Consider the following 47,179-nt stretch of genomic DNA (forward strand, 5'->3'; position numbering starts at 1 on the left):
ACCTTCAATGGTTATGGTAGAGTGTGTCAGCCTATAACCCGAAAATTCCCCAACCTTCCATAGTGTAGGGTGCGTCAGAAGCACAGGACTACATCAACACCCAGCCACCCACTAACTGACGCACCTTCAATGGTTATGGTAGAGTGTGTCAGCCTATAACCCCGAAAATTCCCCAACCTTCCCCAACCTTCCTTCCTTATGGTAGGGTGCGTCAGAAGCACAGGACTATATCAACACCCAACCACCCACTGACTGACGCACCTTCAATCAATCTCATTGTGTTAAGTTTTGTTAAGAAATGTAAAAAAAATCCCTTTTTTTTGGGTGAGGGGTTGCTTTTCGGTCGCGCCTGTGATAGTCTATATCATAATGGGAATATTGACTATTATTTAAAAAACACACAAGTTTCAATTTTAAACTTTATACATACATAGTAGCATGAGTTGCCGAGAGTGTCAATTGGCGATCGCCTCTGTGGATAAATTAATTCTATGATGAAAGTAGAACATGGAATAATCACGGGTGGTTCTAGTGGGATAGGCTTAGAGACAGCGAAACTGCTAATGGAGGCAGGGGCTAATATTACCCTAATTGCCCGTGATGGTGAAAAATTAGAAAAGGCGGCGAGGGAACTAGAGAAGTTGTGTCCTGAGCGAGAGGTGTTGACCTTGGTGGCGGACGTGAGCGATCGCCTGGAGATAGAAGCTGCTATGATGAACTCATGCGATCGGCTAGGTACACCGGATATATTGGTGATATCAGCGGGTGTAGCCTATCCTGGTTATTTCCTCGAAATGCCCGTAAAAGTCTTTGAACAAACAATGTCAGTGAACTATTTTGGGGCGCTATACTCAGTAAAAGCAGTAGTGCCGCTGATGGTAAAACGGGGAAAAGGGACAGTAGTTTTGATATCTTCTGGGGCGGGTTTAATGGGGCTTTATGGCTATGCCGCCTACTCTCCTAGCAAATTTGCCTTACGGGGGTTAGCGGAGGCTTTACGGGGCGAATTAAAGCCATTGGGAATAAAGATAGCAGTAGTATACCCACCCGACACAGATACGCCACAACTGAGGACAGAAAACTTGACTAAACCCCCAGAAACCCAAGAGATAACCGCGACGGCTGGAATTTGGAAACCAGAAGATGTCGCCGAGGCTATTGTCCGAGGTCTGGAAAAGGGGGAGTTTGCGATCACTCCGGGAATAGAAATGACGCTACTGAACCGCCTTCACAGCTTGGTATCACCGGGACTTAACTGGTACTTTGACCGCCTAGTGGCTAAAATCTCCAAACAGCACCAATGATAACCACCATAGAACCCATATTACCAGATGATGTCAAAACCGGCTCGAGAAGTAGCGATCGCCATTTTGTACCAGTCCGACAAAATTCTCCTACAGCTAAGGGACGATATCCCCACCATAGTTTATCCTGGGGTTTGGGGGATGTTTGGGGGTCATATAGAACCCATGGAAACCCCCCTAGAAACCATGAAAAGGGAATTACTCGAAGAAATTGGCTATGTCCCGACCTCCCTATATGAGTTTGGCACTTATGGGACAGAAGAGGTAGTGCGCCATGTATTTCACGGACCCCTAGAAGTAGGTCTTGAGCAACTGATTTTAGGGGAGGGGTGGGATATGGAACTGGTAAGCCGTGGTGATATTATAGCCGGACAAGCCTATTCTAAACAAGCGGGAATGTTGAAAGCGATCGGCGAACCTCACCGCCTAATTTTACTAGATTTTCTTCAGGCATAGGCACGGGGTAAATTTCCAATTCCCAGGAAATATGGCGATTTGCGATCGCCCGCCGCCACTTGTCGATTATCCGACAATAGGGACACTACCATCATTAGGAAGAAATAGGCGGGGGTCTACGGGAGTCCCGTCAGGTCGGCGAATTTCAAAATGGAGATGGATAGAATAGCCGCCGCCATCAATTTCTCGCCCTTCGTAGCCAAAACCAGAACCGCCTCTAATTCCGATTAATTGTCCTTGGGAAACGTGATCATTTACCCTGACTCTAATTGACCGCAAATGCAAATATCGATGTTCCCAACCGTCAGGGCGGCGAATATGAATAGACCGACCATCTGCGCCGCTGGTATTATTTTTAACATACTCCACAACCCCATTACTAGCAGCATAACATTCATCAGGAGTATATCCGCCAATATCAACGCCAGCATGAAGTCTCCCCCTTGCATAACCAAACTCAGTTCTAGGTCCCATGCTAGTGCCGCGCATCGGCCATTTCCAACTACTGGAAACGGTAGCTGCGGGTTTGGGACTGCTGACCGGGCTATTGGTATCTACGGGAGTGTTAATGTTTACGGGCTGATTAATGCTGCCTATTTTATCATCTATAAGTTGAATGTGAGGGGCGAATATATACCAGGTTTCCCGTTGTCCGGGATAGGGTGGTCTAAATTTAATTTCTAAGTGTCCATATCCGGCTGATTTATAGTCGGTAATTTCGTATTGGTTGCCAGCATAGATAGAGATTTTATCAGCGGAATTTAGTTCATTGGATGCGACAGGTTTCTGTTTTAAGACGGTGTTCTGTTGTATGATAATTTTCATGATTAGTTACCGGGTATTTGGCTAAGTTTAAGTTAAGGAATTAATGATATAGCTGTATCTAGGCAGGGAAGGATAGGGAGTAGGAAAGGTAAACCATAATTAAGCTGTTAGTTGTTGTATATAGGTACATTGCTATTAGGAGTGAACTGGGGGAAATGTGTTAACAACTGCTTTAAGTTGAGATACTTAGTTAAGGTAAAAGCATCGACTCCCAATTCAGTACGATCGCCTGCTGCCACTATACCAGCGAGTGAGTGCCACCAAACGGCGACTTGAGCGCTTAATTCTGGGGGCTGTGACTGTCGAGACTGGGTAGCGAGTAAGCCCCCTAACAAACCAGTGAGAACGTCGCCACTGCCCCCACGGGCTAGGGCGGGGCTACTTTCTGGGTTAATGATTACTGACTGGGGAGTAGCAATGCAGGTTCTCGCACCCTTTAAAATGACCACAGCGCCAGTTAAACGGGCTGCTGCCCTACTCCCTTCCATAGAGCTATGTGATTTATCATTTAGTTGGGGAAACAGGCGTTTAAACTCTCCACGGTGGGGGGTGAGAATGGTGGCAGCCTGACGGTTAGATAGGGTAGTCACGGGGTCTAGTTGGGCTAACAGGTTCAGGCCATCAGCGTCTAGGACTAGGGGTCTATGGCTATTTAATACTGTCTGAATGAGGGAGACATTCTCAGGGGTTAAACCTGGACCACAGGCGATCGCATCATAACTATCCAAGTTTATATGATCAGCAATAGAGGCGATCGCACCCAGCTCGGTTTCTGGACAACCGATAATCAAGGCTTCGGGTAGTTGAAAACTCAACAGAGGCTTGATAGACTCCGGGACAGCTATTGATAGCATTCCCACGCCACTAGCTCGCGCCCCCAAGCCTGACAATAGCGCCGCCCCGGTATAACGACGGGAACCGGCAATAATTAATAAATGACCCTGTTTATATTTATGGGTATTTTGGGGGAGGGGGATAGGTAAATGAGATATCGCCCATTGGGGAGTTAGTCGCTGTAGTGGGGGAGACACCCCCAGGACGGCATGAATATCAGTTAAAGGGATATCAAAATCAATTAACTCGGAAGTTCCCAACCATGGTAGGGCTTGTTCCTGCAAAAAGGCTAATTTCCATAACCCCAAACAGAAAGTTTTTGTTGCCTTAATAGCTTTTCCGAGGACTAATCCTGTGTCAGTATGGATACCTGATGGGATATCAATGCTAAAAACGGGCTGATGCCAACTATTGACAGTTTCGACTATTTGTGCTATATCCCCCTGGATAGGACGTTCTAAGCCAAAGCCAAACATCCCATCGATAATTAGATCACAATGTGCTAATTGGGCGATCGCCTCTACAGTTTGAATACCGAGACTAGCAGCATATCGAAGATGATCGGCGGTGAGTGGCTTGTGTTGGCTGAAGGGAGAATATAACAGAACCCCATAACCGCGATAGTATAATTCCCGCGCCACCACCAAAGCATCACCCCCATTATGCCCCGGTCCCACCAAAACCCCAATTAACTTGATTGGTGTGCTGGTATGCTCAGAGTGTAAAATCGACAATAGGCGGCGGGTAATATTGAGGGCGACCTTTTCCATTAAAGCTGCCACAGGCATTCCCGCGTCAAAAATGCGAGTTTCTATGGCTTGCATTTGGGCTGCGGTCACAGCGAACTGTTGGATAAGTTGAAAATGATTAGGAGTGCCTGCCATTGTTAATCATGGTAACAGTAATGGGACTATCTGCCAAAATATATTTGAGCGGAGCCAATTCCCGAATCTGTGAGATAATTTTCCCATTCTTGGGCGAGTCCCAAATCAGCAAAAGGTCCAACGGCTACCAAGGGGTCAGCGAAGTGGTCACGAATGATAATGCTGTTTTGAGGTACACCTAAAGCGATGGCATTTTCAGCGGTCCTAGATAGTTCTGCGGCTGGTGTGGGAATTAATACAAAATAGCCATCAGTATCACTTAGTCCCAGGTTAATACCTGACGCTGCGGGAATAGGAGTAGGGGTCTGAGTGGGTAAACCGAGTAAAATTTCCAATTGTCCGCGAGAGGCGACGACTTCTCCTCGAATGCGTCTGAGAATTAGTTGACTGAGGAGTTGTTCAGCGTTGGACAAGTTGACAAAACTACCGGCTTGAATTACGGGGACACCCTGATATTGAACAATTTGTGCATTGGGGGATACCTGTCGCACTTGGTCTAGGGATGCTGCACCAGGTCTGATATAGACTTGATAAAGTCCTAGGTCAGTGGTGGGGCGAATAGTATTTAGTCTAATATTGGTTTGAATGGGTGGGGTTGACCCTCGTTGTGGGGGAACTACCAGGGGGCTGACATTTATGGAGTTCTGAAATTCGGGAGTATTGCGGAAATCGGTAATTTGGGCTTGAACTCCCCTTTGTCTGAGACTTGATACGAGTTGTTGGGCTTGGGTCTGATTGAAATAAATGCCGGCATCAATTACAATGCGATCGCCATATCTTTTGATTATGGCTCCTGGTTGTACCTGTTGGACTATTTCCAGCAGGAGGGGATTATCCCCTGAGACATAGACCCCGTAGCGTTGCTGTTGTGCTTGGGCGAGTGGGGATGTTAAGGTTAAGTATCCTCCCAGGAGCAATAGTGATAGCCATCGCCCATTCCCCGCCCATCGAAAGGTAAACTGGATCGGGGACTTGTTTTGGTTTTCAAGAGAAGTTACAGTCAATGTCAGTTCCTCCATGGGGGGGGTTAGCCTACCAAGCCTGAAACAATTATAGCCATATATGGCGGAGTTTCGGATCATTTAGATTTGCTAAAATTGATAACATCTCATCATCAATGTTGGAAAAGAACATAAAATTTGCTATTATGCCGAGACGATTGGTTTCTTGTGTCCTCGCCGCCTTGCTACCGATTATCCTAGTTTGGGGAGTAGTTGTGCAACCGGCTTGGGCGCTGACGGATGAACAGAAACTTCTGAGCGAGAGTTGGGGTATTGTGAACCGCGCCTATGTTGATGAGAGTTTTAATCATCAAAATTGGTGGTTATTGCGGGAAAAACAAATTAAGAAACCTCTCAGAAATCGGGAGGAAACTTATCTGGCTATTGAGGAAATGTTGGCGAGTCTTGATGATCCGTTTACCAGGTTGTTGAGACCGGAACAATATCGGAGTCTGCGAGTTAGTACCTCTGGAGAATTGACGGGAGTGGGGTTACAAATTGCTAAGGAGGCTGAGACGGGGGCGCTGGTGGTGGTGACTCCCCTTGATGGTTCTCCGGCTGATGATGCGGGAATTAAGCCGCGCGATCGCATTCTGAAAATTGATGGTTTTTCGACTGATAAGATGACCTTGGATGAGGCGGCGGCGAAGATGCGAGGCAACCCCGGAACTCAGGTAGTTTTAACTGTAAAATCTGCGGAAAATCAGTCAACTAAGGATTTCAAATTATTACGAGACCACATTACACTAAATCCGGTGGTTTACGAACTGAGAAAAACGGAGGATAATTTAGCTTTTGGTTATCTGCGCTTGCGACAGTTTAGCGCCAATGCGACCAGTGAGGTGACTAATGGGATTAATAACCTAATCAATGCTGGGGCTCAGGGTTTTATTTTGGATTTGCGAAATAACCCGGGTGGACTGCTACAGTCGGGGGTAGAAATTGCTCGGTTGTGGTTAAATCAAGGGGCGATAGTTTATACTGTAGATAGGCGAGGGTCTTTAGGAGGTTTTGATTCAACGCGATCGGCTTTAACTGATGCGCCGTTAGTGGTATTAGTTAATGGTGGTACAGCCAGCGCCAGCGAAATTCTGGCGGGTGCGCTTCAGGATAACCACCGGGCTTTATTGGTGGGTGAAAAAACCTTTGGGAAAGGCTTAATTCAATCCCTGTTTGATTTGTCTGATGGTGCGGGGTTGGCGGTGACAGTGGCTCATTATGAAACCCCTAACCATACTGATATTAACCAACAAGGAATTATGCCCGATCGCATTGTGAAAAGTCCTAATTTAATGCGATCGCAATTAGCCACCGAAGCCGACCCCCAATATCAAGAAGCCGTTGATTTATTGAGAGGGCAAATAATGTAAACCCTCTGGCTCTGGGAGAGGTAAATTCTCACAAAAGGGCTGATAGTTTGGATGCGATCGCCGTTGAGTCCCCAACTGTGATTTATAGTGTATAATCAGTGAGAATCCCCCCGAAAACCCGCCATTGACCAGTAGAGAGCAGTGGATATTCTCACTAAGCCTCAGCATCGATTATTGATCGCGACTGCCGTATTGGTGGGTGGGACGGTGTGCGGTGGCTCCCTAGGAGCGATCGCCACCTCCGTGGCTGGGGGCATTGTCGCCAATGATATGGTTCCCCAACACCTCAAGCATATTGCTGTTCGCCTGAAAGGGAGTCAAGACAAATTAGGCAACCATGATTTAACCCAGGCGACCGGGTTGGCTATCTCCCTGATTATCAAAAGCATCGCCGAAGCCGGAACCTATCCCCACTCCACTAAAAAACTAGCAGCCCTGGCTAAATATACCCTCAAAGCCTGGCAAGAAGTCGCGGAAGCCTTAAAAAAGGGGAAAAAGGTTAATTTTAACCCAATCCAAGAAACGGAGCTTACAGAGCTATTTCGAGGGGGTACGCGGGAGTATGTCGCTCAAACGGTCTTGACCGCAGAGGATTGGCAGATATTACTGAAACATTGGCTCTGTCCGGGGGCTAAGGTGGAATTGCCCGAAAATGTCGTGCAGGAAGTGGCGACCCAGTTGCGAGAGAAGTTTGCTTTCGCCTTGCGGGAAGTGTTGAAAGGGGATTTTGAAGAAGGGGGACGGGCTTTCGCTGGCTTGACGCTCTCCCTGCTGGGGGAAATGCAGGGGATTTTGGAGGAGTTGCTCAACACCAGTTCCCAAACCCAGATACAGGACTTACAGGCAGAATTAGCGGCGGTGACGCGACTGCGACAGGAGTTAGAGACCGATTCGCAACGGTTCCAGGAGTTGGGAAACCAGATTCAGTCTGGCTTTGGGGAGGTGTTGCAGGAGTTGGGCATCACTCAGGGGAAAATTGACGAGATGCGGGCTGAGTTGCAACAGGAATTACAGAGTGTGCAGGAAACGCTCAGGGAAGGATTGGGCAATCTCAGCCAACAGAATCAACAGTTACAAGAAACGCTCGAAACGGGCTTCGAGATGGTTGTGGCGTTCTTGGAGCGGGATACATCGGGGATTCAAGCTATTTCCTTCAGCTTGGATACCAACCCGCCCAAGGTGACGAATTGGCAGGGACGGGAAGAGGAATTGAGCCAAGTTAACCGTTGGCTGGATGATGAGAATACGAAACTGGGGGTGATTGTGGGATTGCCGGGGATGGGCAAATCCACCCTGGCGGCGAAGTTGTTTCAGGAGCGGACGGATTTTGAGGATAAATTGTGGCTGGATTTGGGACAGCGTCCGAGTTATTCCCTTGTGGCTCGCGGGATATTGCAGGAGTTGGGCAAACTCTCCCCCCAGGAGTTGGAACAAATCCCAGAGACTCGCTTAACCAATGTCTTGGTTCATTGTCTGCAACGGCGGCGCTTTTTGCTGGTGTTGGATAATTTGGAGTCGGTATTGCAAGATGAAGCCTATCAAGACTTTTTGCAGCGGTGGCTGGGGGCCTGTCACCAGACGGAAATTCTGGTGACGACTCAAGTTGCGCCTAAGTTGGTGCAGGAGAACCCCACAGAATTAGCCCTAGGGGGACTCTCAGCGAGGGAGGGGGCGCAACTGTTGCGGGAGTTGGCGGTGGGGGGAACCGAGGCGGAATTGCAGGAGTTTGTTAACCAGGTGAATGGACATCCCCTGATGCTGAAACTGGTGGCGGGGTTGCTGCATGATGAGTTGGGGGATGAGGCGACGATTGGTCAGTTGGCGGGGTTGGGAATTGCGGATGTGGGGCTGTTGATGTCGCGGTTAAAGGGATACCACCGTCAGGAGGTAGTGCAGTTGGTGGCGGTGTTGGATGCGAGTTTTAACGGCTTGTCGGAGAAATGGCGGCGGCTGTTGCTGTCGTTGGTGGTGTTGCGTCAAGCCTTTGATGGGACGGTGGCCAGTGCCATGATTGGGGAGACGGTGGCTCAGAATGAGTTGCGGGGGTTGGCGAAACGGGGGTTTTTACTGGCGGAGGCTCAGGGGTATCGATTCCTCCCTTTTATTGCTGAGTATCTCAAGTTTCGCTTGGGGGATTTGTGGGAGGCGCATTTACAGGCGATCGAGTTTTATATGAGTGGTATGAAGCCTCGGGCGGAGTGGCAGACAGTGGAGGATGTGCGGGAATATTTGGAGGTGTTTTATCATCGCTGTGAGTTGGGAGAGTATGAGGCGGCGTTTGATGTCATTCGGAATGGGGGTGATGTCGCTGACTTCCTGAGTTTACAGGGTAATAATGAACTCCTTGCAGAACTCTACCAGCAATTAGTCGAAAATCTGCCCCGTCGAGACGATTGGCGATATGGGGCCTGTTTAACTTCGTTAGGCAACACTTACCATTCCCTAGGACGCTACCAAGAGGCGATCGCCTTTCACCAACAATCTCTGGAAATTAAACGGGACATCGGCGACCGACAGGGTGAAGCCGCTTCTTTAAACAATTTAGGCAATGCTTACTATTCCCTAGGACGCTACCCAGAGGCGATCGCCTTTTACCAACAATCTCTGGAAATCGCACGGGACATCGGCGACCGACAGGGTGAAGCCGCTTCTTTAAACAATTTAGGCATTGCTTACAGGGCCCTAGGACGCTACCAAGAGGCGATCGCCTTTCACCAACAATCTCTGGAAATCGCACGGGAAATCGGCGACCGAAAGAATGAAGCCGCTTCTTTAAACAATTTAGGCAACACTTACGATTCCCTAGGACGCTACCAAGAGGCGATCGCCTTTTACCAACAATCTCTGGAAATTAAACGGGACATCGGCGACCGACAGGGTGAAGCCGCTTCTTTAAACAATTTAGGCGTTGCTTACAAGGCCCTAGGACGCTACCAAGAGGCGATCGCCTTTCACCAACAATCTCTGGAAATCGCACGGGACATCGGCGACCGACAGGGTGAAGCCGCTTCTTTAAACAATTTAGGCAATGCTTACTATTCCCTAGGACGCTACCCAGAGGCGATCGCCTTTTACCAACAATCTCTGGAAATCGCACGGGACATCGGCGACCGACAGGGTGAAGCCAATTCTTTAAACAATTTAGGCAATGCTTACGATTCCCTAGGACGCTACCAAGAGGCGATCGCCTTTCACCAACAATCTCTGGAAATTAAACGGGACATCGGCGACCGACAGGGTGAAGCCGCTTCTTTAAACAATTTAGGCAATGCTTACTATTCCCTAGGACGCTACCCAGAGGCGATCGCCTTTTACCAACAATCTCTGGAAATCGCACAGGACATCGGCGACCGACGGGGTGAAGCCAATTCTTTAATCGGTTTAGGCATTGCTTACTATTCCCTAGGACGCTACCAAGAGGCGATCGCCTTTCACGAAGAATCTCTGGACATCAAACGGGACATCGGCGACCGAGAGGGTGAAGCCAATTCTTTAATCGGTTTAGGCAATGCTTACTATTCCCTAGGACGCTACCAAGAGGCGATCGCCGTTTACGAAGAATCTCTGGAAATCGCACGGGAAATCGGCGACCGACAGGGTGAAGCCAATTCTTTAATCGGTTTAGGCAACGCTTACAAGGCCCTAGGACGCTACCAAGAGGGGTTTGCCGCCTCACAGCAAGCCATAGAAATTTATCAAGAACTGAATTTACCCCTTGATGCTTACCCCATTCCTAATTGGCTGAAAAAACTGGTAAAATTCTCCGAACGGGGTAAACTTCATCTGATGCTGTGTTTTGTCGGGGGTCTGGTGGCTTTCCCCTTGGTGTTGATTGGGGGGGTTTTACTCATCCTCTATCGTCTCGTAGTTCGTCAAATTAAGGGTTAAGAGAAATCCCCAAAGCCGGACTTAAAATAGGTAGACTGCATGGAAAAATTGCCAACCTTTGTTAGCCCAAACCATGCCGTTATCGGATCGAGATGATTTAAACACAGCAGATAATTCGATAAGTTAATTGTCCCGACCGGAATTGTGCCTATGGGTTGGGGAGTGAAAAACCTTTGGGAAAGGCTTAATTCAATCCCTGTTTGATTTGTCTGATGGTGCGGGGTTGGCGGTGACAGTGGCTCATTATGAAACCCCTAACCATACTGATATTAACCAACAAGGAATTATGCCCGATCGCATTGTGAAAAGTCCTAATTTAATGCGATCGCAATTAGCAACAGAAGCCGACCCCCAATATCAAGAAGCCGTTGATTTATTGAGGTATCAAATGTAGACCTTCTGTCTCTCCCCAGTGTAGGGTGCGTCACCTTCTCATAACTAACGGAAAAAGAGATAAGTAGACTGGGGACGCACCTTCTTTGATAGCCGTCTCTCCCTGGTGTAGGGTGGGTCGCCTTCCCACCCCAAGTTTTCGATGAGTTATAAAACGCCTTTGGAACTGGGAATAGTACCCGCACGACGTGGATCGATTTCTAGGGCCATTCTGAGCGATCGCGCAAAGGCTTTAAATGCCGCTTCAATAATATGGTGAGAATTGATCCCGTCCAACTGGCGAATATGAAGGGTCATTAAACTGTTATTAGCCACAGCCACAAAAAATTCTCGCACTAACTGGGTATCATAGTTTCCTACCCGGAGTGTGGGAATTTCCAAGCCATAGCTAAGGTGAGGACGACCGGAAAAATCTAGGGATACTTGTACTAAGGCTTCATCAAGGGGGGCGACAAAATGCCCAAACCGGACAATTCCTTTGCGATCGCCTGTAGCTGCTGCCAAAGCCTGACCCAAGGTAATGCCCACATCCTCATTAGTATGATGATCATCAATATGAGTATCCCCGACGGCTTTAATCTCCAAATCCAATAAACCGTGGGAGGCAATTTGGTGTAGCATATGGTCTAAAAAAGGCACTCCGGTAGCCACATCACAGCTACCTGTACCGTCCAAATTTACCGTCACAGAAACATCAGTTTCCCCAGTAGTACGCTTAACAGTGGCAATGCGGTTATGCTTGATATTAGGGTTAGTTCCTGGTGTAGAAGTTGATGGGCGATCGCGAGTTTGCATAGTCAATAATTTAGGGAGCTTTAACTGAGTGGGAACAGGGAACAGTTAATTTCACCGCTCCCCGAGTCCCATGATAACCATTAGGATTTGTGGCTACATTCCCATGATACAGTAACCAGAATCGACATAAATTATCTGGCCAGTAATCCCACTGGAGAGATCACTGCATAGGAAGGCGGCGGTATTTCCTACTTCAGTCTGGGTGACAGTCCGCTTTAGGGGGGCAATTTCCTCGACATGATGAATCATATCTAAAATGCCGCCAACGGCTGAGGAAGCCAAAGTCCGAATCGGTCCAGAGGAGATGCCATTAACCCTAATCCCCAAGGGTCCAAATTCAGCCGCCAAATAGCGGACATTCATTTCTAGGGCAGCTTTAGCAATTCCCATGACATTATAGTTGGGAACTACCCTAACTCCCCCTAAATAGGTGAGGGTGACAATACTACCACCAGAGGTCATCAAGGGTTTAGCAGCGCCACTCAACTGTACCAGGGAGTAGGAACTAATATCTAAGGCGCGAGTAAAACCCTCACGGGAAACGGTGCTAAAGTCTCCCGATAGTTCCTCCTTACCAGCAAAAGCCAGACAGTGGATGAGGATATCGAGTTTCCCCCATTGGTCTCGAATGGTATCAAATAGGGATGTTACCAGTGCATCATCCTGGACATTACAGGGCATGATGATACTGGGATTGAGTGGTTCGACTAGACTGCGAACCTTTTTTTCAAACCGTCCCTTGTCATCGGGTAGATAGGTGACTCCTAGGTTAGCACCGCAGGAGTGGAGTTGTTGGGCAATACCCCAAGCGATGGAACGCTCGTTAGCAATGCCAGTGACCAGTGCGTTTTTTCCGTTTAAATCCAACATAGTAGATTATTGTATTTGAAAAGGGGACGAGAAAACTCCCACAATTGGGGGTTGAAAACAAGAGGTTTGGTGGTAGAATCCCTTTGGCGTGCCTAGATGAATCAGGAGCCGGCGGGCATAGTATGCACCCAGTTCACGATCGCAGGTGGCTAATTTCAGGTCAAAATCTTTGGCATCGCCAAAATATGGCAATTGAGTCGTTTTTTCGACACCAACTCCGTTGGCTTAGATATACTCTGGGTAGACATGAAACCAATGACCTGTATAAATGGACGTACTGAGATACTCACAATTTTGATTCCAGGTCAGGGTAAAAACCTTTGTGCCAGGGAATGACTCTAGGTGAGTGTTAGGGGATCTCCCATTATAATCTTTCGCTTAACGAGGGAGGATGTCAATAGAGTTTAATCTGCACGAGGGTTTTGGTCGCCAGATTTGAAAGCATCGAGTCGGTGAACATTTAAAGTCAGTTCAAGTCAGAGTCAAACTAGCGCAGTGGTTAAGTGGAAGGAATCGGGTCAGTGACGTATGATAGACCGTTAGCATCAGTGTTCCGTCAAATTGGTGGCGGAGCGTTTCCCCCTGTGGTGGAGAGTTTTGACCGTGGTAAAACTATATTTTTCCCCGGTGATCCAGCCGAGCGGGTTTATGTCTTAATTAAGGGAGCCGTGAAGCTGTCTCGGGTTTATGAGGCGGGAGAGGAAATCACTGTGGCTCTACTTAGGGAAAATAGTGTCTTTGGTGTCCTCTCGCTGATTACGGGTCATAAGTCTGATCGGTTTTACCATGCGGTGGCTTTTACCCAGGTGGAATTGCTTTCTGTTCCCATTGAACAGGTGGAAAAGGCTCTGAAAAGTGATCCCGAATTGTCTATGGTGATGTTGCGGGGTCTGTCGTCTCGCATTCTGCAAACGGAGATGATGATCGAAACTTTGGCGCATCGGGATATGGGATCGCGATTGGTGAGTTTTTTATTGATTTTGTGTCGAGATTTTGGGGTTCCCGGTCGAGATGGGATTCGTATTGATCTCAAATTGTCCCATCAGGCGATCGCTGAGGCTATTGGCTCAACACGAGTGACTGTAACTCGACTTTTGGGAGACTTACGACAGAAAAATATGATCTCGATTTATAAAAAGAAAATTACTGTTCATAATCCTGTTACCCTGAGCCAACAATTTACCTGAAAAATTATCCGCTGGCTGTCACAGCCTCACCAGAAGTTGCTCTCAGCTTGAGCTTAACAATAATCATATACCGTTCTGGTTTTGGGGATGATCTCGATTCGTTACTCCCCAGGCTTCCCGATTTTTTGAGCCGGGATAGTCCATAACTATTGCAACTTGGAAAAATTAGCTTCACAATGGAAGATGATAGCAATGGAGGATTAATCGAATATTCTAACCCCTAGCCTTGAAACTGATATGACCGCTGCTTTTATTTTTGTTATTGCTATTCTCACTCTGGGAGGGGTGATCGCGGTGGTGAGCGATCGCCTCGGGACTAAGGTTGGTAAGGCTCGCCTCAGTTTATTTAAAATGCGCCCCAAAAAAACGGCGGCTGTGGTGACTATGGCCACGGGAACTATGCTTTCAGCCTTAACCTTAGTGATTTTATTCGCGACCAGTAAACCTCTGCGCCGGGGTGTGTTTACTATTGACCAAATTCAGGATAGACTCAATCAGGCTCGTAAGGATTTGACCCAGGCTCAGGTAGAAAAGCATCGGGTAGAATCGGAGTTAATACAGGCTCAAAATGAACTACAAGCAGCGGTTGATTACTTAAACGAAATTAATTCTTCTCTCAATAATGCTAAGGTAGAAGTATCCGAACGTGAGCAAGAATTGGAAAGGGCTCAAAGTCGCCTGGAAAATACGGAGAGTGAATTGCATCAACTTCAGAATCAACTCAGTCAAATGGAAGCGGCGAAAACTGAGATTGAGGCGGAAGTAGATAGCATAGAATCTCAATTAAGTCAAGTATACCAGCAAAAAAAAGAGCTGGAAACAGAAATAGATCAACTACAAGTAGAACGTCAAGATTTAATCGAGCAGCGGGAGAGGGTGTCGGCTCAGATAGAAGATCGCGATCGCCAAATTGCTGACCAAGACATGGTGATTGCTGAACGGGAAAAACGCTTATCTGAATTGGAAATAGCTCAACAGCAATTGGAAGAACAAAAAGCTAATGCTCAACGGGGTTTTCAAATGCTGCGAGAGGGTAGTGTAGCTCTCAAACGGGGTGAAGTTCTGGCGAGTGGATTGGTGAGAATTGGGGATAAAGACAGTTCTAAAGATGCGGTAAATAGACTGCTACAAGAAGCTAACCGCAATGCCCTAAGATTTGTGCAAATGGGTAATCAAAGTGCTAATCAAGATATGGTAGTTATGATTACTAAAGCTGAGGTTGAAGAACTGATTGAGGAAATTAATGATGGTGAGGAGTATGTGGTACAAATCGTCGCGGCTGCTAATTATTTAGTGGGTGAAAAACGGGTGGCAGTTTATACTAGGGCGGAGCTGAATCAACTGTTATTTAGCAGTGGTCAAATTGTGGCGGGAACTTCTTTAAATCCGGCTACTATGACTTCGGAAAGGCTGCAACAGCAATTACAACAGCTTTTGGATGCTTCGAGTTTTAGGGCTCGTTTTGTAGGGGTGGTAAATGGTTCGATAGAAATGAGTGACGATCGCATAGATACTCTGATTTCTTTTATTCAGCGGTTGGAGGAGTATGATCAAACCTTGGAACTACAAGCGGTGGCGGCGCAGGATACTTATACTATCGGTCCCCTGCGCTTGGATTTGTTGGCGCGTCATAACGGGGAGGTGTTGATTAGCACTCGTCAACAGACCCGAAAACTTGATGATATTGATTGGGCGGAGGTTTGGCGGTGGTGATTTTGGGTTTTGACCCGGGTCGGGATAAATGCGGGGTGGCGGTGGTAGGGGACAATCAACAGGTTTATTACCATCAAGTAGTGGCGGCGAATGATGCGATCGCCACGGTAGAATCACTCTGTAGTCAGTTTTCGGTGCAACTGGTGGTGATGGGAAATCAAACCACTTCCCGGACCTGGAAACAACAAATGCGCGCGGTTCTTCCCGAGTCTATTCAGATAGTGGAAGTTGATGAGCGTTATAGTTCTTTGCAAGCACGCGATCGCTATTGGGAAATGTATCCCCCCCAGGGTCTATCTCGTCTGTTACCCCAGGGGATGCGGGTTCCCCCCAGACCCATTGATGATATCGTGGCAATTATCCTAGTCGAACGTTATCAGGGGGGAAATTAGTTACGGTAGCCGTCTACTGAGGTTCGGTTTTAATCACTGTCGATGGTGCTACTGATATCGCTATAGTGTAGTTAAAGATAGATTATTACAGGATCTGGCAAATGAATAACAAATCAAATGGAGTTCCTGAGTTTTGTGGCGATCGCCTTTCCGGCAGTAATGGATTGTGGCAATATGTGAAATCAATGCCCCCGGAAACAATAGCCCAACTCTCCCAAGCTGATCCGGATGTAGCTCAATTGATGGAACATAATCTACTACAAATCCTTGGTGGATTGCCTTCTGACCATTTTGATGTGACAATTACTACTAGCCGTGAAAATCTTGGTCGTCTTCTAGCTTCTGCGATGATGAATGGATATTTTCTCAACAAAGCTAAACAGCGCATGGAGTTTGAAAAATCCGTTGCCAATATTTACAGTTAACCGGAAAGATTTAGCAGGTCTGGGGAGTCAGTATAATTGGCTCCCATCAAGTTTTTTGCCTCTTCAGAAAAACTGCCAATTGCTTGATATTTAGTCTCCCGGACCCCCGTGCTAACTAAGTATAAGTTTATCGAAATTTGAAATTGAGATTATCAGTGGTTATCCCCCTGATGGGTTACTGCCCACTACCCAAAACCTATAGGTGTATAAGACAATATAAACTTAGGCTCGAAGCGGTAATTGGTTAACAAATCTCTGGTGAGAGGACTGCCTCTGTCCGGGGTTATGAGTTGATTAATTTTGCTGTCGGGTGGGAGATAGCTATAACCCACTGGGGGCTACCCAGCCAGGTCAAAACTGGGTAGGTAGAAAATCAGGGTGCATCGAAAAATGAAGAAAATAATTGTGTTACTCGGGCTAGTGGCTTCGACGGGTGGGGGTCTAGCTTTGGTTTCTGATGTGGCGGCGATCTCCTCGCCTAATTCGCCTGCCTGGAAAAGCTTCAACAACCACGGTCTAGTTGTTCAAAGTGGTTATGAAGGCACGAATGAGGATGGCGATCGCGAAAGTGTAGGTACATCAATGTAGTTTGGTCATAGGGGCGGCTCAAAGCTGCCCCTACTGATTTTTAGGGGAGTGTTTGTAGAAATTGTTGAATTTCTAGGTCGCCAGGATTTATTTATAATGCCCTTTGGTCGCGATCTTTAGCTTCTTGGTCGCGGCCCTGTGGCAGATAGGCGATCGCCTCTCCATAGTCTCCCAGGAGAAATAGTGCTTGGGCTTTAGCGGTGAAAGCGGGGGTAAAATCAGGTTTGATATTGATCACGCGAGTATAAGTGATCGCCGCCTCAAATTTGGGAGATCCACATAGGCGATCTGTTCCGGTTAAAATTGGTGACGGGAGAAGGGTAGCCATCTCCGAGATACCGCTGTAGGATGCACGCACAGAAAAAATTTAATTATATGAAAGTAGAATCGATTAAAATCGAAAACTTCAAACGATTTCAGGACCTAGAAATTTCATTCAAGAATAATATTCTGGACGAGGTGAGCGATCGCTATCTGATCCTCGGCGATAACGGAACAGGTAAAACGACCCTCTTACAGGCGATCGCCCTTCCTTTAGCCTTAGCAACTGGTCGGATTCGAGATGTAGCAGATTTTAACTGGATCGGTTTCCTTCCCGGTCGCCATTTTAGGTGGGGATCACCAAAGATTGAGATGCAGATTTTATTTGAGGAGGAAGAATTAAAAACCACTTCTGAACTGGCAAAAAAATGGTACGATGCTCAACCTGACGAATTCAAAGAAATGCGGGAATTTGTCGAACCGGGAGATAGCCGGAGAGTGAGCCTTCTGTTAAACGGTGATTTTTGGAAAGCGGGAGATACTCCCGCAGAACGCGCCCAATTTAGAGGAAGATATTATGCTCAATGGTTGATCAATAGGAGAGAGCAATCTGTCCGACATTATTTTGCCAAACTTCCCGGAGTTTTTTGGTTTGACCAGTTCAGGAACTTAGGTTCCCATTCCAAGCCAGACAGTAGCAGAGACAATCTCAACGAAAGTAGTAGTGAAGCATCCTTTGATGTGGGAGTCGGGATTTTACGACAATACCTGATTGATTGGCACAGAAACCAAGAATCAGGAATTGGCGATTATTCAAATAGTTATTTATTGCAGATAGAAAGACTTTATAAAAAAGTTTTTCCCGATCGCTCATTTGCTGGGATAGAAAAAATGCCCAGTCAAAATGATCCGACAGGTTCAGAAACTTATTTTCTGCTGAATGATGGATATCGAACCTATGACGTTCAAGAAATGTCAGCCGGAGAACAGTCTGTTTTTCCTTTGTTATATGAATTTGTGAGGCAACAAATTGCTTATTCGGTGGTCTTAATCGATGAAATAGATTTGAACTTACATCCTCCGGCTGCTCAATATTTTGTATCCCAACTGATGAAAATTGAACCAACCTGTCAATTTATTATTACCACTCACTCTGACTCGGTGAGCAATGTTGTTGGAGAAAGTGAAACCTACCGTTTACCGGGAGGAACGCTGTGTCTGTAACGAATCTTTACTGCGAAGGAAGTCCGAAAAGCATTGATATTCGAGTTATTCGTCAGTTATTACCCAAATGTGAAATTCGCCCTCTCGGGGGCAAAACGTCCAGCTTTCTGAGTAGTATTATCGCCGACCGTGACCGACAACCCAATTTAGCTTGTTTGGTCGATCATGATTTCGATTGTCGAGATTGGGAAATAACCAATGAACCCATTCGATGTGTATATGATCAAATATGGGTCGGTTGGGCGTGGGAAAGAAAAGAGATTGAAAACTATTTAATCGATCCGGTAGTCGTCCGAAACGCATTAGGAAAGAAAGCACCATCAAACTCTGAGTATCAGAATGCTTTAGACCAAGCAGCGGAGAAAATTGCTGCATATTAGGCGGCAAGAACTGCTTTAGATTGCGAAAAGTTTAAGAATTTTTGGGGCGACAAAGTTCGACAAGGACATTCATTCCCGCCCAAACTAGGCGAAGATTACTGTGAAGTAAGGATAGCTGAAATTGTTAGAGAATATAAGGGCGAGAGAATTGTGTCACCCGAAAATGTGCAAGGGAAATTCAGGGATTTACTTCCTAAATTCAAATCAGCAGGATCTCGTTTTCAAAATTATCTCCATTATTTTGCGGGGAAGGATTTACTCTACGCCATGAGAGACAAACTCGGTGATTGGGGATTTGAAGATAGTTCAAATAAAAACCACCCAGAGGAAGTATTCATTGAAAGAGTTGTGACTAGAATTGAACACACAGATGGGGTTTGGGAGTGGTTACCAAAATGGAAGAAACTCCGTCAGTTGATTGAGGAGACTAATTTTTCGGAAAGTTGAAATCAATTGGGGGAAATGGCGATCGCGAAAGTGTAGGTACATCAATGTAGTTTGGTCATAGGGGCGGCTCAAAGCTGCCCCTACTGATTTTTAGGGGAGTGTTTGTAGAAATTGTTGAATTTCTAGGTCGCCAGGATTGATTTCTAATGCCCTTTGGTCGCGATCTTTAGCTTCTTGGTCGCGGCCCTGTCGCAGATAGGCGATCGCTTTACCTAACCAACTTTGGGAGTGGTTACTATCAAGATAAATAGCGCGATTATAGGCATTAAGGGCTTGTGCGTAACGTTTAATTTCCATAAAGATTTGACCCCTTAAAACCCAGGCTTCTCTTTGGTGAGGATTGTGATGGAGAGATTCGTCTACCGATGCGATCGCCTCTCCATAGTCTCCGAGGCGAAATAGGGCTTGGGCTTGAGCTGTCAAAGCGGGGGTAAAATCAGGTTTGATATTGATCGCGCGAGTATAAGATTTCGCCGCCTCTGGGTAGTCATCTAGGTGATTCATTAAAATATTGCCTCGTAAATACCAAATCCCATAATCATCAGGTTGAATTTGTAGGAGGCGGTCAAAGGCTTGTAAGGCTTCTTCATGGCGACCGATAGACATTAATAGCGCCCCACGATCACGCCATGCGGGATGAAAATTAGGTTGGAGTTGGGTAGCGCGATCATAGGATGCGATCGCCTCATCGTATTGACTCAGGGAAGATAAGGCATTTCCGCGACCATACCAAGCCGGATAAAAATTAGACTGTATGTTAATCGCCCTTTCAAAGGCTTCTAAGGAGTCTCGCCATCTTTCGTGGCGATAAAGCTGATTTCCGCGATTAGTCCAGTCGATGGCGCTAAAGCGATCGCTAACTTGGGGAACCTGCATATAAGCGGAAATAGATTGTAATTCCCGGGGAGTAGGGGGGTCTGGCTGGCGATCGCTGATATTGAGGTTAAGGGGAATCCCTGATTGCAAAAATCGGTTTACGGGAATACCTGCACTGTAGCCTACTGTAACTCGATTGCTGGTTCCGGTGATCTGGTCTATGAGGATTTGACCTTCTGACATTCCATGAATACCAATTACCTGACCTTGGGTGTCTAAAATCGGCCCCCCACTCATACCTACCTGGGTGAAATTGGTATAAAATAGGTCATAGCCACGGGTGGTGGGTTCTTTGACAAAGGCGAGTTTGTAGGCTTCGCTAATTAGTAACCCGGCGGTAAATAGGCGGGGCTGAAATTCTGGCCAGCCGGAAATGAAAATGTGTCGGGACTCGGCATCATAATCATAATCGGCAATTTGTGCCAGGGGGTAGGTGCGATCGCTACTGAAGGCTAAAACTGCTAAGTCGATTCCCGGTAGTCTAATGACGCGATCGTAGTCTAGGGCGTATTTTTGGCCGTCATGGGTGATAATTATGTATTCATCGGGACTGCGGACAACATGGTTAGCGGTCAGTACATAATACAGGTCTCCCTCACGTAAACCTCTGGGGAGCGTGGAAGCCCCGTGTCTTTAGACCGGGGAGGAAACGGGACCGGGGGACTTTAGTCCCCGTGAATCTTTCAAGCATAGGCGTAACCATCCTTTCGGTGAATAGGTTGGCAGTATTTGTGGTTGATGCCTGTCACCCGTCCCGAGGCGGTGGTCATATCAAAACTGCCAGAGGCACGGCAGAGAACCCGTCCTACATAGGAGCCAATTTTCTTCCCGGCCGTGACCGTAGCCGTGACGATATCGCCAGTCTGAAAACCTTTGTGAATTTGCTTCCTGGAGCGGTGACGAGTGGGGAATCCGTACTTATTCGTCCCGCACATCCGACGAGTTCCATGCCCCTTCGCTAGAATCAGCAACGGTTTTGACGTGACAATATCGAGTGATTCGACGTCTCCAACACAGGCAGCATCAAGCCAATGAGCCTTGGGTAGGTTAAGCCGAAGTCGATTGAACTTCGTTTGTCCGGCGGTTCCTGTGGTGACCCGAAGTCCTGTGGCTTTGAGAGCCTTGAACAAGGCCCACCGAGTCGAGTTAACGGCAGCCGCATCGTTAAGGGGTGATTTGGCCTGCCTCAGAAGACGACTCAGGACATCAGGCTGGCCCGATAAAAAATCCCGAATGTCCCCATTGCCTTTGGCTTGATTGCATGAGTGGCAAGCGATCGTCAGGTTAGACACCCGGTCAGAGCCCCCCTTAGACCGGGGCTGAATATGCTCAACTTCAAGGGGCACATGTTTAGCACCACAGTAAGCACAGGTTCGGCCCCACTTTTCCAACAGGTATTCCCGGACTTCGTAGCCTTGTAAGGCTCCCTGCTGATACTCAACACCTGAGATCTCAGGGTTTTCCATCAATTGTAGGTCGAACCGTACTAGCTCTTGAACAATGCGGCCCACTGGGGCAAGTCTACGGAATCGGTTAACCCAGGTCATCAGGGTATCGACTCGATGCTGCAAGCTCGGAGCCAACCAACCCTGGGGACGAGTCCGATTCAAGAACCGAGCCGGCCGATATTGGGTCTTGCGGTTTCGTCGAGAACGTCGCAGTTGCCGACGAGACCGTAAGGCTTCTACTATCTGCTGTCCTCGGTGCTGCAACTCGGCAGCAAAGATGATTCGATTCCCTTGCTTCAGGGCAATTCCAGTGACTTTAGAACCTGGGTCTAATTTGAGTTCGAGCGGTTCAGGATTCGCATCAACCTCCTTGTTGAGAATAATGGTGAATGGGTAGCGTCGAAATACCGATGCTTTTCCGGCTTTGAGTAGGGACCGTGCGACCCCTGGCTGGCAGGGGGTCAGGGGCCTACGGTTGGTATCTAAAACGAAAACATGATTAGACATTGTTGCGTCTCTTCTGATTGCTCGTCACCTTAAAAATGTGGGGGTATGGTTGCCCCCAACTCTGCAAAGCAGGTAAAGTTTGCCTCGTCAATGTTATAAAAGCTTTTTGGGCTAACTACACTTCCTTACCCCTTGTAAAGATGTTTAATAGTTAACGATAGAGCGAGAGGCTGGCAAGCACCTCAAGGTATCATGGCTTAAATAACGTAGCCAGTTAAGGCTTAGACTGGTCAACTAACTGAGGAATCCGAGGCATGAAGCCCCGTTACTTCAGTACGGGGTGCTGACTGATGCGATCGATATCTTCCGCCATTAGGGCGATCGCATTACTGACAGATAACAGGGTGATTACTCCGGCTGCTATTATAGCTTGCACCGGACGCAAACAATTTTTAACTAGACTCATGGCGCACCTATGGAAGTATTGACTGGGTAGGAGTCTGAACCTATCCCATTCCTTACTTCTGAGGATTTAGGATTTATCCGGTTGAGTTAGCAGTTATAGGGAACTGGCACTGTCTGGGGCAATTTCCACCCCTCCTTGCTGCACTATTTTTTGGCGATCGGTAATTAGATCGCTGAGGGTTTCAATGTTCTTGATTCCCATATCATGACAAGCCTTTTTTAAGCTGCTTTGGAAGGCTTCTATATCTTCTCCATATCCACAATTGCGGGCAGCTTCCTCTAGTCCCTGTTTGGCACTGGATTTCGCACAATTTACTAGATCAGTTCCTTGTAATCTGGGGGAATTTGACATAATTATTGTTTATAGATTTGCACACCAGTTAAATTATAGCAAATTTGGTCGGAATTATTATCTATCTGTGGGGGGATATTTTCTAACTAACTATGACGACTAGGCTATGGCGGGTTAAGACCAACCACAGCCAGTCTGGGGGAGGTCTCGTGGCTATCCCGAAAAATTAGTTAAGCTATTATCGGTGAATGGTAAATCTTGATTAAGGTAGTTAATTTCCTGTTTTTCCATGTCATTAATGCGGTGAATATAGTTGCGGAGAATTTGAGAGAGACGACCATCATAAAAACGATGGAGACTGTAGTTAGGTCTGGCTGGAAAACCGCGACGCTGTTTATGTCGTCCTCCCGCCCCAGGGTCAAAGGATTGAATCCCGTGATTAATCCCCCATTCAATAGGGGAATAATAACAAGCATTAAAGTGTAAACAATCGATATCTTGTAAACTTCCCCAATAGCGACCATATAGGCGATCGCCTTTAGTCAAACAGAATGACATCCCCATAGGTTGGCGATCGTCTAATTCATTATATGCCGCCACAAAAACCACCCGGTGACGATAATCATGATGTAACTGTTCAAAGAATTTCCGAGTCAGATATTTACTTCCCCACCAGCCAAATTTATCGCAGGTACTCCCATAAAAATCATACATCAGGGAAAACATTGATTTAGGGATATCATCACCCGTCACAATCCGCATTTGTAGACCCACTTTGTCTAAGGCTTTTCGTTCTCGTTTGATATTACGGCGTTGATTAGCATTAAAGATTTTCAAGTAATCATCAAAACTATTATATCCTTGATTTTGCCAGATATAACTATGGTGTAGCCAAGGGGTAAATCCCTGTTTGTCCAGAGTAGACTGCCATTGACGATCCACATAAAGAAAATGGCAGCCAGAAATTTTATGGTTAATACAAAAGCGATCTATTTCATGCACCATTAACCCCGTAATTTCGTCTTCATCCTCAGAGGGATCCACTAAAAATCGATAGCCTTCTGCTGGCGTAAAAGGCGACATCCCCAACATTTTAGGATAGTATTCAATCCCCAATTGATAAGCCAAATCAGCCCATTGGTGGTCAAAGACAAACTCACCGCGACTGTGACCTTTGAGATATAATGGGGCTGCCGCGACTAATTGAGAATCTCGCCATACTGTCAGATGATTGGGTAGCCAACCCGCCTGTCCCGTCGCACTACCAGAAGCCTCCAAATTATGCAGCCAGTCCCATTCAAAAAACGGAGTTTTCAGGGGTTGGGCGAGTCGATCCCACTCCGACTGAGGGACTTCGGAAATTTGATTAATCCAAGCTACCGAATACGGTGATTGATTTGAGTGTAAGGTATTCATGCTGAAAATTAAAAGCGCTATGATATTCTAGCGATTTTAATGGGGAGATTTAACCCGATAGTGCAGAAATACCTCATCATCTACCTGTTGGACACTCAACAATTGTAAATGGGGTGCGAAGCGAGATAAAAATCCTTCTCCGTCCACGGGAGTCGGTGATGTGGTTCCCCCCAAAATTCGGGGACAGACGGTCAGGTGAAACTCATCGATCGCATGGTGGGCCATTAAAGATGCTACTAGCTGACCGCCGCCTAAGACCGCTAGTCTTTGTATATCCCGGTCTCTGAGTTGCTGTAACGCTTCTGACCAGGTTATCACTCCATTGGAGTCGTCCGCGACGATCACTTGGTCGAAGTGGTCGGAAAATCGTTTCCAAGGCTGACCCCCTAAGAATGTGGTCAGTAACCACTTGGGAACAGGCTGTTGAAAAAATTTGAGGGTTGGGTTAATTTTTCCTGATGCGGAACAGACTATTTGAACCGGTTGGGGGGGTTTTCCGTTTTTTTCCCGATCGCCTAACAATTCCGTTGAAGACACCCTTAAAACTGTTCCATAGGCGGCGAGAGTGCCGTTTCCGAACAGTACAGCGTCGGCTTGGGCAATTTGTCGTTCTAGGTGAATGATATCAGCATTAGAGCCAAATCGGGCAGGCGATCGCATCAGATCAGCAATTTTGCCGTCAGCACTCATGGCTAAAATAACAGTAGTGTGGGGTCGGGTGGTTGGAATTATCTCATCCATAAGGGCCTGGTTTTGGCTCTCGACTTGCTATTAGTGATCTTAAAACAGGGTCTGACAAGATGCAAGACGCTAGATCTAGCTTAGATCTACTAGTCGTGATCGGCGCATCGGTATTAATTTGAAAAAATATACATCAGATTTAATTCTATGATTTCATTGTTCCCTAAAGCTATCTTAATTATCACTGTCCTGACTATAGTTAGTTATCTCATTATTTGTGTCGGGTTGCTTTTGTTTCAAAATCGGTTGATTTTTTTCCCATCTAAGACCATTGAAAAAACTCCCGATTTGTTAGGGATGCTATATCAAGAGGTTTGGTTAAAATTACCCGATTCCACATCAGAAAGTGAACAGATTAATGGTTGGTGGATTCCTGGCGATTCCGACATAGTGATTTTGGATTTGCATGGGAACAGTAGTAATATTGGTGGCAATTTAGGCTATGCTAAACAATTTCATCATCTGGGATTTTCCGTGTTTTTGATAGATTATCGAGGTTATGGTTGTAGTAGCGATCGCTTTCCCTGTGAACAACGAGTTTATGAAGATGCCGAGTTAGCTTTTAATTATTTGGTTAATTCTCGAAACATCCCCCCTGATAAAATTGTCGTATTTGGGCATTCTTTGGGAGGTGCGATCGCTATTGAATTGGCTACGAAACACCCCCAAATTGCTGGATTGATTATCGAAAGTTCCTTTACTTCTATCCTCGATATGGTCAAGGTAAAGAAACAATATCGGATTTTTCCAATTAATTGGTTATTGCATCAACGATTTGATTCTCTTGCGAAAGTTCGGGAATTGAAAATGCCGATTTTATTCACCCATGGGACCGCTGATGAGTTGGTTACCGCCAGTATGAGTGAGCAGTTATACCAGGCTTGTCCTGAACCCAAACAACTGCTGATGATTCCTGATGCTGATCACAATCATGTCAAAGAAATGGGAGGCGATCGCTATCGGGAAACCATCAAGAAATTTGTGGAAAGTCTGTAAAAAAATTTTATCTTTCATGGGTCTAAACCCTCTGGACTTCCCCATAAATTTCACCCGATTTATATGGGGATAATTTAATAATTTAAATTTAAATCATTCATCATCTCTAAAACCTGTTCAATAGCTACTGATTGCTGATTAATATTGAGAGAAATAGTCTGAGAATTTTCTACTATACTGTTAATCCCATTAACCACCTCATTAAATCCGGTTTTACTTTCCTCTGTGACTCGGACTGTAGAACTCATCGCTTTTTGAATATCATGTACTAAATTGTTAATTTCTGCTGCTGAGGATTTACTTTGATCAGCCAGTTTCCGAATTTCATTGGCGATCACATTAAATCCTTGTCCACTATTCTGGTCAGCTTGTACCGCCTCAACTGCAGCATTTAAAGCCAATATATTAGTTTGATTAGCTAAATTACTGACTATAGTAGATATTAAGCCAATTTTGACAATTTTATTACTTAAATCCGAGATTTTATAGGCAAGTTTATTCACCGTTTCTTGTAAGCCATCCTGGCAATAATTATCATCAGATTCCCGATAACCTTTAATCAAATATAATACCTGTTTAGCCGCTAATGCTGCCTTAGAAGCCTGTTCAGCGGAACCCCTAGCTGAACTGTTTAACTCATTCATAGTTATAGTGACTGAATGCACTAACATTTTCTGATTTTGTAGTGTTCCTTGTAATTCTTGACTTCTGGTAGATATCTCAGCAGCCATGAGGTTAAAAGAGTGAGCCAAACAACCTAGTTCATCCTGTGTATTATCTGGAATAGACACATTATAATTACCTGCCGAAATTTTCTGAGTCCCATTAATTAGTTGTTGCAATGGTGCAGATACTTGTCGTTTTAAAACCACCCAAACTAGGAGCATTAATGATAATAGTAAAATTACTTCAATCAGGATATTTGCTAACACAAAATTTACGGATTTTTTTATTAAAATTGACCGAGGAAAAACAGTTACAAAATACCAGTCAATACCCGGCATTTGGCGAAAAACCAGGTATTGATTATCTTCATAATTAGGTATTATGTATTGATTTGGGGGAGCATTTGTAACTAATTTAAATATATTCATTAAGTTACTATCCTGCAAATTTTGGATCTTAACCGTGGTAGTGCTATCTTGAATTTTATCTATTAAGTGGGGATGAGCGATTAACTGACCATCCCCTCTAAAAATTAGGTTATATCCTCCTTCAATATGCACATTAACTGTTCTTTCGATTAACTGATTTAGGGTGATGTCATGACCAAGAGTTCCTATGGTTTGACCATTATAATCAACGGGGGTTGAAGCCGTGACTAACCAAAGCTGACTAACTGGTTCATAATAAGGTGTAGTCCAAACGGTTTTTCTTTCCGGGTTATTCTCAGGAGTGGCGACTAAATACTCTGGTTTTTGGGGCATATAAAAGTTAGCATCAGCTTCTTTAACATAATTAGGAACTTCCGGCCAATAAACAATTGTAATATTCTCCGGGGTCATAATGAAGGTACTATCAAAACGATTATGCCACGCCCTCCCGTAGGATTCGATTAACCTTTGTAAATCAATGACTTTCCGACGAATTTCTGGGGTGATTTCTAAGGATTTATCAATATACACTCCCGCCTGGCGTTCACCATCAAAATTGACAGGGTTGTTACGGATAACCCCGTCCGGGTATCGGATGAATAAATTATTAAATTCCTCTTCTAAATTAGCGGGGGATGGTTGTGCAAATTCCCTCAGAATTTCGGCTTTCAGGATAGCATGATTATCAACCGCTAAATCAAAGATTTGCTGTTCTCTGGCTACTCTTTCCACCACAGACTCTTCTAGTTGCGTTAATTTCTGATTTCTCAATGCTGATATCGCTTGCATATAATTAGCGATCGCACTACCTGTCACTATTAAAACTGCACATACAGTAATCTGAAATAAGGTTTTTCTGGTCAGAGAACCTTTGGGGGAAAACTGCGATTCCGGGTGATTTTTGCCATGGGAGTTTAACATAATTATATGAATTGATTAAGGATTGAGGGTGCTGTGATCATCTACTATGATTATATCATAACAATTATGTAGGGTTTGTCCTAGTGCTGCTCTAAATATGTAAAATTTTGGTAAAATTGGCTCAACCGAGTTATCAGTCTGTATTAATTCCATGTAGGCTGAAAGGCTATGATTACATCCATGGCCCGCCTGAGACTAGCAGAATTAACCTTAGCCCCTTCTATTGCCCATGATTCTTGTACAAACTTAATCAGTGGATTATTATAATCTTTACCGACTTTGGCAGTGCTTTCTGCTGGGGGTACAATGGCATCTTTTAAGGCTTTTTTTCTGCATCTACGACAGAGGTTGATTAAATACTGTTTCGGGTCGTCTATATCATCAACATCCGTGGTAATCAAATTAGGTGAAATACCTAAAAATTTAGCAAATCCTTCTCGGTCAGCCAGTCACCACGATTCTACTTCTTTCACAGCTACTCTAAAAAGCAGGTTAGGATGTTTGGGCTGAGATTTTAACCATTCATTAATAATCGCCAATGGACATTCAGATTTATCTAAATCAGTTAAGACTAAATAAGCCATTCCTTTGGCTGCATTATTAAATCCGCACAAGTTTTTTTTGAGATAACCATATCCGTTTTTGTGAAAACAATGACCAATCAAAAAAGGACGTTGAGAATGCTGAATCATTTTTTTTAACACAGCCTCACTCAGGATATCTTCACAGGCTAAATTAATGGGAATATCTGTCATTGATATCAACTTATTGGAATAAACTTAGTTGTTGAATTTGAGGGGGGACTGTCTGAGGTAATGCAGCATCTGCTATAGTTAAACCTCCTTCTAATAGCAGTCTAATGTTGTCATCACTAGAAGCTATTTTAACTTCGGTTCCCTCCGGCTTAGGTATCATTAAGATAACTTCTTGGCCACCAATACCCTGGTCTGAAAGTAAATCGGCACTATGGGTAGTAATAATAACTTGCCGTTTTTTGGATCGTTGTAGTCGATAAATTAGGGGAGGTAGCTGGTTAATAATTCCCGAATTTAATGATAATTCTGGTTCTTCTAGTAATAACAAGGAATCGGATTCTAACAAAGACCATAGTAGTCCAATGAGTCTTAATGTACCATCAGAAAATTGGTCTTCCCTTTGTTTTCCGGCTTGGGGTCGCCAATGTTCATAAATAGCCTCTAAATGAGGGACACCCATTTCGTCTTTAGTATCGGTTAAATTTTTTAACTGGGGTACGGCTAACTTGAGGGCTTCTTCAATTTTTTTTAGTCGTGATTTGCGGGTTTTTTCTGATGTCTTGGCTACCCTTTCTAAAAAAGTTCTGCCAAAGGGATCTTCGAAAAGTCCGGGGGTAGCAAATGCTTCGGGGTGGCGAACCAATTGGGGAATTATATGTAAGTATAAAATCGATTCTAAAAATTTGGCAATGTCTCGAAATTGGGCATTGGCATTAATTTGTTCTAAATAGGTTTGGGTAAGTCTTAACTCATCTCGTTGATCATCTCCATCAGGTCGATTGATAATTTGTTGGTGGTGATGCCAGACTCTTTCATAGGCAATAATTGGTTCATTTTTGCCACCTTTTCTCTGTTTAAATCCTATGGCATATTTCCAAAGGGGTGCTGTGGCATTTGGTTGGGATAGGTGAATTTCGATTTCTACATTAGGATAACGGCGGGCGGAAAGACTCCGAATTTTAGAAACTCCACCTCGATCGCCTACGGCTTTTTGGAGACCGCCGCCGGGTTTGGCTAAATCCCTTAAAAATCTGAAAGCATCGAGAAAGTTGGACTTACCGCAGGCGTTGGGACCGACTATAAATATACGATCGCATAAGTCCACCTCAACGGCACGAAAGTTGCGCCAATTTTTCAGGATTATGTGTGATATGATCATGTAAATTACCGTAATTTTAGCTATAGTATAACTGAATATATCTCTGGTGTTCGGATAATCGGGGAGTGTGGCGACTGCTCAAATTAGTCAAAACTTGCTAAAATCGCAGTTATCAGAACACTTATCAAGACATTGGCTATGGAAAATAATCTAAATACAAACATCAGTCCCACTTCTATCCAACAAGAAGATGCCCAAGAAATTCTACAAATTGCTATGGCTCGCAGTCAAGAAACTGGGGAACTCACCCGCACCCAGTTGGAGGAAATGGCAATGGAGTTGGGAATTAGCTCGGAAAATTTACAGGCGGCGGAATTAGAATGGCAGACTCGGAAAGTGGAGTTAACCGAAAAACAGGTATTTAATCAGGAACGTCGGCAAAAATTACGGCAAGATGCTGTTAAATATGCGATCGTTAACTCTTTCCTAATTTTATTAAATCTGGTGACTACCCAGGGTATGGCTTTTGCTTTAACGATCGCTTTATTATGGGGTCTAGGATTGAGTTTGCAAGCCTGGAAAGCCTATCAAACTCAGGGAGAAGCATACGATAAAGACTTTGCTAAATGGCGGATCAAAAAGCAGCTAGGAAACTCCCTAGGAATCATTGCAGGTCGCGTCATTAAGGGCATTCAATCATAATAGTTATCAATTAATTGGGTGTTGGGGTTTAGCTGAGGGGTTGGGGGTTGGGGGTTGGGGGTTGAGTGTAGCCGATACCATATTGTCGCCGAATGTGATATAATCAGAGTTTGTCTTGTTAAATTTGAGTTTAATCTGGTCATGGCTGTTCCAAAGAAACGAACCTCTAAATCCAAGCGGAATATGCGAAAAGCGACTTGGAAGCGCAAAGCTAGAGTCCAAGCCGAAAAAGCCTTATCCCTAGGTAAATCGGTCCTTACAGGTCGGTCTGCAAGTTTCGTCTATCCGACAGATGATGAGGAGGGCGACGAGGAATAACCCGGGGATGTTGGTTGAAAAGCCGGATGTCAGTTTTTGTTGATGTCCGGCTTTGGGGTTATTTTTGAACGGCTGCTGGCAGAATCAACATGGCATCACCAAAAGAGTAAAAGCGATATCGGTTGCCGAAATCATTGGGTGGTTGTTCTAAGGCATCCTGATATAATTTCATGAGTCTTTCACGACCAATTAAAGCTGATACCAACATCAGTAAACTCGATCGCGGTAGGTGAAAATTAGTAATCAGTCCATCAATGACGCGCCAGCGATAGCCGGGATAAATAAATAGGTTAATTTCGCCGCAGTAAGGTTGAATAGAGCGATCGCCAGAATTTTGGGCGGCTGCTATACCTTCCAAAGTCCGCACTACGGTAGTTCCCACGGCAATGATGCGACCACCACGGGCGCGGGTTTGATTGATTTTCTCGACGGTTTCGGGAGGCAATTCGACCCATTCGGCGTGCATTTGGTGGGTGGTAATATCCTCAACTTCCACGGGACGAAAAGTTCCTAAGCCCACATGAAGGGTGACGAAAGCGTGATCAATGTGTTGCTGAGAGAGTCTTTGAAATAGTTCTTCTGTAAAGTGTAACCCGGCTGTAGGTGCGGCCACGGCCCCAGGGCGATCGCCATAAATAGTTTGATACTGTTCGGCTAAAGCCTGAGAATCAGTAACATAGGGAGGAAAAGGGATTTCGCCAAATTGATCTAAAATAGAAACCAAAGATTGGCCTTGGGGAACCTCAAACTTGAGCAACCTTCCGCCCGTACTGGGGTTAGTATCGATAACGGTAGCATAAAGTATTTCGCCGCCAGATTTGGACTGAAACTCGAGGCGATCGCCTATCTTAAACCGTTTTCCGGGCTTGACCAAAGCTAACCAACAGTTTGGGGCTTGCTCCTGTAGCAATAAAATCTCGATCGCCGCCGATCGACTCTTGCGACCGTAGAGACGGGCGGGGAGTACGCGGGTATTATTGAGAATCAGTAAATCCTGTGGTTGTAATAAATCTGGTAAATCCCGAAATAAACGGTGTTGATGGGACTGGGGCGAATCCACCACTAACAGGCGGGATGAGTCCCTAGGGATTACTGGATTTTGAGCGATGCGATCGGGAGGTAATTCATAATCATACCCCTGCAAAGTTCTATCTAATTTGTCCACTACTTCTGTCATTCCCAACACTAAAATCGCGCTTTCTGAGGTAAACTTGGGTATAATCCCCCAGATCAGAACGGGTAATTTTCCCCTATTAAAAGGGGTAATATCCCGCAATGATATAAGTATAGCCTTGTCAAAATAGGAAATACAGAACAGGGGATAAGGAAAACTGGAACAGGGGGTAAGGAATTTTTCTGAAAGCCTGCGGCTGACAGCTAACACCGGACACTCGAAAGCTAGTAACCGATACCCTGATCACTATTGGGTTACCACCGCAGCAGGTAACAAGTCCTTAACCATTTAGGAGTTGCAAGCGGGTGGGGGGAGACAGGAAGACGCGGGAGAAACAATGGAATGGAATATCTATACTACCTTGCCAACACGAGTTTAACACTGAGAGTTGTTGATTTTCTTAGGGGTCAGACTCACCTTCCGGTCAAGTTTATGACCGTGATTCATCAAATTGACGGCTGGATCATCAAAGTTAAGATGAGTGAGTATTTAACGCCCCACCAACATGGTGATTTTAGGGCTTTTATGTACGAATTGGGGATTCCCTATGAACCGGACATTCGTATTCAGATGGCTTTGTGGGCTCTGGAAACTGGACAATCTCCCTTGAGTGTGATGCGTCGCTACCAGGTGGCGGTGGTTTCTCATGGTAGCCCAAATCGAGAGGATATTGAAACATTCCGCACTCAGTTTGTTAGGGGTCTGGGCTATTGTCCAGAGGCTTTAGCCTGAGGTTTAACTTGATTGTTTTGCTGGAAGTTTCGCTAATGCACGCTCAGGAAAAGGCTGATTCGATATAGTCTTCTAGGGTAAGCTGATAGGCTTCTATATGAATGGATTTACCTGGTGTCACAATCTGAGGTGATGCTGCGATCGGGTTGTTTGTTGCTGGGTTCTGGTGTTGACATCTAACTAGGGCGACATCGAATCGACAAGGATGATTACTGAAATGGGGATGGGCGCTTAAAAAGTGTTCTGCGGTTCGGATCAGTTTGGCTTGTTTGGTCGCAGTAATGGCTAAAGCACCGTTTGCGTCCCAGTTTCCTCGACTGCGGGTTTTGACTTCTACAAAAATTAGGGCGGTTTCTCGATGACCAATGAGGTCGATTTCTCCCCAACGACAATGATATTGATGGTATAAAATCTGCCAGCCCGTTTGTTGTAACCATTGTGCGACGAGTTGTTCTCCCAATGTTCCTATATGACGCGACATTACAGTAAACTCAATATAGATTTTTGGATAGATAGATCAAAAGGTATGGGTTTCTCGTTTCCCAGGATAATCAATAGGACAATTCTCTCGCGTATAGCAGCGATCGCTTTAATTTTAGGGATGGGTTGGGGACTAATAGCTACTATTACCACATCGCCGGCGATCGCGGAAAACTACGAAAAACGCAATCTGATAGGTGTGGACTTCTCAGGACAGGACCTCAAGGACTCCGAGTTTGATTTTGCTAACCTACAGGGTAGCAATTTCAGTCATACCGACCTACGGGGAGTTAGCCTATTTGGGGCGAAAATGCAGGATGTTAACCTAGAGTCTGCTGATTTACGTTTTGCTACCCTAGACACGGCGCGGTTAGTTAGGGCTAATCTCACTAATGCTTTGCTGGAGGAAGCCTACGCCTACAATGCGGATTTCCGTGGGGCGATTATTACTGGGGCTGATTTTACTGATGTCATGTTGCGTCGAGATCAGCAACAACTGCTTTGTGAAGTGGCGGACGGTACAAATCCAGTAACAGGACGCGATACCCGCGAGACTCTCTACTGCGATTGATTGACTTTCGATCAGCAGACCAAACAACAGGGATAACCTGAGAAGCCATTGCGAATCCTAGGTTATCTCCCGAAATTGCCGGGTTTTTGGCTGTCACTCAAAAAAGCTCTCCTAGTTGGCTTCCTGAGACAATAGTTCTTTCAGGTTGATTGTGGCGGCGACATCATCTGGGGTGGCTTGGGGGTGGCTTTTGCGCTTTGTGTAAGATACTAACGCGGGGATGGAGATACAGATAGCGCCGTTTACCAAAGCTAACAAAAGTCCGTAAGCTATATAATGATCCATTAATACACCCTCCTAAACATCGGGTTGATATTTTTTCAATCATTATCACATTATGGATAGTGAAAAAGCAATGGTTTTAGGTAAGAATTACTTGTCAATCCCATAAGTTATCTCAATCAATCAATCAATGGTTATAGGGTGAGTATTTATACTTATTAATTGGGGTTGATTTCCGAGGATTTTAGTTGAATTAGCGGCTACTAAGATGCACTCAGTTTAGCTCAATTGGAGTATAGCACAGATGACTGTCAAAAGATCACCCAAATGTAAGTAATCGTTAATGTTATGACTGTTAAGGGAAAGCCGAAACGGAGGTGTTCCCAAAATGATAGGCGATCGCCTCCAGATGCGGCGGCTTCTACGGTAATTAGATTGGCTACAGAACCAAATAGGGTGAGATTCCCGGCTAGAGTGGCTGAGGCGGCTAGGAGAATCCAGCTTGAGGTGGCATCTGGGGGAATAAATGATTGTAGGAGTAAGACGGTGGGGACATTAGAAATTATGTTGGATAATAAGGCGGTAATAACTAATAAACCTAGGGGATAGGATACCCAAGTTGACAGATGATTTAACAGTTGCAAAGATTGCACACAGTACGTGAGGATAAATAGTCCCGAAAACATTACTAATAATGACCAGTCTACTTGTTGTAAGACTCGCTGAGGTTTAATCCTGCGGGTAATCAATAATATGGCGGCGGCTAAAAATGCTGATTCTGCTAGGGGAAGATTGATGATAAAAGCGGTTAATAAAAGAGTGGTGACAATTATGGTTTTAATCAGGAGGGGACGATGTAAGTATAATGGTGATTGAGTGAGGGAATTTGAGGGGAGAGGATGTGATATTCGCACTTCTGGATAAAGTAGGCATAAGAGGCCAATTTGTAGCCCTAAACCTACTATGGCGACGGGGGTTAAGGTCTGGGCGAATTGTAGATAACTAATTCCGGAAAAGGAACCGACGAGGATATTTTGGGGATTACCGCTGAGGGTGGCGAGGGAACCGATATTGGTGGAGGCGGCGATCGCTAATAAATACGGGACAGGATTTAATTTGAGCGATCGGGCTAATTTTAAGGTTAGGGGGGTGCTAACTAATGCTAGAGTATCATTGAGGAAAAAGGCTGATAATATACCTGTGCCAAATGTTAATAAAACTAGCAATCCCAAGGGACTATGAATGAATCGTAATAGGTAAACTAATGCTAGGTTAAAAAAACCAGAGTAGGATAGGTAAGCGTTAATCACCATCATGCTTAATAAAAACACAATGGTATGAGGATCAATGGCATCCCAAGCCTGTTCTAGGGTTAAGGTTCCTATGGCAATTAACAGGGCTGAACCTACTAAAGCTATGGTGGCACGGTTCATCCGTAAACCGGGAATATAACCTAATCCTAACCCTATATAAGTAAGGGTTAAAACCCAACCCTGTAAACCTAGAATAATCTGGGTCATATTTATTCCTAGCAATGCCGATATATTGTAAATATTAAAATCATGATTAATGGGAATAATGGTATATTTAATTATGGTGAGTTGAGGACATATTTAAATTTGTCTAGCAGGAAATTCACAGCATCTATTCCGCCCAGTTTTATTTTTTAGCCTCATAGGATGGATTTACGGTGATTAATTATGGCTGATTGATGGGGAATTTGTCAAGTTTTTGGCGGTTGATAAACTTGACCGATTGAATGATCTGGCTGAATATCGACTACTAAATCAACACGATCGCTATCTGTTAGCAGAGGAGTAATAAACAATTCGGGATGCAAAGATTTCCAAAAGTATTCGACAAATTGATTGATTTCTGTGTCGGTCATTCCGGACTTACCCAAGGCTTTCATCTCCTGTTCAGCTTGTGCGCGCCACTGTTTGGATAAACGATAATCAACGGGGTTGAGAACTATTAATCTATCCAAACGTTCCCAGAGGGGTAAATACTCTTTTAATTGGTGATTTATTTGTCGCGCAAATTGGCGATCGCTATCAGTAATAATAGGGGGGGGTGGATGATTAAACGCCTGGTCTTCTACGGGTTGACATCCCACAAACCAGCCCTCAAATAAGATGATATCAGGTGCTTCTATCTGTTGGGGTTCTATGCGATCGCCTTCTCCATTCCACAGAGACTTATCAAACCGGGGAATCATTATTTTTTCTCCGGGTGTAGGGTTTCGGAGTTGGTCAAGAAGTTGAATTCCGATGTCAATATCATGGGTGCCGGGGGGACCTCGCCAGATTAAACGGGGATCTTGTTCTCGCAGCCTTTGACGATCGGCGTAAGTTTTATATAAATCATCAATAGAAATACTAATGGCTTGATAATTTAGGAGATTGAGAATCCGAGAAATGACGGTTGATAGGGTGGTTTTTCCGGTTCCCTGTCCGCCTAATATTCCCTGTACTAAAGGACGATTAAGGATGGTTTTTAACTGAGATAATTGTATGGCAAACGGTAGCCAAAAGTGCCATAATGTGGGTAGCTGTTCCCAGAGAATCGGTAAATCTGGGTTATGTTTAAGGAGCGATCGCCATAATTGATAACGTTGTTTAATTGCTGTTTCTAGCTGTTCTGGATTGATACCAAAAGCCGCCATTTGCTGGGGATTATTTAATTCTTGTCTCAGCAGTTGTTGCCATTGTTCTGGTGTCGGTTCGGTATCAGTTTCCAAAGATTGTAAAATTTCCATCATGATTAAATCCGGTCTAAGAACCCAGTAAAAATGCAAGCAAAAATAAACTATAAGTCATGCCAATTTTCATGCTATTGAGGAGGTCAAGCCATAAAGAATTGATTTCACTACGAGACACTTTGCGGTAAGATAACCAACTAATCCATTCAGTGACTAGCAGGGTGATAAATGCGACGCTGACATCCCAACTTCCGACTTGTCCAACGATGGTGGCGATCGCCACTCCCAGGAAGAAGCCGAAAAATAGGCTAATCAATAATACAGAGATGCGCCGCCAGGGGTTACGAAACCATTGCAAGGTTTGCTGGGCGATCGCATCAGTAAATCGGTTTAAACGAGTGTTTTGCATAGGAGATTATAGGGAGCGATATTTGAAATCTACTGTAGGATAAAAGTATTATAAGGGCGGTTGTGGCATCAACTCCCTGCTGTGGCTATATTTGTTAGTCTACAGGTGTCCAAACTTGCCGCCAGTTGGCTATAACACTTGTCCCAGATAGCAGATTTATGATAACGTTGACAATTTACTGAGGTTTGACCATTGAATTTGTTTGACGCAGCCAATATTAATATACTTTGGGGAAACCTCATTGTCGAGGAGTTAGTTCGCCATGGGGTGAGTTATTTTATTGTATCTCCTGGTTCCCGATCGACTCCTTTAACTGTGGCGATCGCCCGTAATTATCAAGCACAACGGCGAGTTTTTTTTGACGAAAGGGGCGCGGCTTTTCATGCGATCGGCTACGGGAGGGCGACAGGAAAGCCAGCGGTTTTGGTATCTACTTCTGGGTCGGCTGCTGCCAACTATTTCCCGGCTATTATTGAGGCGGCTACGGATAATTTACCGATGATTATTATCTCGGCTGACCGCCCGCCAGAATTGCGAAAAACGGGGGCTAATCAGACTATTGATCAGGTCAATCTTTATGGTGATTATGTGCGTTGGAAATTTGATATTCCCTGTCCTGATGAAAAGATTTCGCCGACGTTTGTTTTGACGACTATTGATCAAGCTGTTTATCGTGCCCAGCGATCGCCTCAAGGACCTGTTCACCTTAATTGTATGTTCCGCGAACCCCTCGCCCCGACTAATTCAGCTATTACATTGGGTTATACTCTCCCTCTGAAGCGTTGGCTAAGTAGTGGTAGTCCTTGGACGGATTACCCCACTCCCCTGGTGAGGCAAACAGCAGATAATATTAAGGAGATATCGGAGATTTTAAACAATAGCCAAACAGGTATTTTGGCGTTGGGAAGATTAAGCTCTATATCACAAATACAGGCAGTGTCAGAATTGGCGAAACGGCTGAAATTCCCTGTATTTGCTGATATTCGTTCAGGTTTCAGACTGGGAAATAAGATTGATAAACAGCTATTATTGACGGATATTCGACAGAGTTATAAACCCCTGGAAACGGTGATACAAATAGGCGATCGCATTTTATCAAAACGGTTTTTAGAGTATTTGGAAATCCACCCACCTCGTCACTATATTATGATCGCGGACGAACCCAGCCGCCATGACCCCGCCCATATTGTTTCCCATCGCATTGAAAGTAATATCGAACAATTATGTGAGGAATTATCCCCTCTTTTAGATCCGAATATTTGCCAAGATTGGCAAGATAAATTATGGCTAAAATCGGCGAAAATTCGCGAAACGATTGATACCTATTTAATTAATGAATCATCGTTAAATGAAATGGCGATCGCCAATTTGGTCTCGCGGCATATCCCCGCCGACACTGGCTTATTTTTAGCCAATAGTATGCCGATTAGAGATATGAATGAATATGGAATTTATGGGGGAAATTCAGTCAGAATAGCAGCCAACCGAGGTACTAGCGGCATTGATGGAATTATCGCCTCTGCTACTGGGTTTGGTCAGGGTTTAAATACTCCCACAACTCTGCTAATTGGAGATTTAGCATTTCTCCATGACCTCAACTCTTTATCTATGGTTAATGCCCTGAATCATCCCCTGTGGATTATTGCTATTAATAATAATGGGGGCGGGATATTTTCATTTTTACCGATTGCTAAATTTAATGATGTATTTGAAAACTATTTTGGCACTCCGCACCATCTCAATTTTGACCATGCTGCCCAATTGTTTAATATCAAATATTTCTCCCCCAAAACACAGGAGGAATTTGTGAGAGATTATCAACAGGCGATCGCCTCCCAAACTTCAGCGATTATTGAAGTGCAGACCAACCGGAAACACAATCAAGAATTGCACCAAGACTTAGCCGAAAAAATCCAAGAAATATCATGGAGATTTTAACCGTCGTATTCGGTGTAAATTTCGACATCCAATGTATCCTCATCTATGCTGATATAAAGAAGATTCGGGCGACAACAAACCTGGCAATCTTCAATATAAGACTGTTGACCTCCGGCACTAAAATCGATAAATGTGACATTACTTTCGCCACAATAGGCGCAGGTAAATTCAGCCGTATTTTGCATAATTTTCACACTCAACTTTAGTAATATCGTGGCGATAGCGGAACATATCTTGAAGACGGGAATAAACCCACCAACTCAAGCCCTTGTCAAACAGGGAGCCACCTGGTAAACTAAAGGCGATCGCATCAGTTAACCGAGTGTGATTATTCACCTCAGAAAACTGGTGTCGGTGTACCCAAATAGCCATGGGACCCTGTTGCTGTTCATCAGTAAACAGTTGGTGGGGAATGCACTCAGTATGCACCGCCACCCATGGCACCGAAACCGGACCAAGAGATAAGAGAAATTCCGATCTAGCCCCCACCTCTAAACCCCCTTCCCGGCGGATAATTTCCACAGGTTGCCAAGGCGGGGTCAGCAACTCTAGGATATCAGATCGGGCGTGAAAATTCCAAACCACATCAACGGGGGCGTTAATTAGGGACGAGTATTGAAAATGCAGCATAAACACACCATACAGAATCAACAGTTGTAGCAATTTTTACCAAATTATATCGAGAAATTGGTTAAGATGAAACCCATGCTATCGTTGCCATATTAAATCCCCAATTTCTATGCGTTTAGAGCAACTTCAAGCCTTTTTATCTGTTGCCGAAACCGGAAGTTTTCAAAAAGCAGCAATCAATTGCAACGTGACGCAATCAACGATTAGTCGCCAGATACAGGGACTAGAAACGGAACTAGGTTTACCCCTATTTCACCGTAGTAACCAAGCTAAATTGACGGTGGGAGGTGAAAGGTTTTGGCCCTATGCGCGGAAAATTTGTCAGGCTTGGGAAAATGCCCAACAGGAATTAGCGTCATTATTAGCGGGACAGCAGCCGGAATTATGCGTGGCGGCTATTCACTCCCTTTGTGCGTCTTATCTCCCCCCAGTATTACAAAAGTTTTGCTATGCTTATCCTGATGTACAATTGCGGGTAACATCATTAGGAAGCGATCGCGCTTTAAAAGTCCTGAAAGATGGATTGGTTGATGTGGCACTTGTCATGAATAATCGTGCTTTTACGGCTAGTTCCGATTTATTGGTGGATATTCTCTATAAAGAACCGATACAAGTATTAATGGCGAAAAATCACCCCCTGGCGCGATATAATCAAGTACCTTGGACCGAGTTAATTATCTATCCTCAAGTGGTATTTAAAGATGGTTATGGAATGCGGCGTTTAGTACAGGAAAGATTTGCTCAAGCTGGCGCTACTCTCAAGGCGGTTTTAGAGTTAAATACGCTGGATGCTTTTCGGGGTGTAGTGCGTCAGGGGGAAGTAATTGCTCTGTTACCACGTTCAGCATTAGTAGAAGCAGTCAACGATAGCAGTTTAGCGATTAGAACGATCGCACCTTTTGAAGGGACTATAAATAGTAAATCAGGTTCCTTTTATAGTGGCGGATCTGACTTGAATTGGACTCGTGAAGTTGCCATTGTCACCACCCGCGATCGCCTGCAAATTCCCCCCATTGAATATTTCTGGAAATTGGTACATGAATTAATCCCCCCAGAGGTAGACTCGGAGTTAGAAGAACTGGGGATAAAATGCTTAATTGGTTAACATCAAATGGCTAACAATTCCTCAAAGTATCCGCTTTCGATTATACTGGTTTTCTCTTCTGTTCACTATATCACACCAACCAACTAAATGAGCGATCGCTTTAGAACATTACTGAAAAAAGTGGGAAGCGGAACCCACACCAGCGCAGCCCTAACTCGCGAAGAAGCCGCCGAAGCCTTACGCATGATGTTACACCAAGAAGCAACACCCGTACAGGTAGGGGCTTTTTTAATCGCCCACCGCATTCGGCGACCCACGGGAGAAGAATTGGCGGGAATGCTAGATGTTTATGCAGAATTAGGACCCCATTTAACTAATGCTGTGCGTCCTCCGATGATTTTAACTCATCCCTATGATGGGCGATCGCGTACTGTTCCCATGACCATTCTCACCGGGTTAATTCTCAGCGCCGCCGGAGTCCCGACCATTTTGCATGGAGGCGATCGAATGCCGACCAAAGAGGGGATTTGTTTACATGAAATTTGGCAAAAATTAGGCATAAATTGGGAAGGAATTAGCCTAATTAGAATGCAGGAAATCTTCCAGACCACCGGTTTAGGCTTTATTCATCTTCCCACCCATTTTCCCCTAGCTATGAACCTAGTGGGACCCCGCCGAGAAATTGGGAAACGTCCGCCTATTGCTACCTTAGAGTTAATGTGGTCTCCCTATTTAGGAGATGCAACTATCGCCTGTGGCTATGTTCACCCTCCCACGGAATCAATGTTCCGAACCGCTCTAGAATTGCGAAATCAGCGGCAATTTATCACGGTTAAGGGATTAGAAGGCAGTTGTGATTTACCCCGCGATCGCACCTGTATTATTGGCATCAACCGCCCCAGTATAGACAACCCGGAAACCTCGACTTTTGAACGTCTGTTATTGCATCCCCATGATTATGGTTATGGGGGGAAAGAAGTTCCTCTTAATTCCCTAGATGAACTGATTAATAATATCAAGGCTGTCTTGGAGGGGGAACCGGGAGAATTAATGCAGGCTGCTATTTGGAATGGGGGTTTTTATCTGTGGTGTGCGGGAGTTTGTTCGGACATAGAAACAGGTCTGAAACACGCGCAGGAGTTACTAACTCAAGGGATGGTAGCCCAGAAATTAGAAGCGATCGCCTAGGGGCGGGTTCTGCTGTCAATTAAATCTCTCGGCGAGAAGACTAATAAACCCGCCCTCTATTGATAATTGATATAGCGTTTCTCATATCCATAAGGTACAGCCCACTCAAAGAGAAGCCGCTGCGCGTCTACACCCCAAACCCCTCTCCCCATACGGGAGAGGCTTGTCCTGAGCTTGTCGAAGGGGGCTTTGAAAAGTACCTCACCAATCCACCGAATCGCTATATAACCACCCATACCAATGGTTTAATTATGGAGCATAATGCCCCATTTATCAAGGTAATTAATCCACCCCTTGAATAGGTGCAAAACCTTGTCGCTGGATGTTCTCGGTAATAGTGCGAGGTTCCAAAAATTGCAGGAGATAATCAGGTCCCCCCGCCTTGGAACCCACACCAGAGAGTTTAAAGCCACCGAAGGGTTGACGGGAAACGATCGCCCCGGTAATTCCCCGGTTAATATAGAGATTTCCCACTTCAAAATCAGCCTTAGCTTGCTGAATATGAGAGGGGGTGCGAGAATACAAACCCCCCGTCAAAGCATAATTAGTCCCGTTAGCAATATCCATCGCCTCATCAAAATTTGAGGCTTTCATCACCGCTAACACAGGACCAAAAATCTCTTCTTGGGCAATTTTCGCAGTAGGAGAAACATTAACAAACACGGTCGGACCGACAAAATAACCTGTGTCTGGTGTATCTAAGGCGATCGCCATTTCTGCTTCTTGTTTACCTATCTCAATGTATTCTTTAATCTTGGTTTGGGCGTTATGGTCAATCACCGGACCCACAAAGGTACTAGGATCAGCCGGATCACCCACATTAAGCGATCGCACCGCCTCCACCAACCGCGACACAAACACATCATAAACAGGCTCTAAAACCACCACCCGCGAACAAGCAGAACATTTTTGACCCGTATAACCAAAAGCCGAATAAACAACTCCCGCCACCGCTTGATCAAGGTCTGCACTTTCATCAACAATAATGGCATTTTTGCCACCCATTTCCGCCACTACTCGCTTCAGGTGTTTTTGTCCCGGTCGCAAAATCGCCGCCTCTGCATATATCCAACAACCGACTTCCTGAGAACCTGTAAAAGTAATCATCTGAACATCAGGATGTTTAACTAAATGAGCCCCCACCGTTGAGCCCTTACTAGGGATAAATTGAAACACCCCATCAGGAACCCCAGCTTCCACCAAAATCTCGGCAATTTTCGCACCAATAATAGCAGAAGTTTCCGCCGGTTTTAACAGGGTACAATTTCCGGTGACTAAGGAAGCGACAGTCATCCCCACCGGAATAGCTAGGGGGAAATTCCAGGGAGAAATGACTAAGGAGATACCACGAGGTTGATAGGAATAGCGATCGCTTTCCCCCGCTGTATCATAAATATAACCCTCGTCTAGCCGTTCCATTTCCGCCGCATAAAAACGGCAAAAATCAATGGCTTCCGACACTTCCGCATCACACTGAGATAAGGCTTTACCTACCTCAAAAACCATCCAGCCACATAATTCATGGCGACGTTGTTCGAGCAATTCTGCCGCCTTTCGTAAGACAGCGGCGCGTCGGCTAACGGGGGTCTTTTTCCAGCTAGGAAATGCAGCTTTAGCAGCGGCGATCGCTTTTTCCGCTTGTTCAATATTAGCCAAACCAATTTTGCCGACTATTTCCGTAGGTTTAGCCGGGTTAACGGAATCCACAAAAGTCTCTGTATTTTCCGATTTACCATTAATCAAAGGTAAGTAGGTTTTACCCAACTGCGATCGCACAGTTTCCAATGCAGCCAAAGCGCGATCGCGAATAATTGCATCCGCATAATCACTATCCGCCGCATTCGGAAATACAGGTTTCCAAGTCTGGTGAATTGTGCTATCATTATCACCAACAGGAGGCGCTAATAGTTCTTCTAAAGGTCGCTGTTCTGAACTTTGGCGAATAAAAGAAGAATTAGCCGTATTTTCTAACAGTCGCCGAATTAGATAAGACATCCCCGGTAGTAGTTTACCATAGGGACAATACATCCGCACTCGATAACCTTTAGCCGCCAATTGTTTCGCGAGTTGGTCTCCCATACCATAGAGAACTTGCATCTCAAAGGCGCGTTGGGGTACTTTGAGCGTTTCCGCTATGGCGATCGCTTTCGCCTGGGAACGCACATTATGGCTACCGATAGCAGAATAAATATAGGCGTGATTTTCCAACATTAATTGGGTCAGCCTTTCGTAATTAGCATCAGTCGCAGCCTTATCATTAAATACTGGTTGCGGCCAGTCATTTTGCATCGCCTTGATAGTTTCCTGGTCCCAATAAGCACCTTTTACCAGTCTAACCGTCACCGGATATCCCCGCAATTTTGCCCATTCAATAATGCCTTCTAGGTCTTTGGCGCTATCGCGTAGGTAGGCTTGAACCGTGACACCGATATCAGTGCGATCGCGGAATTCCTCTTCCATTAACAGATTTTTGAGGATGCTTAAAGTTAGGTCCTTATAGGCGTATTGTTCCATATCAAAATGCACCGCCGCCCCAACTTCTTTCGCCCGTCTTAATAGGGTGCGAATGCGATCGCTTACCTTCGCCTCACTTCCCTTAGCATCAAGGGGGTCAAACTGCGAATAAAAAGCCGTCAACTTCACCGAAACCTGCACCCTAGGAATAGCCTTTCCGTCCGCTTCATCAATTAGGGGAACTGTTGACCAGCGCTGCGCCGCCGCCGACAGTTTTTCCATTAATTCCAAGTAACTATTCAGATATGATTCCGCTTCCGTTTCCGTAATCACCGCTTCCCCGAGCAGGTCTACAGTAAACCCCAGTTTATCTTTACGCAACCTTTCCAGAGTTTTGATAATTTGCGGAATATCCGCCCCCGCGATATATTTCTGAGCCAGAGTTTCTACCGCCGGAGCTACTGTGGTAGCAGCCATTTTCCCAGCTACAGAGTCCGGGTTAGCAAAATTAAGCAGCTTTTTCAGCGAGTCCGGGAGTTCCACCTCTTCCGCCGTTAGGTATTCCTGAAGGTGAGTCGCAATTTCCGGTTTACTACGCAGCGCCGGTAAACAGTCAATAAAATGAAACAATTGCACCCGCAAACCGGGGTTAGACATCGCCCAGTCCAGGATTTTGTCATCCAAACGCATCTGGTCTTGGATTTTACCAAACAGAGACTGTTTTTTCTGTTGTGTCGCCCCTAGAAGTTCTTGGGCGATTTCTTGGGTTTTGGGTTCGTAAGTATTATTAGATAGTTGTGCAACCACGGGTTATTGAGTGTCAGAAATGGTGAACATTGATATCATACCCGCCCTCAAACCGACGGGGACTCCCAAACCTCACGATTTGGGTTACAGCGATCTACCCCCAAAGGGACAGATTTAATCTGTTGGGCTCTAACGATACCGAGCCTAAACTCCTAGGGCCAGAAGCGCCGCCAAAATATCCATGGGATTTTTCCCCTTGTCGGTAAAATCTCCCCTCTGCTCGCTAATCTTACCATGAATCAGATCCACCATTCACCCGCCTTGATCCCTGGTTTGGGGCGACTCAGACACTCCCAAACCCCTCCCCCTCTTGACTCCATTTAAATCTGCTCTCTGCTGCATAACTCTCTACCCACACCGCCATAGTCACCCTTACTCATGCGAATCATGCTAGTAATGCGAATCATGCGATCGCCACCACATCACCCCAAAACCCCCCCCTTAGTCATCAAATTTTCCCACAATCTCCAAATCTATGATAAAATCAAAACCATTGATTTTTGTCTGTGGATTCAATCCCTCCCACAAGTTCCCACTATTGCATTAATGGGACTAACTTTTGGGAGCAGTTTGTTATCCCAATGTTCATTTACCCCAAAAATAACCCTTTTGCTAAAATTAGGGTCTGGGGTATGTTTGCTTATTTTGAGGAAAACCACATAAAATTAGCCGACAAATCCCTGTGGATCAAAAATTAGTTAGTTTCTTCCCAATAGATAATTTTGTGTTATCATCTATTCATTAACCTTTATTTGTCCGGGAATATCTGGTGATTTAACCATGATCAAAAAAATTTTGTGTTCCACCCTGTCCGCTAGTTTTTTAGCAGCTACTATGTCAGGTTGTACTCAGGCTGCTGAAACTGCCGGAGTTTCCTGCGCCGAAGTCACCGAAGCCGAAATCGCAGCATTGTTCGATCGCTGGAATACTTCCCTAGCTACCCTAGATCCTGATCAAGTAGTAGCTAACTATAGCCCCACAGCCGTATTACTGCCAACCGTTTCCAACACTCCCCGCACCGACCATGAAAGCATTAGAGACTATTTTGTGGACTTTCTGCCAAATAATCCCCAAGGAGTGATTAACACCCGGACTATTGCCCTTGGTTGTAACAAGGCTCATGACGTGGGGGTTTATACCTTTACATTTACAGATGACCAAGGTCAAACCACCCAAGAAGTAGCCCGCTTTTCCTATGTTTATGTCTATAAGGATGGTGAATGGTTAATTAATCATCACCATTCATCCTTAATGCCAGAAACTCTAGCTAATTAGGCTTACCATCAAATTGCCTTCTACATTCTGGTGTATCTAGCCATCCCTTGATAATCATCGATATCACACCCATAAAAGTATGAGCTTTTGATAGCCGATGCTCCAGAAATTTAACCCTCTGAGAGTGTACAGGCAAGGCAAGCCTTGTCTGTACAGCCTTTGAGTCAACCTCCCATGTATCGGGAACTATCAACCTTTCGAGCCATCCTCCGGTTTCTGAAAAACAGACGCGATCGGTTTGGCTTGCTTATCCGTTTCGTGATAAAACTTAAATTTCTCCATCGCCATACTCGCTGCCTGCACTACTGACGGGTCGGGGTCTCGCAAACCTTGTTTAAGTATGGGAATCACGCGATCGCTTTTAATCATACCCAAGGCATAAATTGCCTCTTGACGCACTTGAGCGTTACTATCTTGGCTCAGTTGAGTTAGCGTAGGAATCGCTTGTTGGATTTCTGCACGTAAGCCGTGGGTGCTTGCTAGTCTACCCAAAGTCGCCGCCAATTGAGTGCGTATTTCTGTATCCGCGTGTCGAGTATAGCCAACCAAGTTAGCAATAGCTGCCAGGTTTTGCGATTCTCCAATTTTAGCGATCGCTATCAGCAAGTCCTCCTTCTCATCCCTGCTATGTCCAGTAACTTTCAGATTTAGCGGAGGCTTAACCGAACCTACTGCCATTAAACCATCAGCCATCGCCGATTCTTCTACCTCTTCCGACACTTCCGCCACTTCCGCCACCGCTTCCG

At 45.2% G+C, this 47,179-nt stretch carries 47 protein-coding genes and 1 pseudogene; 22 read left to right on the forward strand and 26 right to left on the reverse strand.

Going from position 1 to position 47,179, the window contains the following annotated elements; translation table 11 throughout:
* The first annotated feature begins 491 nt into the window (after nt 1-491).
* Together P5674_RS05455 and P5674_RS05460 are read left to right on the forward strand one after the other, a co-directional pair.
* On the forward strand, nt 492-1,304 hold the full coding sequence (locus P5674_RS05455; RefSeq protein ID WP_006617155.1) for an SDR family oxidoreductase: 813 nt from the start codon (nt 492-494) through the stop codon (nt 1,302-1,304).
* 30 nt (nt 1,305-1,334) lie between these two features.
* The gene (locus tag P5674_RS05460) at nt 1,335-1,760 is read left to right on the forward strand and encodes an NUDIX hydrolase (RefSeq protein ID WP_006617154.1); all 426 of its coding nucleotides are present in this window, start codon (nt 1,335-1,337) and stop codon (nt 1,758-1,760) included.
* Between the two features lie 66 nt (nt 1,761-1,826).
* Here P5674_RS05460 and P5674_RS05465 read toward each other — a convergent pair whose 3' ends face one another.
* From P5674_RS05465 to P5674_RS05475, 3 genes are all read right to left on the reverse strand, one after another.
* Nucleotides 1,827-2,585 (reverse strand): M23 family metallopeptidase, encoded by a 759-nt coding sequence (locus P5674_RS05465; protein WP_006617153.1) that lies wholly within the window; start codon nt 2,583-2,585, stop codon nt 1,827-1,829.
* 107 nt (nt 2,586-2,692) lie between these two features.
* Nucleotides 2,693-4,303, reverse strand: a complete 1,611-nt coding sequence (locus P5674_RS05470) for a bifunctional ADP-dependent NAD(P)H-hydrate dehydratase/NAD(P)H-hydrate epimerase (protein WP_014274685.1) — start codon at nt 4,301-4,303, stop codon at nt 2,693-2,695.
* Nucleotides 4,304-4,329: 26 nt separating this feature from the next.
* The gene (locus P5674_RS05475; protein WP_014274684.1) at nt 4,330-5,307 is read right to left on the reverse strand and encodes a hypothetical protein; all 978 of its coding nucleotides are present in this window, start codon (nt 5,305-5,307) and stop codon (nt 4,330-4,332) included.
* Between the two features lie 143 nt (nt 5,308-5,450).
* Between P5674_RS05475 and ctpA the strand changes: the two genes are divergently transcribed.
* The 3 genes and pseudogenes from ctpA to P5674_RS05490 form a co-directional block, all read left to right on the forward strand.
* A complete protein-coding gene (ctpA, locus tag P5674_RS05480; protein ID WP_315669852.1) occupies nt 5,451-6,674 on the forward strand; it encodes a carboxyl-terminal processing protease CtpA in 1,224 nt (407 codons plus the stop codon).
* A gap of 147 nt (nt 6,675-6,821) precedes the next feature.
* Entirely contained in the window at nt 6,822-10,562 is a 3,741-nt protein-coding gene (locus P5674_RS05485) for a tetratricopeptide repeat protein (RefSeq protein ID WP_434475120.1), read from the forward strand.
* Between the two features lie 166 nt (nt 10,563-10,728).
* A pseudogene (locus P5674_RS05490) lies at nt 10,729-10,956 on the forward strand (S41 family peptidase); the annotation flags it as partial.
* 146 nt (nt 10,957-11,102) lie between these two features.
* Here P5674_RS05490 and hisB read toward each other — a convergent pair.
* Together hisB and fabI are read right to left on the reverse strand one after the other, a co-directional pair.
* Nucleotides 11,103-11,750, reverse strand: coding sequence for an imidazoleglycerol-phosphate dehydratase HisB (hisB, locus tag P5674_RS05495; protein WP_006617542.1), 648 nt, complete (start codon nt 11,748-11,750; stop codon nt 11,103-11,105).
* A 93-nt stretch (nt 11,751-11,843) separates the two neighbouring features.
* Complete coding sequence (gene fabI, locus P5674_RS05500) at nt 11,844-12,620, reverse strand: enoyl-ACP reductase FabI (RefSeq protein ID WP_006617541.1); 777 nt, start codon at nt 12,618-12,620, stop codon at nt 11,844-11,846.
* A 521-nt stretch (nt 12,621-13,141) separates the two neighbouring features.
* Here fabI and ntcA point away from each other — a divergent pair.
* The 5 genes from ntcA (at nt 13,142) to P5674_RS05525 (ending at nt 16,925) form a co-directional block, all read left to right on the forward strand.
* Nucleotides 13,142-13,807, forward strand: a complete 666-nt coding sequence (gene ntcA / locus P5674_RS05505) for a global nitrogen regulator NtcA (RefSeq protein WP_014274678.1) — start codon at nt 13,142-13,144, stop codon at nt 13,805-13,807.
* A gap of 237 nt (nt 13,808-14,044) precedes the next feature.
* Nucleotides 14,045-15,520, forward strand: coding sequence for a DUF3084 domain-containing protein (locus P5674_RS05510; RefSeq protein WP_006617539.1), 1,476 nt, complete (start codon nt 14,045-14,047; stop codon nt 15,518-15,520).
* Nucleotides 15,517-15,912, forward strand: coding sequence for a pre-16S rRNA-processing nuclease YqgF (locus P5674_RS05515; RefSeq protein WP_006617538.1), 396 nt, complete (start codon nt 15,517-15,519; stop codon nt 15,910-15,912). The genes P5674_RS05510 and P5674_RS05515 overlap by 4 nt, the downstream gene beginning before the upstream one ends.
* 101 nt (nt 15,913-16,013) lie before the next feature.
* On the forward strand, nt 16,014-16,337 hold the full coding sequence (locus P5674_RS05520) for a DUF760 domain-containing protein (protein ID WP_006617537.1): 324 nt from the start codon (nt 16,014-16,016) through the stop codon (nt 16,335-16,337).
* A 405-nt stretch (nt 16,338-16,742) separates the two neighbouring features.
* Nucleotides 16,743-16,925 (forward strand): hypothetical protein, encoded by a 183-nt coding sequence (locus P5674_RS05525; protein WP_231852108.1) that lies wholly within the window; start codon nt 16,743-16,745, stop codon nt 16,923-16,925.
* A 91-nt stretch (nt 16,926-17,016) separates the two neighbouring features.
* On the opposite strand, the gene P5674_RS05530 is transcribed toward P5674_RS05525, so the two are convergent.
* Entirely contained in the window at nt 17,017-17,283 is a 267-nt protein-coding gene (locus tag P5674_RS05530) for a tetratricopeptide repeat protein (protein WP_231852107.1), read from the reverse strand.
* A gap of 17 nt (nt 17,284-17,300) precedes the next feature.
* Here P5674_RS05530 and P5674_RS05535 point away from each other — a divergent pair, with 17 nt between their 5' ends.
* From P5674_RS05535 to P5674_RS05545, 3 genes are all read left to right on the forward strand, one after another.
* Entirely contained in the window at nt 17,301-18,410 is a 1,110-nt protein-coding gene (locus tag P5674_RS05535; protein ID WP_014274674.1) for an AAA family ATPase, read from the forward strand.
* Nucleotides 18,401-18,790, forward strand: a complete 390-nt coding sequence (locus P5674_RS05540; protein WP_014274673.1) for a hypothetical protein — start codon at nt 18,401-18,403, stop codon at nt 18,788-18,790. The genes P5674_RS05535 and P5674_RS05540 overlap by 10 nt, the downstream gene beginning before the upstream one ends.
* Before the next feature lie 150 nt (nt 18,791-18,940).
* Entirely contained in the window at nt 18,941-19,237 is a 297-nt protein-coding gene (locus tag P5674_RS05545; protein WP_014274672.1) for a hypothetical protein, read from the forward strand.
* A gap of 90 nt (nt 19,238-19,327) precedes the next feature.
* On the opposite strand, the gene P5674_RS05550 is transcribed toward P5674_RS05545, so the two are convergent.
* The 6 genes from P5674_RS05550 to P5674_RS05575 all read right to left on the reverse strand — a co-directional run bounded on the left by P5674_RS05550 (nt 19,328) and on the right by P5674_RS05575 (nt 24,922).
* A complete protein-coding gene (locus P5674_RS05550; protein ID WP_315642778.1) occupies nt 19,328-20,701 on the reverse strand; it encodes a tetratricopeptide repeat-containing serine protease family protein in 1,374 nt (457 codons plus the stop codon).
* Nucleotides 20,702-20,796: 95 nt separating this feature from the next.
* Nucleotides 20,797-22,068, reverse strand: coding sequence for an RNA-guided endonuclease IscB (gene iscB / locus P5674_RS05555; RefSeq protein ID WP_315669734.1), 1,272 nt, complete (start codon nt 22,066-22,068; stop codon nt 20,797-20,799).
* Nucleotides 22,069-22,333: 265 nt separating this feature from the next.
* The gene (locus P5674_RS05560) at nt 22,334-22,474 is read right to left on the reverse strand and encodes a hypothetical protein (RefSeq protein ID WP_157888675.1); all 141 of its coding nucleotides are present in this window, start codon (nt 22,472-22,474) and stop codon (nt 22,334-22,336) included.
* 93 nt (nt 22,475-22,567) lie between these two features.
* A complete protein-coding gene (locus tag P5674_RS05565; RefSeq protein WP_006618719.1) occupies nt 22,568-22,825 on the reverse strand; it encodes a hypothetical protein in 258 nt (85 codons plus the stop codon).
* Between the two features lie 153 nt (nt 22,826-22,978).
* Nucleotides 22,979-24,181, reverse strand: coding sequence for a GNAT family N-acetyltransferase (locus P5674_RS05570; RefSeq protein WP_006618718.1), 1,203 nt, complete (start codon nt 24,179-24,181; stop codon nt 22,979-22,981).
* 36 nt (nt 24,182-24,217) lie between these two features.
* Entirely contained in the window at nt 24,218-24,922 is a 705-nt protein-coding gene (locus P5674_RS05575) for a RibD family protein (protein ID WP_006618717.1), read from the reverse strand.
* A gap of 147 nt (nt 24,923-25,069) precedes the next feature.
* On the opposite strand from P5674_RS05575, the gene P5674_RS05580 reads away from it, so the two are divergent.
* The gene (locus tag P5674_RS05580) at nt 25,070-25,918 is read left to right on the forward strand and encodes an alpha/beta hydrolase (protein WP_006618716.1); all 849 of its coding nucleotides are present in this window, start codon (nt 25,070-25,072) and stop codon (nt 25,916-25,918) included.
* A 74-nt stretch (nt 25,919-25,992) separates the two neighbouring features.
* On the opposite strand, the gene P5674_RS05585 is transcribed toward P5674_RS05580, so the two are convergent.
* The 4 genes from P5674_RS05585 to P5674_RS05600 all read right to left on the reverse strand — a co-directional run bounded on the left by P5674_RS05585 (nt 25,993) and on the right by P5674_RS05600 (nt 29,847).
* Nucleotides 25,993-27,933: a methyl-accepting chemotaxis protein gene (locus P5674_RS05585; protein ID WP_006618715.1), complete on the reverse strand. Its 1,941-nt coding sequence runs from the start codon at nt 27,931-27,933 to the stop codon at nt 25,993-25,995.
* Nucleotides 27,934-28,076: 143 nt separating this feature from the next.
* The gene (locus P5674_RS05590; protein WP_014274669.1) at nt 28,077-28,334 is read right to left on the reverse strand and encodes a hypothetical protein; all 258 of its coding nucleotides are present in this window, start codon (nt 28,332-28,334) and stop codon (nt 28,077-28,079) included.
* 48 nt (nt 28,335-28,382) lie between these two features.
* The gene (locus P5674_RS05595; RefSeq protein ID WP_014274668.1) at nt 28,383-28,688 is read right to left on the reverse strand and encodes a hypothetical protein; all 306 of its coding nucleotides are present in this window, start codon (nt 28,686-28,688) and stop codon (nt 28,383-28,385) included.
* A gap of 10 nt (nt 28,689-28,698) precedes the next feature.
* Nucleotides 28,699-29,847, reverse strand: coding sequence for an AAA family ATPase (locus tag P5674_RS05600; RefSeq protein ID WP_014274667.1), 1,149 nt, complete (start codon nt 29,845-29,847; stop codon nt 28,699-28,701).
* A 138-nt stretch (nt 29,848-29,985) separates the two neighbouring features.
* Between P5674_RS05600 and P5674_RS05605 the strand changes: the two genes are divergently transcribed.
* Complete coding sequence (locus P5674_RS05605) at nt 29,986-30,489, forward strand: 2TM domain-containing protein (RefSeq protein ID WP_006618713.1); 504 nt, start codon at nt 29,986-29,988, stop codon at nt 30,487-30,489.
* A gap of 141 nt (nt 30,490-30,630) precedes the next feature.
* Nucleotides 30,631-30,807 carry a 50S ribosomal protein L32 gene (gene rpmF, locus P5674_RS05610; protein WP_006618712.1) on the forward strand — a complete coding sequence of 59 codons (177 nt, stop codon included), beginning with the start codon at nt 30,631-30,633 and terminating at the stop codon, nt 30,805-30,807.
* A gap of 58 nt (nt 30,808-30,865) precedes the next feature.
* On the opposite strand, the gene queA is transcribed toward rpmF, so the two are convergent.
* Entirely contained in the window at nt 30,866-31,984 is a 1,119-nt protein-coding gene (queA, locus tag P5674_RS05615) for a tRNA preQ1(34) S-adenosylmethionine ribosyltransferase-isomerase QueA (RefSeq protein ID WP_062946067.1), read from the reverse strand.
* A gap of 339 nt (nt 31,985-32,323) precedes the next feature.
* Here queA and P5674_RS05620 point away from each other — a divergent pair, with 339 nt between their 5' ends.
* A complete protein-coding gene (locus P5674_RS05620) occupies nt 32,324-32,713 on the forward strand; it encodes a hypothetical protein (RefSeq protein ID WP_006618710.1) in 390 nt (129 codons plus the stop codon).
* A gap of 43 nt (nt 32,714-32,756) precedes the next feature.
* Here the strand turns inward: P5674_RS05620 and P5674_RS05625 are convergent, their stop codons facing one another.
* The gene (locus P5674_RS05625) at nt 32,757-33,194 is read right to left on the reverse strand and encodes a YraN family protein (protein WP_014274664.1); all 438 of its coding nucleotides are present in this window, start codon (nt 33,192-33,194) and stop codon (nt 32,757-32,759) included.
* A gap of 120 nt (nt 33,195-33,314) precedes the next feature.
* On the opposite strand from P5674_RS05625, the gene P5674_RS05630 reads away from it, so the two are divergent.
* Nucleotides 33,315-33,764, forward strand: a complete 450-nt coding sequence (locus P5674_RS05630; RefSeq protein WP_050856764.1) for a pentapeptide repeat-containing protein — start codon at nt 33,315-33,317, stop codon at nt 33,762-33,764.
* A 111-nt stretch (nt 33,765-33,875) separates the two neighbouring features.
* Here P5674_RS05630 and P5674_RS05635 read toward each other — a convergent pair whose 3' ends face one another.
* The 4 genes from P5674_RS05635 to P5674_RS05650 form a co-directional block, all read right to left on the reverse strand.
* The gene (locus P5674_RS05635) at nt 33,876-34,049 is read right to left on the reverse strand and encodes a hypothetical protein (protein WP_014274662.1); all 174 of its coding nucleotides are present in this window, start codon (nt 34,047-34,049) and stop codon (nt 33,876-33,878) included.
* A gap of 248 nt (nt 34,050-34,297) precedes the next feature.
* A complete protein-coding gene (locus tag P5674_RS05640) occupies nt 34,298-35,506 on the reverse strand; it encodes an anion transporter (RefSeq protein ID WP_014274661.1) in 1,209 nt (402 codons plus the stop codon).
* A gap of 203 nt (nt 35,507-35,709) precedes the next feature.
* The gene (locus tag P5674_RS05645; protein WP_014274660.1) at nt 35,710-36,747 is read right to left on the reverse strand and encodes a hypothetical protein; all 1,038 of its coding nucleotides are present in this window, start codon (nt 36,745-36,747) and stop codon (nt 35,710-35,712) included.
* 13 nt (nt 36,748-36,760) lie between these two features.
* A complete protein-coding gene (locus P5674_RS05650; RefSeq protein ID WP_014274659.1) occupies nt 36,761-37,096 on the reverse strand; it encodes a DUF565 domain-containing protein in 336 nt (111 codons plus the stop codon).
* 192 nt (nt 37,097-37,288) lie between these two features.
* On the opposite strand from P5674_RS05650, the gene menD reads away from it, so the two are divergent.
* On the forward strand, nt 37,289-39,034 hold the full coding sequence (menD, locus tag P5674_RS05655; protein ID WP_014274658.1) for a 2-succinyl-5-enolpyruvyl-6-hydroxy-3-cyclohexene-1-carboxylic-acid synthase: 1,746 nt from the start codon (nt 37,289-37,291) through the stop codon (nt 39,032-39,034).
* On the opposite strand, the gene P5674_RS05660 is transcribed toward menD, so the two are convergent.
* Together P5674_RS05660 and P5674_RS05665 are read right to left on the reverse strand one after the other, a co-directional pair.
* On the reverse strand, nt 39,031-39,219 hold the full coding sequence (locus P5674_RS05660; protein ID WP_006618702.1) for a CPXCG motif-containing cysteine-rich protein: 189 nt from the start codon (nt 39,217-39,219) through the stop codon (nt 39,031-39,033). The genes menD and P5674_RS05660 overlap by 4 nt on opposite strands.
* On the reverse strand, nt 39,203-39,664 hold the full coding sequence (locus tag P5674_RS05665; protein WP_006618701.1) for an SRPBCC family protein: 462 nt from the start codon (nt 39,662-39,664) through the stop codon (nt 39,203-39,205). The genes P5674_RS05660 and P5674_RS05665 overlap by 17 nt, the downstream gene beginning before the upstream one ends.
* A 109-nt stretch (nt 39,665-39,773) precedes the next feature.
* Here P5674_RS05665 and P5674_RS05670 point away from each other — a divergent pair, with 109 nt between their 5' ends.
* Both P5674_RS05670 and P5674_RS05675 read left to right on the forward strand, forming a co-directional pair.
* The gene (locus tag P5674_RS05670) at nt 39,774-40,769 is read left to right on the forward strand and encodes a LysR family transcriptional regulator (protein WP_014274657.1); all 996 of its coding nucleotides are present in this window, start codon (nt 39,774-39,776) and stop codon (nt 40,767-40,769) included.
* Between the two features lie 87 nt (nt 40,770-40,856).
* Nucleotides 40,857-41,897 (forward strand): anthranilate phosphoribosyltransferase family protein, encoded by a 1,041-nt coding sequence (locus tag P5674_RS05675; RefSeq protein WP_014274656.1) that lies wholly within the window; start codon nt 40,857-40,859, stop codon nt 41,895-41,897.
* A 282-nt stretch (nt 41,898-42,179) separates the two neighbouring features.
* On the opposite strand, the gene pruA is transcribed toward P5674_RS05675, so the two are convergent.
* Entirely contained in the window at nt 42,180-45,158 is a 2,979-nt protein-coding gene (gene pruA / locus P5674_RS05680; protein WP_315669854.1) for an L-glutamate gamma-semialdehyde dehydrogenase, read from the reverse strand.
* A 780-nt stretch (nt 45,159-45,938) separates the two neighbouring features.
* Here pruA and P5674_RS05685 point away from each other — a divergent pair.
* Complete coding sequence (locus P5674_RS05685; protein WP_315669855.1) at nt 45,939-46,433, forward strand: SgcJ/EcaC family oxidoreductase; 495 nt, start codon at nt 45,939-45,941, stop codon at nt 46,431-46,433.
* A gap of 189 nt (nt 46,434-46,622) precedes the next feature.
* Here the strand turns inward: P5674_RS05685 and P5674_RS05690 are convergent, their stop codons facing one another.
* The gene (locus P5674_RS05690; protein ID WP_315669856.1) at nt 46,623-47,171 is read right to left on the reverse strand and encodes a HEAT repeat domain-containing protein; all 549 of its coding nucleotides are present in this window, start codon (nt 47,169-47,171) and stop codon (nt 46,623-46,625) included.
* Between the last annotated feature and the right edge of the window lie 8 nt (nt 47,172-47,179).

The organism is Limnospira sp. PMC 289.06 (assembly GCF_032350395.1).
Classification (GTDB): Bacteria; Cyanobacteriota; Cyanobacteriia; order Cyanobacteriales; family Microcoleaceae; genus Limnospira; species Limnospira platensis.

Coding starts and splice junctions, on each gene's coding strand:
- P5674_RS05625 (WP_014274664.1), bottom strand. CDS start 33,194: ATGTCGCGTCATATAGGAACATTGGGAGAACAACTCGTCGCACAATGG.
- P5674_RS05675 (WP_014274656.1), top strand. CDS start 40,857: ATGAGCGATCGCTTTAGAACATTACTGAAAAAAGTGGGAAGCGGAACC.
- hisB (WP_006617542.1), bottom strand. CDS start 11,750: ATGCAAACTCGCGATCGCCCATCAACTTCTACACCAGGAACTAACCCT.
- P5674_RS05585 (WP_006618715.1), bottom strand. CDS start 27,933: ATGTTAAACTCCCATGGCAAAAATCACCCGGAATCGCAGTTTTCCCCC.
- P5674_RS05645 (WP_014274660.1), bottom strand. CDS start 36,747: ATGATGGAAATTTTACAATCTTTGGAAACTGATACCGAACCGACACCA.
- P5674_RS05560 (WP_157888675.1), bottom strand. CDS start 22,474: ATGAGTCTAGTTAAAAATTGTTTGCGTCCGGTGCAAGCTATAATAGCA.
- P5674_RS05510 (WP_006617539.1), top strand. CDS start 14,045: ATGACCGCTGCTTTTATTTTTGTTATTGCTATTCTCACTCTGGGAGGG.
- rpmF (WP_006618712.1), top strand. CDS start 30,631: ATGGCTGTTCCAAAGAAACGAACCTCTAAATCCAAGCGGAATATGCGA.
- P5674_RS05470 (WP_014274685.1), bottom strand. CDS start 4,303: ATGGCAGGCACTCCTAATCATTTTCAACTTATCCAACAGTTCGCTGTG.
- P5674_RS05600 (WP_014274667.1), bottom strand. CDS start 29,847: ATGATCATATCACACATAATCCTGAAAAATTGGCGCAACTTTCGTGCC.
- P5674_RS05630 (WP_050856764.1), top strand. CDS start 33,315: ATGGGTTGGGGACTAATAGCTACTATTACCACATCGCCGGCGATCGCG.
- P5674_RS05635 (WP_014274662.1), bottom strand. CDS start 34,049: ATGGATCATTATATAGCTTACGGACTTTTGTTAGCTTTGGTAAACGGC.
- P5674_RS05565 (WP_006618719.1), bottom strand. CDS start 22,825: ATGTCAAATTCCCCCAGATTACAAGGAACTGATCTAGTAAATTGTGCG.
- P5674_RS05520 (WP_006617537.1), top strand. CDS start 16,014: ATGAATAACAAATCAAATGGAGTTCCTGAGTTTTGTGGCGATCGCCTT.
- P5674_RS05670 (WP_014274657.1), top strand. CDS start 39,774: ATGCGTTTAGAGCAACTTCAAGCCTTTTTATCTGTTGCCGAAACCGGA.
- P5674_RS05575 (WP_006618717.1), bottom strand. CDS start 24,922: ATGGATGAGATAATTCCAACCACCCGACCCCACACTACTGTTATTTTA.
- ctpA (WP_315669852.1), top strand. CDS start 5,451: ATGCCGAGACGATTGGTTTCTTGTGTCCTCGCCGCCTTGCTACCGATT.
- iscB (WP_315669734.1), bottom strand. CDS start 22,068: ATGTCTAATCATGTTTTCGTTTTAGATACCAACCGTAGGCCCCTGACC.
- P5674_RS05580 (WP_006618716.1), top strand. CDS start 25,070: ATGATTTCATTGTTCCCTAAAGCTATCTTAATTATCACTGTCCTGACT.
- P5674_RS05465 (WP_006617153.1), bottom strand. CDS start 2,585: ATGAAAATTATCATACAACAGAACACCGTCTTAAAACAGAAACCTGTC.
- P5674_RS05650 (WP_014274659.1), bottom strand. CDS start 37,096: ATGCAAAACACTCGTTTAAACCGATTTACTGATGCGATCGCCCAGCAA.
- queA (WP_062946067.1), bottom strand. CDS start 31,984: ATGACAGAAGTAGTGGACAAATTAGATAGAACTTTGCAGGGGTATGAT.
- P5674_RS05595 (WP_014274668.1), bottom strand. CDS start 28,688: ATGACAGATATTCCCATTAATTTAGCCTGTGAAGATATCCTGAGTGAG.
- P5674_RS05665 (WP_006618701.1), bottom strand. CDS start 39,664: ATGCTGCATTTTCAATACTCGTCCCTAATTAACGCCCCCGTTGATGTG.
- P5674_RS05535 (WP_014274674.1), top strand. CDS start 17,301: ATGAAAGTAGAATCGATTAAAATCGAAAACTTCAAACGATTTCAGGAC.
- P5674_RS05685 (WP_315669855.1), top strand. CDS start 45,939: ATGATCAAAAAAATTTTGTGTTCCACCCTGTCCGCTAGTTTTTTAGCA.
- P5674_RS05605 (WP_006618713.1), top strand. CDS start 29,986: ATGGAAAATAATCTAAATACAAACATCAGTCCCACTTCTATCCAACAA.
- P5674_RS05660 (WP_006618702.1), bottom strand. CDS start 39,219: ATGCAAAATACGGCTGAATTTACCTGCGCCTATTGTGGCGAAAGTAAT.
- P5674_RS05620 (WP_006618710.1), top strand. CDS start 32,324: ATGGAATATCTATACTACCTTGCCAACACGAGTTTAACACTGAGAGTT.
- P5674_RS05570 (WP_006618718.1), bottom strand. CDS start 24,181: ATGAATACCTTACACTCAAATCAATCACCGTATTCGGTAGCTTGGATT.
- P5674_RS05455 (WP_006617155.1), top strand. CDS start 492: ATGATGAAAGTAGAACATGGAATAATCACGGGTGGTTCTAGTGGGATA.
- fabI (WP_006617541.1), bottom strand. CDS start 12,620: ATGTTGGATTTAAACGGAAAAAACGCACTGGTCACTGGCATTGCTAAC.
- P5674_RS05640 (WP_014274661.1), bottom strand. CDS start 35,506: ATGACCCAGATTATTCTAGGTTTACAGGGTTGGGTTTTAACCCTTACT.
- P5674_RS05460 (WP_006617154.1), top strand. CDS start 1,335: ATGTCAAAACCGGCTCGAGAAGTAGCGATCGCCATTTTGTACCAGTCC.